52 protein-coding genes (1 of these 52 running past the window's edge) are annotated in these 57,671 nt (G+C 36.9%); 30 read left to right on the forward strand and 22 right to left on the reverse strand.

Annotation, left to right across the window (positions count from 1 at the left end):
* Nucleotides 1–32: 32 nt before the first annotated feature.
* From folP to SOLCA_RS21705, 3 genes are all read left to right on the forward strand, one after another.
* Nucleotides 33–899 carry a dihydropteroate synthase gene (gene folP, locus SOLCA_RS21695; protein ID WP_014682641.1) on the forward strand — a complete coding sequence of 289 codons (867 nt, stop codon included), beginning with the start codon at nt 33–35 and terminating at the stop codon, nt 897–899.
* A 32-nt stretch (nt 900–931) separates the two neighbouring features.
* Complete coding sequence (gene cdaA / locus SOLCA_RS21700; protein ID WP_014682642.1) at nt 932–1,729, forward strand: diadenylate cyclase CdaA; 798 nt, start codon at nt 932–934, stop codon at nt 1,727–1,729.
* Nucleotides 1,730–1,816: 87 nt separating this feature from the next.
* Complete coding sequence (locus tag SOLCA_RS21705; RefSeq protein ID WP_014682643.1) at nt 1,817–3,334, forward strand: carbon-nitrogen hydrolase family protein; 1,518 nt, start codon at nt 1,817–1,819, stop codon at nt 3,332–3,334.
* Nucleotides 3,335–3,411: 77 nt separating this feature from the next.
* On the opposite strand, the gene SOLCA_RS21710 is transcribed toward SOLCA_RS21705, so the two are convergent.
* The 3 genes from SOLCA_RS21710 to SOLCA_RS21720 all read right to left on the reverse strand — a co-directional run bounded on the left by SOLCA_RS21710 (nt 3,412) and on the right by SOLCA_RS21720 (nt 5,874).
* A complete protein-coding gene (locus tag SOLCA_RS21710; protein ID WP_014682644.1) occupies nt 3,412–4,644 on the reverse strand; it encodes an MFS transporter in 1,233 nt (410 codons plus the stop codon).
* Nucleotides 4,645–4,673: 29 nt separating this feature from the next.
* Nucleotides 4,674–5,342, reverse strand: coding sequence for a FadR/GntR family transcriptional regulator (locus SOLCA_RS21715; protein ID WP_014682645.1), 669 nt, complete (start codon nt 5,340–5,342; stop codon nt 4,674–4,676).
* Between the two features lie 121 nt (nt 5,343–5,463).
* Nucleotides 5,464–5,874, reverse strand: coding sequence for a BrxA/BrxB family bacilliredoxin (locus SOLCA_RS21720; RefSeq protein ID WP_014682646.1), 411 nt, complete (start codon nt 5,872–5,874; stop codon nt 5,464–5,466).
* A gap of 182 nt (nt 5,875–6,056) precedes the next feature.
* Between SOLCA_RS21720 and cls the strand changes: the two genes are divergently transcribed.
* The 5 genes from cls (at nt 6,057) to SOLCA_RS21745 (ending at nt 11,155) form a co-directional block, all read left to right on the forward strand.
* Nucleotides 6,057–7,538, forward strand: a complete 1,482-nt coding sequence (cls, locus tag SOLCA_RS21725) for a cardiolipin synthase (protein ID WP_157604630.1) — start codon at nt 6,057–6,059, stop codon at nt 7,536–7,538.
* A gap of 12 nt (nt 7,539–7,550) precedes the next feature.
* Nucleotides 7,551–7,904: a nuclear transport factor 2 family protein gene (locus SOLCA_RS21730; protein ID WP_014682648.1), complete on the forward strand. Its 354-nt coding sequence runs from the start codon at nt 7,551–7,553 to the stop codon at nt 7,902–7,904.
* A 51-nt stretch (nt 7,905–7,955) separates the two neighbouring features.
* A complete protein-coding gene (locus SOLCA_RS21735; protein ID WP_014682649.1) occupies nt 7,956–8,873 on the forward strand; it encodes an NAD(P)/FAD-dependent oxidoreductase in 918 nt (305 codons plus the stop codon).
* 91 nt (nt 8,874–8,964) lie between these two features.
* The gene (ahcY, locus tag SOLCA_RS21740; RefSeq protein WP_014682650.1) at nt 8,965–10,293 is read left to right on the forward strand and encodes an adenosylhomocysteinase; all 1,329 of its coding nucleotides are present in this window, start codon (nt 8,965–8,967) and stop codon (nt 10,291–10,293) included.
* 454 nt (nt 10,294–10,747) lie between these two features.
* Nucleotides 10,748–11,155 carry a tetratricopeptide repeat protein gene (locus tag SOLCA_RS21745; protein ID WP_014682651.1) on the forward strand — a complete coding sequence of 136 codons (408 nt, stop codon included), beginning with the start codon at nt 10,748–10,750 and terminating at the stop codon, nt 11,153–11,155.
* 109 nt (nt 11,156–11,264) lie between these two features.
* Here the strand turns inward: SOLCA_RS21745 and aceA are convergent, their stop codons facing one another.
* Together aceA and aceB are read right to left on the reverse strand one after the other, a co-directional pair.
* Nucleotides 11,265–12,548 (reverse strand): isocitrate lyase, encoded by a 1,284-nt coding sequence (gene aceA, locus SOLCA_RS21750; RefSeq protein ID WP_014682652.1) that lies wholly within the window; start codon nt 12,546–12,548, stop codon nt 11,265–11,267.
* A gap of 127 nt (nt 12,549–12,675) precedes the next feature.
* The gene (gene aceB, locus SOLCA_RS21755; RefSeq protein ID WP_014682653.1) at nt 12,676–14,292 is read right to left on the reverse strand and encodes a malate synthase A; all 1,617 of its coding nucleotides are present in this window, start codon (nt 14,290–14,292) and stop codon (nt 12,676–12,678) included.
* Between the two features lie 161 nt (nt 14,293–14,453).
* On the opposite strand from aceB, the gene SOLCA_RS21760 reads away from it, so the two are divergent.
* From SOLCA_RS21760 to SOLCA_RS21770, 3 genes are read left to right on the forward strand one after another with little or no spacing between them, the layout of a single operon-like run.
* A complete protein-coding gene (locus SOLCA_RS21760) occupies nt 14,454–15,929 on the forward strand; it encodes a helix-turn-helix domain-containing protein (RefSeq protein ID WP_014682654.1) in 1,476 nt (491 codons plus the stop codon).
* An 8-nt stretch (nt 15,930–15,937) separates the two neighbouring features.
* Nucleotides 15,938–16,651 carry a pyridoxine 5'-phosphate synthase gene (locus tag SOLCA_RS21765; protein WP_014682655.1) on the forward strand — a complete coding sequence of 238 codons (714 nt, stop codon included), beginning with the start codon at nt 15,938–15,940 and terminating at the stop codon, nt 16,649–16,651.
* 4 nt (nt 16,652–16,655) lie between these two features.
* Nucleotides 16,656–17,282, forward strand: a complete 627-nt coding sequence (locus SOLCA_RS21770; RefSeq protein ID WP_014682656.1) for a chromophore lyase CpcT/CpeT — start codon at nt 16,656–16,658, stop codon at nt 17,280–17,282.
* Nucleotides 17,283–17,609: 327 nt separating this feature from the next.
* Here the strand turns inward: SOLCA_RS21770 and SOLCA_RS21775 are convergent, their stop codons facing one another.
* Entirely contained in the window at nt 17,610–17,975 is a 366-nt protein-coding gene (locus SOLCA_RS21775) for a methylglyoxal synthase (RefSeq protein ID WP_014682657.1), read from the reverse strand.
* 423 nt (nt 17,976–18,398) lie between these two features.
* Here SOLCA_RS21775 and gcvP point away from each other — a divergent pair, with 423 nt between their 5' ends.
* Nucleotides 18,399–21,290 carry an aminomethyl-transferring glycine dehydrogenase gene (gcvP, locus tag SOLCA_RS21780; protein ID WP_042480369.1) on the forward strand — a complete coding sequence of 964 codons (2,892 nt, stop codon included), beginning with the start codon at nt 18,399–18,401 and terminating at the stop codon, nt 21,288–21,290.
* Between the two features lie 67 nt (nt 21,291–21,357).
* Here gcvP and SOLCA_RS21785 read toward each other — a convergent pair whose 3' ends face one another.
* Nucleotides 21,358–21,843 carry a helix-turn-helix domain-containing protein gene (locus tag SOLCA_RS21785; protein ID WP_042480379.1) on the reverse strand — a complete coding sequence of 162 codons (486 nt, stop codon included), beginning with the start codon at nt 21,841–21,843 and terminating at the stop codon, nt 21,358–21,360.
* A 59-nt stretch (nt 21,844–21,902) separates the two neighbouring features.
* Between SOLCA_RS21785 and SOLCA_RS21790 the strand changes: the two genes are divergently transcribed.
* The 3 genes from SOLCA_RS21790 to SOLCA_RS21800 all read left to right on the forward strand — a co-directional run bounded on the left by SOLCA_RS21790 (nt 21,903) and on the right by SOLCA_RS21800 (nt 23,184).
* On the forward strand, nt 21,903–22,367 hold the full coding sequence (locus tag SOLCA_RS21790) for a hypothetical protein (RefSeq protein WP_014682660.1): 465 nt from the start codon (nt 21,903–21,905) through the stop codon (nt 22,365–22,367).
* Nucleotides 22,368–22,438: 71 nt separating this feature from the next.
* Nucleotides 22,439–22,720: a hypothetical protein gene (locus SOLCA_RS21795; protein ID WP_014682661.1), complete on the forward strand. Its 282-nt coding sequence runs from the start codon at nt 22,439–22,441 to the stop codon at nt 22,718–22,720.
* A gap of 11 nt (nt 22,721–22,731) precedes the next feature.
* On the forward strand, nt 22,732–23,184 hold the full coding sequence (locus SOLCA_RS21800) for a hypothetical protein (protein WP_014682662.1): 453 nt from the start codon (nt 22,732–22,734) through the stop codon (nt 23,182–23,184).
* Nucleotides 23,185–23,226: 42 nt separating this feature from the next.
* Here SOLCA_RS21800 and SOLCA_RS21805 read toward each other — a convergent pair whose 3' ends face one another.
* The 4 genes from SOLCA_RS21805 to SOLCA_RS21820 all read right to left on the reverse strand — a co-directional run bounded on the left by SOLCA_RS21805 (nt 23,227) and on the right by SOLCA_RS21820 (nt 27,601).
* Complete coding sequence (locus tag SOLCA_RS21805) at nt 23,227–24,201, reverse strand: histidine phosphatase family protein (protein WP_014682663.1); 975 nt, start codon at nt 24,199–24,201, stop codon at nt 23,227–23,229.
* A gap of 167 nt (nt 24,202–24,368) precedes the next feature.
* Nucleotides 24,369–25,100 (reverse strand): class I SAM-dependent methyltransferase, encoded by a 732-nt coding sequence (locus SOLCA_RS21810; protein ID WP_014682664.1) that lies wholly within the window; start codon nt 25,098–25,100, stop codon nt 24,369–24,371.
* Between the two features lie 46 nt (nt 25,101–25,146).
* Nucleotides 25,147–25,782: a response regulator gene (locus SOLCA_RS21815; RefSeq protein ID WP_014682665.1), complete on the reverse strand. Its 636-nt coding sequence runs from the start codon at nt 25,780–25,782 to the stop codon at nt 25,147–25,149.
* On the reverse strand, nt 25,772–27,601 hold the full coding sequence (locus tag SOLCA_RS21820; RefSeq protein ID WP_169313296.1) for a sensor histidine kinase: 1,830 nt from the start codon (nt 27,599–27,601) through the stop codon (nt 25,772–25,774). The genes SOLCA_RS21815 and SOLCA_RS21820 overlap by 11 nt, the downstream gene beginning before the upstream one ends.
* Nucleotides 27,602–27,817: 216 nt before the next feature.
* Between SOLCA_RS21820 and SOLCA_RS21825 the strand changes: the two genes are divergently transcribed.
* From SOLCA_RS21825 to SOLCA_RS21835, 3 genes are all read left to right on the forward strand, one after another.
* The gene (locus SOLCA_RS21825) at nt 27,818–28,429 is read left to right on the forward strand and encodes a YceI family protein (protein WP_014682667.1); all 612 of its coding nucleotides are present in this window, start codon (nt 27,818–27,820) and stop codon (nt 28,427–28,429) included.
* 244 nt (nt 28,430–28,673) lie between these two features.
* The gene (locus SOLCA_RS21830) at nt 28,674–29,273 is read left to right on the forward strand and encodes a YceI family protein (protein WP_014682668.1); all 600 of its coding nucleotides are present in this window, start codon (nt 28,674–28,676) and stop codon (nt 29,271–29,273) included.
* A gap of 123 nt (nt 29,274–29,396) precedes the next feature.
* The gene (locus SOLCA_RS21835) at nt 29,397–30,056 is read left to right on the forward strand and encodes a DUF4412 domain-containing protein (protein ID WP_014682669.1); all 660 of its coding nucleotides are present in this window, start codon (nt 29,397–29,399) and stop codon (nt 30,054–30,056) included.
* 94 nt (nt 30,057–30,150) lie between these two features.
* Here the strand turns inward: SOLCA_RS21835 and SOLCA_RS21840 are convergent, their stop codons facing one another.
* Together SOLCA_RS21840 and kbl are read right to left on the reverse strand one after the other, a co-directional pair.
* Entirely contained in the window at nt 30,151–30,915 is a 765-nt protein-coding gene (locus SOLCA_RS21840; RefSeq protein WP_014682670.1) for an MBL fold metallo-hydrolase, read from the reverse strand.
* 99 nt (nt 30,916–31,014) lie between these two features.
* The gene (gene kbl / locus SOLCA_RS21845; RefSeq protein ID WP_014682671.1) at nt 31,015–32,205 is read right to left on the reverse strand and encodes a glycine C-acetyltransferase; all 1,191 of its coding nucleotides are present in this window, start codon (nt 32,203–32,205) and stop codon (nt 31,015–31,017) included.
* A gap of 211 nt (nt 32,206–32,416) precedes the next feature.
* On the opposite strand from kbl, the gene SOLCA_RS21850 reads away from it, so the two are divergent.
* The 3 genes from SOLCA_RS21850 (at nt 32,417) to SOLCA_RS21860 (ending at nt 36,412) form a co-directional block, all read left to right on the forward strand.
* Nucleotides 32,417–34,879, forward strand: a complete 2,463-nt coding sequence (locus SOLCA_RS21850; protein WP_014682672.1) for a DUF5686 and carboxypeptidase regulatory-like domain-containing protein — start codon at nt 32,417–32,419, stop codon at nt 34,877–34,879.
* A gap of 99 nt (nt 34,880–34,978) precedes the next feature.
* Entirely contained in the window at nt 34,979–35,350 is a 372-nt protein-coding gene (locus tag SOLCA_RS21855; RefSeq protein ID WP_014682673.1) for a DMT family protein, read from the forward strand.
* Between the two features lie 99 nt (nt 35,351–35,449).
* Complete coding sequence (locus SOLCA_RS21860) at nt 35,450–36,412, forward strand: YihY/virulence factor BrkB family protein (RefSeq protein WP_014682674.1); 963 nt, start codon at nt 35,450–35,452, stop codon at nt 36,410–36,412.
* Between the two features lie 77 nt (nt 36,413–36,489).
* Here the strand turns inward: SOLCA_RS21860 and SOLCA_RS21865 are convergent, their stop codons facing one another.
* The 6 genes from SOLCA_RS21865 to SOLCA_RS21890 all read right to left on the reverse strand — a co-directional run bounded on the left by SOLCA_RS21865 (nt 36,490) and on the right by SOLCA_RS21890 (nt 43,009).
* Nucleotides 36,490–36,936 (reverse strand): ABA4-like family protein, encoded by a 447-nt coding sequence (locus tag SOLCA_RS21865; protein WP_014682675.1) that lies wholly within the window; start codon nt 36,934–36,936, stop codon nt 36,490–36,492.
* A gap of 21 nt (nt 36,937–36,957) precedes the next feature.
* Nucleotides 36,958–37,266 carry a hypothetical protein gene (locus SOLCA_RS21870; RefSeq protein ID WP_014682676.1) on the reverse strand — a complete coding sequence of 103 codons (309 nt, stop codon included), beginning with the start codon at nt 37,264–37,266 and terminating at the stop codon, nt 36,958–36,960.
* Between the two features lie 182 nt (nt 37,267–37,448).
* A complete protein-coding gene (locus SOLCA_RS21875) occupies nt 37,449–38,414 on the reverse strand; it encodes an NAD-dependent epimerase/dehydratase family protein (protein ID WP_014682677.1) in 966 nt (321 codons plus the stop codon).
* Between the two features lie 256 nt (nt 38,415–38,670).
* Nucleotides 38,671–39,408 (reverse strand): hypothetical protein, encoded by a 738-nt coding sequence (locus tag SOLCA_RS22625; RefSeq protein ID WP_052308689.1) that lies wholly within the window; start codon nt 39,406–39,408, stop codon nt 38,671–38,673.
* The gene (locus SOLCA_RS21885) at nt 39,377–40,513 is read right to left on the reverse strand and encodes a hypothetical protein (protein ID WP_014682679.1); all 1,137 of its coding nucleotides are present in this window, start codon (nt 40,511–40,513) and stop codon (nt 39,377–39,379) included. The genes SOLCA_RS22625 and SOLCA_RS21885 overlap by 32 nt, the downstream gene beginning before the upstream one ends.
* A 186-nt stretch (nt 40,514–40,699) precedes the next feature.
* Nucleotides 40,700–43,009, reverse strand: a complete 2,310-nt coding sequence (locus SOLCA_RS21890; protein WP_014682680.1) for a lamin tail domain-containing protein — start codon at nt 43,007–43,009, stop codon at nt 40,700–40,702.
* A gap of 65 nt (nt 43,010–43,074) precedes the next feature.
* Between SOLCA_RS21890 and SOLCA_RS21895 the strand changes: the two genes are divergently transcribed.
* The 3 genes from SOLCA_RS21895 to SOLCA_RS21905 all read left to right on the forward strand — a co-directional run bounded on the left by SOLCA_RS21895 (nt 43,075) and on the right by SOLCA_RS21905 (nt 45,446).
* Complete coding sequence (locus tag SOLCA_RS21895; protein ID WP_014682681.1) at nt 43,075–44,085, forward strand: aspartate-semialdehyde dehydrogenase; 1,011 nt, start codon at nt 43,075–43,077, stop codon at nt 44,083–44,085.
* A gap of 136 nt (nt 44,086–44,221) precedes the next feature.
* The gene (gene pnuC, locus SOLCA_RS21900; RefSeq protein ID WP_014682682.1) at nt 44,222–44,908 is read left to right on the forward strand and encodes a nicotinamide riboside transporter PnuC; all 687 of its coding nucleotides are present in this window, start codon (nt 44,222–44,224) and stop codon (nt 44,906–44,908) included.
* A 4-nt stretch (nt 44,909–44,912) separates the two neighbouring features.
* Nucleotides 44,913–45,446: an AAA family ATPase gene (locus SOLCA_RS21905; protein WP_014682683.1), complete on the forward strand. Its 534-nt coding sequence runs from the start codon at nt 44,913–44,915 to the stop codon at nt 45,444–45,446.
* 42 nt (nt 45,447–45,488) lie between these two features.
* On the opposite strand, the gene SOLCA_RS21910 is transcribed toward SOLCA_RS21905, so the two are convergent.
* On the reverse strand, nt 45,489–45,995 hold the full coding sequence (locus SOLCA_RS21910) for a DinB family protein (RefSeq protein WP_014682684.1): 507 nt from the start codon (nt 45,993–45,995) through the stop codon (nt 45,489–45,491).
* 147 nt (nt 45,996–46,142) lie between these two features.
* Between SOLCA_RS21910 and SOLCA_RS21915 the strand changes: the two genes are divergently transcribed.
* The 3 genes from SOLCA_RS21915 (at nt 46,143) to hemH (ending at nt 49,279) form a co-directional block, all read left to right on the forward strand.
* The gene (locus tag SOLCA_RS21915) at nt 46,143–47,237 is read left to right on the forward strand and encodes a glycosyltransferase (RefSeq protein WP_014682685.1); all 1,095 of its coding nucleotides are present in this window, start codon (nt 46,143–46,145) and stop codon (nt 47,235–47,237) included.
* Between the two features lie 134 nt (nt 47,238–47,371).
* Nucleotides 47,372–48,217, forward strand: coding sequence for a 4-hydroxy-3-methylbut-2-enyl diphosphate reductase (locus SOLCA_RS21920; protein ID WP_014682686.1), 846 nt, complete (start codon nt 47,372–47,374; stop codon nt 48,215–48,217).
* Nucleotides 48,218–48,259: 42 nt separating this feature from the next.
* A complete protein-coding gene (hemH, locus tag SOLCA_RS21925; protein ID WP_014682687.1) occupies nt 48,260–49,279 on the forward strand; it encodes a ferrochelatase in 1,020 nt (339 codons plus the stop codon).
* A 73-nt stretch (nt 49,280–49,352) separates the two neighbouring features.
* On the opposite strand, the gene SOLCA_RS22630 is transcribed toward hemH, so the two are convergent.
* Together SOLCA_RS22630 and SOLCA_RS21935 are read right to left on the reverse strand one after the other, a co-directional pair.
* Nucleotides 49,353–53,378, reverse strand: coding sequence for a PAS domain-containing hybrid sensor histidine kinase/response regulator (locus tag SOLCA_RS22630; RefSeq protein ID WP_014682688.1), 4,026 nt, complete (start codon nt 53,376–53,378; stop codon nt 49,353–49,355).
* Between the two features lie 80 nt (nt 53,379–53,458).
* Nucleotides 53,459–54,697: a 3-deoxy-D-manno-octulosonic acid transferase gene (locus tag SOLCA_RS21935; RefSeq protein ID WP_014682689.1), complete on the reverse strand. Its 1,239-nt coding sequence runs from the start codon at nt 54,695–54,697 to the stop codon at nt 53,459–53,461.
* A 219-nt stretch (nt 54,698–54,916) separates the two neighbouring features.
* Here SOLCA_RS21935 and SOLCA_RS21940 point away from each other — a divergent pair, with 219 nt between their 5' ends.
* The 3 genes in view from SOLCA_RS21940 to rfbB are tightly spaced (at most 26 nt apart) and all read left to right on the forward strand, a layout consistent with a single transcriptional unit that may run on beyond the window.
* Nucleotides 54,917–56,233, forward strand: coding sequence for a UDP-glucose dehydrogenase family protein (locus SOLCA_RS21940; RefSeq protein WP_014682690.1), 1,317 nt, complete (start codon nt 54,917–54,919; stop codon nt 56,231–56,233).
* Nucleotides 56,234–56,247: 14 nt separating this feature from the next.
* Complete coding sequence (gene galE, locus SOLCA_RS21945) at nt 56,248–57,282, forward strand: UDP-glucose 4-epimerase GalE (RefSeq protein WP_014682691.1); 1,035 nt, start codon at nt 56,248–56,250, stop codon at nt 57,280–57,282.
* Nucleotides 57,283–57,308: 26 nt separating this feature from the next.
* On the forward strand, nt 57,309–57,671 hold the beginning of the coding sequence (gene rfbB / locus SOLCA_RS21950; protein ID WP_014682692.1) for a dTDP-glucose 4,6-dehydratase. Its footprint extends 702 nt past the window's final position; only the first 363 of its 1,065 coding nucleotides appear in the window; the start codon lies at nt 57,309–57,311; its stop codon lies beyond the right edge, outside the window.

Here is a 57,671-nt window from a genome sequence, read left to right on the forward strand (position 1 = left end):
GAGTAATAATTAGGAGGTTTAATAAATTAAAAATGAATGCAACTACATTTTTTTCTAAGCGAACAACCATTAACTGTAAAGGTGAATTGTTAGACCTGTCGGAACCTAAGGTGATGGGTATTTTAAATATTACACCTGATTCATTTTTCGATGGTGGGCAGCATAATTTACTGGATGAAGCGATAAAACATTGTGAACAATTATTGTCAGACGGTGCCGATTTAATTGATTTAGGAGCTTATTCATCTCGACCAGGAGCAGCTGATGTATCTGAACAGGAAGAGATTGAACGGATAAAGCCTGTCCTTAAAGAAATTCTTCATCGGTTTCCCAATACTATTATTTCAATAGATACTTTTCGTGCAGAGGTTGCAAGAGTTGCGATTCATGAAGGGGCGGCAATCATTAATGATATTTCGGGAGGAGAGTTGGATCCTCAAATGTTTGAGACTGCAGCTAAGCTGCAAGTTCCTTACATTTTGATGCACATGCGCGGAACTCCGGATACAATGCAAAAGTTAACTCAATACGATGATCTGGTAAGCGATATTATTAAGTATTTTGCAGAGAAAGTTCATCAATTGAGAACCTTGGGAGTTCATGATGTCATTTTGGACCCAGGCTTTGGCTTTGCTAAAACCCTTGAGCAAAATTATCAACTAATGTCGCACCTGAATGAGTTGAAGATTTTCGACCTCCCCATTTTGTCGGGAATATCTCGCAAGTCGATGATCTACAAATTACTGGATATCGATCCGCAGTCAGCATTAAATGGCACTTCTGTGCTAAATATGATATCATTACAGCAGGGTGCGCGTATTTTGCGCGTACATGATGTAAGGGAAGCGATTCAAGTGGTGAAAATTTATAAAATGTTAGAAGATACACAGAATGGGTAATTCTTGTATCTTTCTCCGAAACTGAATAAAAAATGAAATCATTCGACCTTGTCTTTTCAAATTTCGGCATATTCGATCTCGTTGATATTTTGTTGGTAGCAATACTGATCTACCTTTTCTACAGTTTGCTTCGTGGAACAATTGCTATTAATATCCTAATTGGATATTTGCTTATCTACATCTTTTACCTGATCGTAAAAGCATTAGATATGCGTTTGCTTAGTACCTTATTTAATGGGTTTTTTCAGGTAGGTGTTATTGCATTAATAATCGTTTTTCAGCCAGAAATAAGGAAGTTCCTGTTGATGGTGGGCAAAAACTTCAAGCTTTACAGAAACGAATATTGGTACCGGTTCTTTGTCCGCAATAAAACCGTGCGAAAAGAAATGGAGCATGCTCAAATCAAACCGATTTTGGACGCATGTAAAGTGATGCAAGAATCGCAAACAGGTGCATTGATTATTTTTGCCAAGAATCCGGAAGAAGAACACTTTTATAAAAACGGTGAAGAAATTCAGGCCGTTGTTTCAAAACGATTACTCGAATCAATATTTAATAAATACAGCCCGTTACATGATGGGGCTGTTATTATCTCGGAAGGTAAAATAATGTCAGCGGCTTGTATTTTACCATTAACAGATAATCAGGATTTACCTCCCTATATGGGATTGCGTCACCGTGCTGCTCTTGGAATTTCCGAAGTAGCAGATGTGGCGGCGTTAGTAGTATCTGAAGAAACCGGGCATCTTGCCTATGCGCGACAAGGGAAAATTAAGGCGCCCATAACGCTGTCGGACCTTGAGCGTTATTTGCGGAAAGATTTAATATAAAAACAATGGCAGCTAATCATAGCTGTCATTGTTTTTATACTCTCATTTTCAGCTTTTTTCGTAGCTTAATAGAAAGAATGAGTATCTATGGAGCAAACGAATATTGAAGTACGCAATCTTACGATTGAAGACTATGAACAGTTAAAAAGTTCAATGGTCACAGTGTATGAGTCGATAGGAGGAGAATATTGGTCGAAGAAAGACATTGATCGGTTAATTAGCAAATTTCCGGAGGGACAGATTTGTGTAACCCTTAATGATCAGGTGGTTGGTTGTGCACTTTCAATCATTGTTCCCTATGAAAAGTTTGGTGATAATCATACTTACAAAAAAATCACCGGAAATTATACATTCAATACTCATGATTCTGCCGGAGATACCTTGTATGGAATCGAATTGTTCATTCATCCTGATTTCAGAGGTTTACGGCTCGCCCGACGCTTATATGAAGCGCGCAAATTTTTGTGTGAAAGTTTAAACCTGGAGGGAATTATTGCAGGAGGTAGGATTCCACGTTATCATGAATTTGCTAATGAATTAACTCCTAAACAATACATCGAAAAAGTTAAGCAAAACGAAATTCACGATCCAACACTAAGCTTTCAGTTGTCCAATGATTTTAGGGTTAAGAAATTGATCAAGAATTACTTGCCCAATGATAATGAATCGATGGGGTATGCTACCTTGTTGATCTGGAACAATGCATTTTATGAACCGGATCAACAAATGCTATTGCGAAGAGATTATATACGGATTGGCATTGTACAATGGCAAATGCGCCCGTATAGTAAGGTAGAAGACCTGCTTGAGCACATGGAGTACTTTATAGATGCAGTGAGCGATTATCATTCGGATTTTGTGCTGTTTCCGGAATTGTTCAATGCTCCCCTGATGGGTAAGTTCAATGACCAGACAACCCATGAAGCGATCAGAAGCTTAGCCGGATATACGGATCAACTGGTAGAAAGACTTTCGAAACTTGCTGTAACTTATAATGTAAATATTATCGCGGGAAGTATGCCAAAGTTTGATGCGGATGGAAAACTTTATAACGCGGCCTATTGTCTTCAGCGAACAGGAGCGATCGATAGTTATTATAAAATTCATCCAACGCCGGCGGAAGTTAGTGAATGGGCGATTAGCGGAGGAGACCAGCTACATGTCATTCAAACAGATGTATGTAAGATCGGAATGTTAATTTGTTACGATGTGGAATTCCCGGAATTACCGAGATTATTAGCAGAAGAGGGTATGCAGATCTTGTTCGTTCCATTTTTAACTGATACACAAAATGCTTACAACAGAGTTCGGATATGTGCACAGGCACGTGCGATTGAGAACGAGTGTTTTGTTGCCATAGCTGGGAATGTGGGTAATCTTCCCAAAGTAAATAACATGGATTTGCAATTTGCTCAGTCGGCAATTTTTACTCCTTCCGACTTTGCATTTCCAGTCAATGCAATTCAGGCGGAAGCCACTCCGAATACAGAAACTGTGGTCGTCGCAGACCTTGATTTAACGCTCCTAAATGAATTACATTATTATGGTTCCGTCAGAAATCTGAAAGACCGGCGGAAGGATTTGTATGATTTAAAGTGGAAGTGAAAAGGCACGCAAAGCCGCTAAGTTGCAAAGAATTGTTTTAAAGCTTTGCGACTTAGCGGCTTTGTGTGAATATTTTTTTAGGCCTTTACTTTCTTTAGATTAGGTAAAAATGCGGTTAATAAACCTATCAATGGTAAATAAGCACAAACATGATAAACATATTGAATGCTAGTTTGATCGGCTAATTTTCCTAATAAAGCAGACCCGATTCCGCCCATTCCGAATGCAAAACCGAAGAACAACCCTGCAACCATTCCAACTTTACCAGGAATTAATTCCTGTGCATAAACCAAAATTGCGGAAAATGCAGACGATAAGATGATGCCTATGAAAACACTTAATACACCTGTCCAGAATAGGTTAACATGAGGAAGTAATAATGAGAATGGAGCTACTCCTAAAATGGAAATCCAGATAACATATTTACGACCGATACGATCACCCACCGGACCTCCCATAAATGTTCCTAATGCAACGGAAAATAAGAAAATGAACAGGTACACTTGTGAACTCTGTACCGAAATATGGAACTTATCCATCAGGTAAAAAGTGTAGTAACTGGTCATACTCGCCATATAAAAATACTTCGAGAAAATGAGTACCAGTAAGATGCAAATAGAAAATACAACTTTTGATGTTGGTAGTTTTTCTGTAACCAAGTGTTGCACTTTCTTTTTCGCTTTCATACGGTACACGTTCGCCTTATACCATTTGCTGATATTAAGCATCACAATAATGGCCAATAATGCAGCCAAGGAGAACCAGATAATATTAAATTGTCCAAAGGGAACAATGATAGCAGCCGCCAATAGAGGACCTAATGCACTGCCGGCGTTTCCACCAACCTGAAATAATGATTGAGCCATGCCATGTTTTCCACCCGCTGCCATATGTGCCAAGCGAGAAGCTTCAGGGTGAAAAATAGATGAACCTACTCCGACTAACGCAACTGAAAGAAGTACGATGGCAAAATGATGCGCAAACGCCAGGCTAATTAAACCAGCCAATGTGAAAGTCATACCAATGGCCAGAGAATAGGGTTGAGGTCGTTTATCTGTAAAAATACCAACTAAAGGTTGAAGAATTGACGCAGAGAGCTGAAAGGTAAGCGTGATTAATCCGATCTGTGAAAAGTTTAATTTCAATGAATCTTTTACCAAAGGGTAAATAGCCGGAATTAATGACTGAAGGGTGTCATTCAATAAATGAGAAAAACTTAATGCCAATAAAATAGAATAAACCGTTTTCTCAGCGGTTGATTTGGCGATGTCTATCGGTGTTTCTTCCAGTGTGGCTTCCTGTGTGGTCATATCATCTGATGTTTGTTTAGTTTAAAAAATCATTTTTTTTGTTGTGAAATTCCGGCAGCTAATAAAACAGCTTTTGTAGCATTTTTATCAATAATAGCTTGTAATAAAGCTTCATGAACTGTCTGGGATTCAATAAAGGCAGTTGTATCCTTATGAATTTGGCTGAATGCAGATTTTATATGCTGAGCTACAGTTTGGTATAGTTCAAGCATGATGGTATTTCCTGCAGCTTCTGCAATGGTAGTATGAAAATCAATGTCAGCCTGTATGGTGTCAACAATATTTTGCTCAGCTGCATATTTTTTTCGGAGTTCAAGAAAATGCCTCATTTTTTCAATATTGGCATCTGTACGTTGCAAAACAGCCTTATCTACTATTTTTTCTTCAAGAAAGAATCTGACTTCATTTAATTCTTCATATCGGGCTTTATTTAAGCAATTGGAAAGCATTTCGGCATTACCAATAAGTGACGTGACAAAGGTTCCGGTGCCTTGTTGTACTCGGGTAAAGCCATTGTTTGAAAGAATTTTCATTGCCTCTCTGATAGATGATCGCCCAACGCCAAATTGCTGCATAAGTTCAGGTTCTGTTGGAAGTTTATCGCCAATAGTATAGTTTCCCGACGTAATCATTTCTTTGATCCTGTCGGCAACTTCATCCGCTAAACTTTTACGTTTAATAATAGCTAGGTTATTCATCGTATCATCTGATGTTTCAAAGATAAGTAAAAATTATTCTGAAAAACAAAATAATGTTTAAGTTGAGGATACAAAAAAAGCTGCCCGGTTAGGAGCAGCTTTAGTATTAATTGATTTTCAATTAACAATATTGTTCGAAAGCCCCAATCAGGCTGTCGGCAATCATTTGAGCCGGACGACCTTCAATATGATGACGCTCAATCATGTGTACTAATTTACCATCTTTAAATAAAGCCATTGATGGTGAAGATGGTGGATAAGGCAACATATATGAACGAGCTTTATCTACAGCTTCTTTTTCCATTCCAGCAAAAACAGTAACAATTTTAGTTGGTTTTTTTTCATTCTTAACAGCTAAACGTGCAGCCGGACGAGCATTAGCAGCCGCGCAGCCACATACTGAATTTACAACAACGAAAACAGTTCCTTCAGAAGTGATCGCTTTTTCAACGTCTTCAGCAGTCATCAACTGATCAAAGCCATCATTTGTTAATTCTTCGCGCATTGGCGCAACCATGTATTCTGGGTACATAATTTATTTGTCTGATTAGTTTGCAAAATTATAAGTAATAACCCAAACTTTAAACAATTGTTTTGTTAAATGTTTAGATAAGTGAAAGGTAGACATCATTAGTTGATTGATTCTATTCCCTTAACGAACGTTTTGTTCTTAATTTTCTAATGCTGATTTTGGCATATTATTTCATATGCCTTATGTTCTATCTGGATTTACTGTTTGTTTTTTCTGATGAATTCTCCATTGCTACGTTTATACTGGGTATTGCTTACCTTGCTGCTTTTTTTGTTTCCGTTTTAGTAATTTCTGAGAATAGAAATCCTTCAAAAACGCTTGCCTATTTGCTGCTGTTCTTTTTGCTCCCCTACATTGGTATCCTTATTTACTATGCTTTTGGAGAGAATTACCGTAAGAAAAAACTCTATAGGTTAAAAGCCCGTGAGGATAAGAAACTTCAAAAGCAGATCAATAATTACGTGTATAAGCTATCGGAAGATAATCTTCGGGAAAATGCAAACGAGTTACAGCATTATGAACGATTGGTCCGTTTGTTAACCTATGATGGCCGGTTGCCACTTACAAGTAATAACAAGGTTTCGTTATTAATTAATGGTGACGAAAAGTTTGATGCGCTTTTCCGGTCGCTGGAGGAAGCCAGGCATCATATTCACTTAGAATATTATATTGTTGAAGAAGGCCTCATTGTGGATAAGCTTTTCGCGATTTTGGAACGAAAAGCTTCTGAAGGCATAGAGATTCGATTTATCTACGACGATTTTGGTTGTTCACTCAGTCGTAAGTTTTTAAAACGCATAACAAATGCAGGAATAAAAGCCATTCCTTTTTATAAAATACACATTCCGTTTTTGTCGAATAGACAAAACTATCGTGATCACCGAAAAATAGCAGTTATTGATGGACGCGTGGGTTTTGTGGGAGGGATCAATATTTCGGATAAATACCAGAATAACGGAACTAATAATAAATTATTCTGGCGTGATACGCACCTTAAAATAAAAGGTGATGCAGTAACCGAGTTGCAATTAGTTTTTGCGTTGAACTGGAGTTTTTGCAGCGGCGAAGATTTATTCTTTAAATCAGTATACTTTCCCAATTATAAAGCTTCTGCAGAGCAGATGGTGCAGATTGCAGTGAGCGGTCCCGATTCAGATCGCGCAAGTATAATGTTAAGCTATCTTTCTGCAATAAACCAGGCGAAATCTTGCATTTACATTACAACACCTTATTTTATTCCAAATGAAAGTATTGTGAATGCCTTAAAAAATGCGGCCTTAAGTAAGCTGGATGTACGATTGCTGGTTCCCGGAATTTCTGATTCACGCTTTGTAAATGCGGCATCTCAATCCTATTATGAAGAATTATTGGAATGCGGAGTTCGTGTTTTTCGTTATCAGAAAGGGTTTGTGCATGCCAAAACTATGGTTATAGATGATTTGATCTCTATGGTAGGAACAGCCAATATGGATATCAGAAGTTTTGATCTCAATTTTGAAGTCAATGCCATTGTATTTGATGAGCAGATCAATCATCAATTAAAAATGGCATTTATTGAAGACCTTTCACATAGCAAAGAAATAACTACCGCTTATTGGCAAAAGCGCCGTCGATTAAAACATTTTTATGAATCGTTATGCAGATTGCTCTCACCTGTATTATAAAAGTTGTTGATTATGAAACCTAAAGAAATAGTTGAAAAATGGGTGCGAGCATTTAATGATGCAGATGTGAATACCCTTTTAAGTCTATATGCAGATAATGCAATAAATCATCAGGTTGCTAATGAGCCGATTGTCGGAAAGGAATCAATTCGAAAAATGTTTAATGAGGAGTTTGGAAGAGCCAAGATGGTTTGTAATGTTGAGAATATATTTGAGGATGGTGAGTGGGCTATTTTAGAATGGAAAGATCCTTTGGGTTTGCGGGGATGTGGTTTTTTCTTTGTCGTAGATGATAAAATCAGGTTTCAACGCGGATATTGGGATAAACTGTCTTTTCTAAAGTTGTATAGTTTGGGCACCGATTAAAATATTAATGCAATATTGTTGCATTAATAAAATCTTGTTTATTTTTGCTTTATGAAAAATGAAGGAAAATTTGATGTTATTATTATAGGAGGAAGTTATGCGGGCTTATCGGCCGCTATGGCCTTAGGCAGATCCTTAAGAAAAGTATTAATAATTGATGGTGGAAAGCCCTGCAACCGACAGACACCTCACTCTCACAATTTCATTACTCACGATGGAGAAACTCCAGCTAACATCTCCAAGAAAGCGAAGGTGCAAGTGCTAAACTATCCGACAGTAAATTGCATAACCGACCATGTGCTACAGGTTGAAGGAGAAAATAACGATTTTACTATTAGAACGCAGTCGGGAGGGTTTTATCAAGGGGCTAAACTTATTTTTGCAACCGGAATGAAGGATGATTTTCCTGCGATTCCAGGCTTTTCCGATTGTTGGGGAATATCGGTGTTACATTGCCCTTATTGCCATGGTTATGAAGTTCGCCACGAAAAGATTGCTATCATTTCAAATGGTAGCGACGCTTTCGAAATGGTAAAGCTAATAAGTAATTGGTCTCCAAAGCTAACGCTGATCACTAATGGCTCATCTACATTAAGTGAGGATCAGGCATTGAAACTTCAGGAGTTGGCGATCCTGGTTATTGAAAAAGAAATTAAGGAAATCACCCATGAAAATGGCTATGTTAAGGATATCGTATTCTCTGATAATTCTTCACATGAAACGGTTGCCATTTTTGCACGACCTAAAATAAGTCAGCATGACACTCTTCCACAGCAACTATCTTGTGAATTAACTGAAAGCGGATTAATAAAAGTTGATGATTTTCAACGAACCACAGTAGCAGGTGTGTATGCAGCAGGGGATTGTGCTTCTTTATTTCGATCAGTTTCTTCAGCAGTTGCCGCAGGAAACAAAGCAGGGGCGCTTGTTAATAAAGAATTGATAGACGAGTATTTTTGGAGGAACTAACATTGCAGCTAAATGAATTAAGCCGACACAGTGAGCTTGTATTCCATTTTTATCTCACTTATGCGTAACTTTGCAAAAAATTTATAGTAGTATGTCAACTATCAGTAAATCAAAGATCGATTTTAGTTTGCCTTATAAGGTAAAAGATATGTCGCTGGCAGAATGGGGCCGTAAAGAAATTGAATTAGCAGAAGCTGAAATGCCGGGTTTAATGGCACTTCGTTCAGAGTATGGTGATTCAAAACCTTTGAAAGGTGCTCGTGTTGCAGGTTGTTTGCACATGACCATTCAAACAGCAGTTTTAATTGAAACATTGGTTCATTTAGGAGCTGAAGTTCGTTGGAGTTCATGTAACATCTTCTCAACGCAAGATCATGCTGCTGCTGCAATTGCTGCTGCTGGTGTTCCTGTATTTGCCTGGAAAGGGATGAATGCTCAGGAATTTGACTGGTGTATCGAACAAACGTTATTCTTCGGTTCGGAAGATAAGCCGTTAAATATGATCCTTGATGATGGTGGTGATTTAACCAATATGGTATTTGACGTTTATCCTGAATTGATTCCTAACATTAAAGGTCTTTCAGAAGAAACTACTACCGGAGTTCACCGTTTACATGAGCGCATGAAAAACGGAACTTTATACATGCCAGCAATCAACGTTAATGATTCAGTAACCAAGTCTAAATTTGACAATAAATATGGTTGTCGCGAATCATTAGTAGATGCGATCCGTCGCGCTACTGATGTAATGTTGGCTGGTAAAGTAGCTGTTGTAGCTGGTTACGGCGATGTGGGTAAAGGTTCTGCCGAATCTTTAAGCTCTGCGGGTGTTCGTGTAATCGTAACCGAAATCGATCCTATTTGTGCATTACAAGCAGCAATGGAAGGCTACGAGGTTAAGAAAATGAAAGATGCTGTTAAGGAAGCGGATATCGTGGTAACTGCGACTGGTAACTTTAATATTGTAACTGGTGAGCATTTCAAATCATTAAAAGACAAAGCCATTGTATGTAACATTGGTCACTTTGATAATGAAATTGATATGGCTTGGTTAAATAAAAACTATGGCAACACTAAAATTGAAATCAAACCTCAGGTAGATAAATATACTATCGATGGTAATGATGTTATAGTGTTGGCCGAAGGCCGTTTAGTAAACTTAGGTTGTGCTACCGGACACCCTTCGTTTGTAATGTCAAACTCGTTTACTAACCAAACATTAGCTCAATTAGAGTTATGGTTACAGGCAGATAAATACGAAAACAAGGTATATACTTTGCCTAAACATTTGGATGAAAAAGTAGCGCGTTTACATTTAGCTAAAATTGGTGTTGTATTAGATGAACTAACAGCTGAACAGGCTGCTTATATCGGTGTTGAAGTATCTGGTCCATTTAAACCAGAGGCTTACCGTTACTAAGAAGAAAAACTAATCATAAATATAGATCCGTCCCGGCTCAGTCGGGACGGATTTTTTTTGCCCATAACTTTGCCAAAGAACTTTAGTATTCCGGGCGTTTTGATAAAATGAAAAAAGATCGAATTGAATAGTTATATGTGTTTCTCGAATAGAAGATAATTAAAATAGGGTGTTCCTTTGCATTGTAGATCATAAAACACTAAAGCTTCATCTGTTAGCCTTCTGTTTAAATTTACTTACTCTCTAAAACAACAAAAAATAGATTTAACAGATGAAGGTTTCAAAATTCTACTTCTTTTCATAGTATAAATCGGCAATGGGCAGTTTTGAATAAGCTGTCCTTTGTTATTTATAGTCGAAGTGAAGGAATAAACGAATTCGGTTGAAAAATGTTTTTTTCGAATAGTAGTTGAGAATTGATGTGTTTACTTTGGTATATATCCAAACAACATCTATGACATTAGTTGTACTTAGAACTCTAACGCCAGAAAATAATGGTGTTTACCTTCCGGAATGCATTAACGCATTAAATCTTGAAATAGAATGTGAAAATGCCATACAAAAAGCAGACGACGAGGCTAATATCAATATGGCTATCGTAAACGAAATGCTGGGAGATCACTACTTTGATAGAAATGATTTCGAGAAAAGTTTAGTTTATTATAAGGAAGCGTTGGATTTATTTGGCAGCTCAATTAATCCTTCATTGTTTCTGAATATCGGTAAGTGCTATTACTCCATTGGTATTATTAATAAAGCCGAAGACTATCTTTTTCTAGCATTTAACATGTCTGGTGGTTGTATAATAAAGGGAAATGAGCAATATTTCTCCTTTCTGATGAGCAAAACTCAAATTGCCTAACTGTAAAATATAGATTTTATTCGCAATAGATTCATTAATTGTAGTAAGCAAGAAAGCCCTCAGGCATTGCCTTTGGGCTTCTCTATTTGTATATTGATTGGTTAACTAATTAATGAAACTGCTCTTCTTCCGTCGAACCTTTTAAAGCAGTTGTTGATGCAACGCCATTCATTATCGTATTTTGAACTTCATCAAAATAGCCTGTTCCAACGAACGCCTGATGTTTTACGGCCCTGAATCCGTGATTATCTTGTAAAGCAAATTCACGCTGTTGCAATTCAGAGAATCCTAGCATACCCTTTTCTTTATAAGATAAAGCAAGCTCAAACATCGCCGTATTTAGGGCATGGAATCCTGCAAGGGTAATAAATTGAAATTTGTACCCCATATCGGCTAATTGCTCACGAAAACTGAACATCGTTTTTTCATCCAGATTTTTCTTCCAGTTAAAAGATGGCGAGCAGTTATAAGCCAACATCTGGTCAGGGTATTCTGCTTTAATAGCCTGAGCAAATTCACGTGCTTGCCCGATGTCAGGTTTTGATGTTTCACACCAGACAAGATCTGCATAAGGTGCATAAGATAAGCCCCTGTTAATTGCTTGTTCAATTCCGGCTTTTACTTTAAAGAAACCCTCAGAGGTTCTTTCTGCTGAAGAAATAAATGCAAGATCGCGTTCATCGCAATCACTTGTTATTAATGTAGCAGCATCAGCATCTGTGCGAGCTACCAAAACAGTAGGAATGCCCATCACATCAGATGCTAATCGGGCAGCATTTAACTTAGCTATAAATTCTCCTGTAGGAACCAATACCTTACCTCCCATATGGCCACATTTTTTTGCAGACGCTAACTGGTCTTCAAAATGTACACCTGCAGCACCTGCCTCAATCATCGATTTCATCAATTCAAAGGCATTCAGGTTACCTCCAAATCCAGCCTCTGCATCGGCAACTATAGGAGCCAGCCAATGCACATCGTCACGACCTTCCATTGTTTGAATCTGGTCGGCACGTAGCAGCGCATTATTAATCCGTTTTACTACACTGGGAACGCTATTAGCAGGATAGAGACTTTGGTCCGGGTACATTTCGCCAGATAAGTTGGCATCCGCAGCCACCTGCCATCCACTTAAATAAATTGCTTTTAATCCTGCCTGCACTTCTTGAATGGCCTGATTCCCCGTTAATGCTCCTAATGCCGAAACATAAGGATCTTCGTTTAATAATTTCCATAAGCGATCTGCACCCAGTCGTGCCAAACTATATTCAATAGTTACGCTGCCTGCAAGTTTTAGTACTTGTTCGGCTGTATAACTCCTTTTTACACCTTTCCATCTTGCATGGGTTGCCCAGTGCGCTGCTAGTTGTTGCGCCTTTTCTATATTCTTCATGATTTATTGGATTACACTGATTAATTTGTTGATTACACCGATTAGGATGTGATTACATTGATTTACCGTTTAATTACACCGATTAGTTAATACCATGAACTATGATCCATCAACTATGATCCATCAACTATGAACTAATAGGTGTCGATATGTAGTGATAAGCTTGTAGTGTTAAAAACTCCGGAAACTGCTTGCTGAACACTAATTCATGAAAGAGACAACCTGCCAGCATAAAATGATTGGTGTGATAAGCTTCTTCTCCGACTTCTGCTTTGATCTTTTCTTTTTCTTCATCAATAAGATCATTTACATGGTGACGGTCAATGAGTTTCCACTGATCGGTGATGCTTCCATGACGAACCCATTGCCAAAGTTGTGCTCTTGAGATTTCGGCGGTTGCTGCATCTTCCATTAAATTATTGATACCAGCAGCACCTAAACCGTTTAACCACGCAGCTATATACCTGATGCCAACATTAATATTCAATCGTATTCCTTGTTCGGTTATGGTATTTCCTGCTGATTGTATATTTAGCAGATCTTCAGCCTTAATTTGTACTTCAGGAATAACCGTTTTTTGGTGTGGTTTGGAGCCTAATACAAGTTCAAAAGCATCTTTTGCAATTTCAATTAGGTCGGGGTGTGCTACCCATGTTCCATCAAATCCGTTTGCAGCTTCAAAATCCTTGTCATCTTTTACTTTTTCCAATGCAATTTTGGTTACTTCTCCATCCTTTCTGTTTGGAATAAAAGCAGCCATACCTCCAATTGCATGGGCACCACGTTTATGACAAGTTTGAACAAGTAGCTGTGTATAAGCTCTCATAAACGGAACTCGCATGGTTACTAAAGCTCTGTCGGGCATTACAAAACGCTGCTGCATTCTGAATTTTTTGATAATACTGAAAATGTAATCCCATCGTCCGGCGTTTAGGCCAGCAATATGGTCACGTAGCTCATAAAGGATCTCATCCATTTCAAAAGCAGCTAAAATAGTTTCGATAAGGACGGTCGCTTTAATGGTTCCTTTTGGTATTTCTAAATATTCTTGTGCAAATTCAAACACCTGATTCCATAATCTTGCTTCTAAATGATTCTCTAATTTTGGAAGATAGAAGTATGGAGCTGTACCACGACTTAATAACTCGTGTGCATTGTGGAAGAAATAGAGCCCAAAATCAAATAAGGAAGCAGACATAGGTCGATTCTCCACCTGGAAATGAGCTTCAGTGAGATGCCAGCCACGAGGTCTTACAACCAATACGGCTGTTTTGGTGTTTAATTTATATTCTTTGCCATCTTCGGTTTCAAAATCAATCGTTCTCCTAATAGCATCCCTGAGGTTCTGCTGTCCGGATAAGATATTGTACCATGTAGGTGAAGTAGCATCTTCAAAATCAGCCATAAAAACATTTGCTGATGAGTTAAGTGCATTTATGATCATTTTGCGATCAACCGGACCTGTAATTTCGACTCTCCTGTTTTGTAAATCATTTGGAACAGGCGATATCTTCCAACTGTCTGATCTTATCTTTGCAGTCTCTGGTAAAAAGTCAGGGTTTTTTCCCGCATTTATTTCCCGTTGACGTTCCATTCTTCTGATCAGCAATTCGCGTCGAGGTTGTTCGAATTGATTATGAAGGGCCGTAAGAAATTCAATTGCCTCAGAAGTGAGCAATTTTTCAGAAAACTGGTTCGAGTCGTTCTTAAACTCAACCATGTAGCTTGCAGTCGGTTGTTCCATCGCTTTATAAATTTTAGTATCACATAAAACGAATATAGTAAAAATTCTTTATTAGCGAAAATTCGCTGAAAATATTTTTTCGCTTTTGGAGAAAATTTGTTTTCATTGTGCAGATTGCTTTAATTTGAATGAATGCTATCTGAAAAGGCATGTATTGAACATTGATACTCAACGAAGAGACCATACGATTAATTCTGGGGCTGAAAATCAGAAGCTCCCGCGCTGATAAAGGAATTTCTTTAACAGAGCTTGCTCAACAAACAGGTGTTTCTGTTTCCTACCTGAATGAAATTGAAAAGGGGAAAAAGCATCCTAAGCCAAGCAAAATTGCGCTAATTGCAGATGCTCTTGATGTTCCTTATGATCAACTGGTATCACTGGAATTGGATAAAAAGTTGCTTACTGTTGCGCGTTTATTGAGCTCAGAGGTAATGAAAGAGCTGCCTTTAGAACATTTTGGGATTGATACAGCAACCTTGGTAGATGTATTTTCTACAGCACCTGCAAAGTTTGGGGCATTTGTGAATACACTTATTGAAATAGCAAGAAGTCGTGATATCAGTGTAGAACAATTTTATTTCGACGCACTTCGATCTTATCAGGAAATGCGTGAGAACTACTTCGGTGATCTAGAGCAATTGGCTTTGCAATTTATTGAAGATAAAAATCTGAATGTATCAATCGATGCTATTTTGAAGCAGCTGGAATTGATTCTTAAAGAAGAGTATTCAATAACGGTTTCTTATACCTTACAAAATCGTCCGAATCTGGTACAGTTGCGTTCTTTGTTTAATCAACAGAAGTCAAAACTTTTAGTCAATAAGGACTTAACACCTGAACAGAAAGCTTTTGTTTTGGCAAAGGAAATTGGTTTTCAATTGATGAAGGTAGAGGCTCGTCCACATACCTCAGTTTGGGTAAAAGCAGAGTCTTTTGATGCTGTGCTCAATAATTTTAGAGCTTCTTATTTTGCAGGTGCTGTGCTGATATCCTGCGATCAACTGGTTGAAGATATGGAAGGTTTCTTTGCGATGAATAAATGGTCTCCTGAAAAAATACATGAGATTATCAGTCATTACCCAGCCAGTCCGGAAGTTTTTATGTATCGATTAACAAGCATTCTTCCTAAATTCTTCGGACTAAACCAACTTTTCTTTCTTAAATTTGACCACGACGAACTCCTGAATGAGGTTCATTTGTCAAAGGAATTGCATCTTTCCGGATTACATAATCCACATGCCAGTTTTATGAATGAGCATTATTGCAACAGATGGATATCTATTTGGCTGTTAAATGATCTGGTTGAAGCTCCTTCTGAAAAATTTATTTCGGGTATTCAGCGTTCTTCGTATGTAGATTCTACTAATGAATATCTTCTACTAACCATTGCAAGGAGATCGGAACCGGCAAAGGGAAGAAATAGTTCATTAAGCTTGGGGTTATTGATCAATCCATTGTTGATTCAAAAAGTTAAGTTTTTAAACGATGAGGCGATCAAACGTAAATTAGTTAATATTACTTGTGAGCGTTGCAGACTAGAGGATTGTAAAGAACGGGGGGCGGAACCTAAGGTTTATATTAAACAGCAACAGCAGCAACAGCTGATAAAAGCAATTGACGAATACTTAACAGAATAAGAGATAAAATGTCAAAACTTAGTGTAAATATTAATAAAGTAGCCACAATACGTAATGCACGAGGTGGAAACAATCCGGATATTATTAAAGTTGCGCTTGATTGCGAGCGTTTTGGTGCCGAAGGAATTACGGTTCACCCTCGTCCGGATGAACGTCATATTCGTTACCAGGATGTTATCGATCTGAAACCCTTGTTAACAACAGAGTTTAATATAGAAGGACGTCCGGATGAACGTTTTATGGACCTGGTTTTAAAAACCAAGCCGGCACAGGTTACATTGGTGCCTGATGCTCCGGATGCTATCACCTCTAATGCAGGCTGGGATACTATTCGTCATCGTGCTTACCTGAAAGATATTATTGCTGAGTTTAAATCTAATGGCATCAGAACATCCATATTTGTTGATCCATTGATTGATATGGTGGATGGAGCGGCAGAAACTGGGACTGATCGTATTGAATTATATACCGAAGCTTATGCAACAGGTTATCATAATAATAAGGAATCGGTTATCGCTCCCTACCTTGAAGCCGCAAAATTAGCAGCTGAGCTTGGGTTAGGAGTTAACGCCGGACATGATCTGGATCTTCACAATTTGAAATACCTTAAGGATAATATGCCTGAGTTGCTTGAGGTTTCAATTGGACATGCCTTAATCTGTGATGCTTTATATCTTGGATTAGAAAATACCATTCAACAATATTTGCGACAATTACGCTAAACGGATGAAGAAATTAATTGTAGTTGTTTTGTTAATAATGAGTGTAAATGCTAGTTACGCTCAAAAATTAAGCAAAGAGCTGAAACAGTTAAAAGAAAATTTAAGTGGCCGCTTTACAAATGAAGACCAGGCGCGATTTAATCCTTCCTATAAACCTCAAAGTTTTATTATGAAACAAATTTTGCTGGAAAATCCTGATGGTTTATGGATGTATGGAGAGCTGGCTTCAGTAGATTCGGTAAAGTTTCCTAAAAAACAATTTATCTGGCACTTTCAGCAAGTTGATCAAAACCGTTTTGCTGCCCAAATTTTTCAGCTTAACGACCCCAAATCGTTTGTAAACGATTGGCAAAAGAAAATACCCTTACAAGGGATTACTGAGGCAATGATGGTTAAGGAACTCTGCCCGCTTTACCTGGTAAGAAAAACGATGATTGAGTTTACGGGTGCTACAAGAGAGAAATTTTGTCGGCCAGTAAAAGATGGAAAAATTGCCTATAAAACAATAGAGTTGTATAGCAGTGAAAGTACATTAATGTATTGGGAGCGAGGTTACAATGCAAGCGACAAACTAGTTGATGGACCCGAGCAGGCCGGAGATATATTCAGGAAAATAGAACAGTTTAAATAATTAAGAAAGCCCCTTCTGTATAGTAAGGGGCTTTTTTTTCAGCCTAATGAGAGCATTAATAGATAATAGTATTGTATTAATCGACTATTCAGGATTGTTTATTTTACAATGAGTATATTCCTTTTCGGAAAAATAATTGTCCGGTTCGAAAGGAAATACTGTTCACAGCGTTATAATTTGCATAACGACATACAATTATCATGCAACAATGCCTTTGATAGGATAATGCTTTGAAAATAAGGTTGTTGTTGTTTTGGTGGGGAACTAGATGAGTTTTTAGTCGAGAAATCTATTCCCCTCTTTGTAAAAAAGATGGTTGATGAAAATCTACATTATTGACTTGATCAATAATTCTGCAGTGGCCGGATTGCTGGCCAGTGGTACATTATGAACGTCACATTGGCGCATTAGCATCATAATATCAGGTTCATGAGGATGAGCATTAAGTGGATCACGGAAAAAGAAAACCATTTGTGTTTTGCCTTCTGCCACTCTTGCCGCAATCTGAGCATCACCACCTAGTGGTCCGGAAAGCATGCGAGTAACTTTCAATCCCAAATCTTCTGCCTTTTTACCGGTTGTGCCGGTAGCAATTAGTTTAATATGATCTTGCTTAAATAATTCAAGGTTTTGGCTTAAAAAAACAACCATTTCGTCTTTTTTGCCGTCATGTGCTATTATTGCTATTTCCATAGTAAAGATTTGATGGGGCAAAGATAATCTTCTGAGGTTATTTTTATCGAATAATCGTGAGTGCTCCAACAATAGCTGGACAATCAGTTTTAAGTTCAATTACATAATAATAGGTTCCAGCTGGGAGTTTTCCGTCTTTATAAGTTCCTTTTGTGTAAGATGTAAAGTAATTGCCTGCATGTTCAAAGTTGGGCGAAAATGTAGTTTTTTTGACATTTCTTTGATTCTAAAATAATGTTCCGCATATAGGTAATTTACCCAAATTTTTATTTGTTTGTATGGCGGTTTAAAGTGGAGGTTTTGGCAATGTTTAAATCTTTCCAAATAATTGATTTTTAATAGTTTTAGCTTTAAAACTTCGTACGTAAAATCGTTGTTAATAGCATGTTATTTGGCTATTTTTGCCGCTCCAAATTTAACCGCATGAAGTTAGATATCAGTTACAAAGAGGCTTTTGAGAGCCGTCACATTGCACCAAACACTGCTGACGTTGAAAAGATGTTAAAAGTGATTGGAGCCGCTTCCTTAGATCAGTTGATCAACGAAACAGTTCCTGAGAAAATCAGACTGAAAAAACCTTTGAATTTACCCACTGCTAAAACTGAGTTTGAATACCTTGCCAGCTTAAAGCAAACTGCTTCTAAGAACAAAGTTTTCAAATCATACATTGGCCGTGGTTATTATGATAACTTCACTCCGAATGTAATTCTGCGTAACATCCTTGAGAACCCGGGATGGTACACTCAATATACTCCTTATCAGGCTGAGATCGCTCAGGGTCGTTTACAAGCATTGTTAAACTACCAAACAATGATCATCGATCTTACTGGAATGGAAATCGCAAACGCTTCATTATTAGATGAAGGTACTGCAGCTGCTGAAGCAATGTTCATGCAATATTCATTGCGTAAAAATGCCGGTGCTAACGTATTCTTTGTTTCAGAAGAAGTATTGCCTCAAACAATTGATATTTTAATGACTCGCTCTAAGCCTTTGGGTATCGAGTTGTTAATTGGTAACCACCAAACTGTTGAATTAACAGAAAATATGTTTGGTGCAATCGTTCAGTATCCTGCAGCAAATGGTGAAGTTTATGACTATACTGAGTTTGCTAACAAATGCCATGCGAAAAACATTAAAATCACTGTAGCTGCTGATATCTTAAGCTTAGCGTTATTAACTCCTCCATCTGAATTTGGAGCTGATATCGTTGTTGGTTCAGCGCAACGCTTTGGTGTTCCAATGGGTTATGGTGGTCCTCACGCTGCATATTTTGCTACTAAGGAAGAATATAAACGCTCAATGCCGGGCCGTATCATTGGAGTAACTATTGATGCGCAAGGAAATCAAGCGTTACGTATGGCGCTTCAAACCCGTGAACAACACATCCGCAGGGATAAAGCAACTTCAAATATCTGTACTGCTCAAGCTCTGTTAGCTATTATGGCTTCAATGTATGGTGTTTATCACGGACAAGCAGGTGTTAAGAAAATTGCTAATCGTACACACGGAATGGCTGTTCTTTTAAAAGATGCTTTAACTTCATTAGGTTATTCTGTTTTAAACAAAGCATTTTTTGATACCATTACTGTTGATGCCGGAAATAATGTAGGTTCTATCAATAAAGAAGCCGTTGACGCTGAAGCTAACTTCTACTACAATGGTTCAAAGGTTGGTATAGCTGTAGACGAAACTACTTCGATTGAAGACATCAAAAATATCGTTAAAGTATTTGCGAAAGTTGTTGGTAAAAACTTAAATGATCTAGATGTTGACGGCTTAGCTGCAAAGTTAAACTCTCCAATTGCAGAAAATTTACAACGTAAATCGGAATTCTTTACTCACCCGGTATTCAATACTCATCACTCTGAGCACGAAATGCTTCGCTATATTAAGAGCTTGGAGAATAAAGATCTTTCGTTGAATCATTCAATGATTTCCTTGGGTTCATGTACCATGAAATTGAATGCAACTGCTGAAATGATTCCTGTGACTTGGGCGGAGTTTGGTAAGTTACATCCATTTGCTCCAATCGATCAGGTGGGCGGTTATGCGCAAATGATCTCTGAATTAGAGAAATGGTTATGCGAGATTACAGGCTTTGCAGGTGCAAGTTTGCAACCTAACTCTGGTGCACAAGGTGAATATGCAGGATTAATGGTTATTCGTGCTTATCACGAAAGCCGTGGTGATAACCACCGTAATGTAATTCTGATTCCTTCATCAGCGCACGGAACTAACCCTGCTTCTGCGGCTATTGCCGGATTTAAGATTGTAATTACTAAGTGTGATGACAATGGTAATATCGATGTGGAAGATTTACGTGCAAAAGCTATCGAGCATAAAAATGACCTCGCAGGTTTAATGGTTACTTATCCATCTACACACGGTGTATTTGAAGAAGCAATCATTGAAATTTGTCAGATCATTCATGATAACGGCGGACAAGTTTATATGGACGGTGCAAATATGAATGCACAGGTTGGTTTAACCAGTCCAGCTAATATTGGTGCCGACGTTTGTCACCTTAACTTGCATAAAACATTCTGTATTCCTCATGGTGGAGGTGGCCCGGGCATGGGTCCGATCTGTGTCGCAAAACACCTTGCTCCATTCTTGCCGGGTCATGCAGTTGTTAAAACAGGTGGTGAAAATGCAATTCATGCTGTTTCTGCAGCTCCTTGGGGTAGTGCAAGTATTTTAGTTATTTCTCATGCTTACATCGCAATGATGGGCGGCGAAGGTTTAACTAATGCAACCAAACACGCAATTCTGAATGCAAATTATATCAAGTCTCGCCTTGAGAATGAGTATAAAGTATTGTATGCAGGGGCAAACGGACGTTGTGCACACGAAATGATCCTGGATTGCCGCTCATTCAAAAACTTTGGCGTTGAGGTAACCGACATTGCTAAACGTTTAATGGATTACGGTTTCCACGCACCAACAGTTTCTTTCCCAGTTGCGGGTACATTGATGATCGAGCCTACGGAATCTGAGCCTAAAATTGAACTTGACCGTTTCTGTGATGCAATGATTGCTATCCGTCATGAAATTAATGAGGTTGAAGAGGGTAAAGCAGATAAGAACGATAACGTACTTAAAAATGCTCCTCACACAGCAGCGGTTATTACTTCCAATGAATGGGAGCATACTTACAGCCGTCAGAAAGCTGCATTCCCACTACATTGGGTTAAGGATAATAAATTCTGGCCTTCGGTAGCTCGTGTAAATGATACTTATGGAGATAGAACTTTAGTTTGTTCATGTCCTCCGATTGAATCATACATGGAAGAAGCTGTTGAAGCAAACTAAAATGACAATTGAGCCTAGTGCTTTTTAATATGAGTCCGTTCGGGTTTAACCGGGACGGACTTTTTACTTAGCGTTCATTTGTGGCTAATTTGGAGTATAAATCTTGTAATTTTCTCCTTTTTTCAATAAGACTGTTTTCTAAGCTTTCAATTTGTTTTTCCAGTACGTTTATAAGTTTATCTCTTACCTCAATCTCTTTTTCAAAAAAATACTTAGCTATGGGGCGCTCCCTTCTTTGAAATTTATCAAAATAGGGGCTATCTGAGGAAATAAAACTATCAATTGGTTCTTCTAAAAGAATTGAAATTTTGATGAGGCGCTCGAAAGAAAGGGTTGTTTCACCACTTTCTAATTTTTGAAAAGCACTCTGTCCCATCTCTAAGCTGTTAGCTATAAACTCCTGCGAGTATCGTTTTTCGTCCCGATATTTTCTAATCAAGTAACCGGTTTCATTCATAGAGGCAATAAATTGGTTGATCTTGCTATTTCGTATTTTTTGATCAAAAAACCAAGAAAGGGATACAATTATTGCTTTTGGGAATAATTTTACCACTTTCTTGTTTGGATAAAATGGTTTTTATAATTCCTTTTGATAAAACACTATTTAACAATATGAGAAAACTAATTTACGTAACTCTTGCAGTGGGATTGGTCATCACAAGCTGCAAAAAAGATGAAATTGCATCTGCTGAAAAAGATGTGACTAAAGAACGATTGGAAACAATAGCCCGAAAGTACAGAATGGTATTAACTCCAGCATCTACTTCAGATACCACTGTAAAACAACTTACGGAGGAGCAGTTAATTCAACTTTTGGAAAAACAAAAGAAAGAAATTGAAAATGATAAAGCAGATACGGCGAAAAACAGACTCATTGAAAATATAAAGAAGGAAATGCTTAAGAGTACTGATATTTGTTTTGTACCGATGACTGAAGCTAGGATTGATAAAAGTAATAAAGGTGTTAAACAAGAGGAAGATTATGTTCCTGGTGGTAAAGAGGTTTCTATTTCTGATGGTTGGGGCGGGAGCTTTATTGTTCACATAGATTATAATACTGATAGATATGGAATATAATAAATAAGAAAGCAGCGGTTTCATATTTTGGCTTTAGTGCCTATACATATTCAATAATAGGAGATCCTATTTTGACAACTAATGGTCAACGTATATATTTTACAATTCGCGTTTCTAAACAAACGGGTGGCAGTATTTATGGGTATAATCTGTATTACAACTCTGCTATAACTTTATCAGGGTATGTTGATATCTATTCATGGGGTGGTTATGGAACTGTTCAGAACGATTATTTTTATAGTGATCCTGGTTATCCGGTTTATGAGATTCCAATTTATGATCCTTTTTACGAACAAGTTAAAGCTAGCCCAGGTTTTAATCCAGCACCTGGGGGCTCCTATCCTACTATTTAATGAAATATTACATGAAATACTCATATATCATCATCATGCTATGCACAATAGTTATTGCATGTACTAATAAATTTGAAAAAGAGGCAAAAGTACAGGATACTATAAACGGTAAGGAATATAATGAACTGATGAATAAATATGGTAATCTTCCAGCTCCGGGTTGGGGGGCAAATCCTTTTCAAAAAATCCCTGATGATTCAGTGATGAAGATACCTTATGGCCTTACAAAACTGCAGTTTATGGAATCGGCAAAAAAAATAAACGAATGGAGGGAATCCGATCCTTATCAACAAAAAATAAAGGCGAGTAGAGATTCATTCATTGTTGCAGTAAAAGCAGGTAAAGCAACTCTTTCGTATGACTCAGCCGGATACGCTGTTTTTATTTGTGGAAACAAAAGATGGATTAAGAAACTTGAACAAGGACAAGAATCAAAAGGTTGGGTAATTGAAGATAAAAAATGACAAAAATAAAAGCAGGGTAGAATTAATCTACCCTGCTTTTATCTATAATAAATTCATTTTCTTATCCCGCCAATATTTAAACATTCCCCAAGACACGGCGCCTTCATAGGTTATCGTTTTTGTCGGAGTGATTCGAACAAAGTATCCGCCTGTCCAGTTGAATGGTGAAATAGCAGGGAAGGATGCTACTCGGTTGCTCGACTCATTTCCTGGGTGATGCGTTACAATTAATGTCATTTTGTTATCAACAGGTTGGTCCTTTAGAATTCTAATAATGTTAGGGAAAATATCTCCTGTGAGGTTATAACTCATGTGATTAATGCTTCCATCAATTAAAATGGTTGGTCCCGCATCTATCAATTGTGCAGTTTTTATTGCACGGCAAAATTCACTACTGATCACTCTGGTAAAGGGATACTGAAGATCTTTAAATATCCTGCCTAATTCAGCAGACCTTTCTTCTCCCTGTGTATTTAGTTGTCTGGCAATTTTGGGGTCACAAGACTTCCACCAGTTTGCTGGTCCTGTAGTCATTGTGAAGTCTTTTCCATTGTCAGCATCTGCATGGCGTAAGATCAACGCATATGTTTCTCCTGCAAAAGGAAGGTTTTGAAGTGTTTTCCATCCTAATAGATAAGATGCATACGGATCGGTGGCTAATCGACCATGAAAGGAAGCATAAGGTTCATCATGCTCAGTATCGGTAGCCCCCAGTGCGTATATTGTGGTCTTATTACCCGGGTCATTGGCCCAGGTTATAGTAATTGGAACCACTTCACCTGAAACAAGTCTTTTCACTAAACCTGCAGAGGTAATTTGAATTTTTGGATCGGTAGATGAAAATGTTGCTGCTTCCCTGGTTGAGATCTGATAATTGTTTTTATTTACAAATAACAGACCGTCGATATACTCTTGGGACGTAATTCGTGAGTCTCCGGAATCTGGCTCCGGATTACTTTTTTTACATCCAACCATAACAAGTAGCACCAACAATAGAGATAGAGCGAAATTCTTCATAAAGAGATAATAGTTATAAAAAATGTATTAATAACAATTAATCATGTTCTTATTAAAATGAGGATTAATTATGGCTTTAGAACCGGCTTGATTAAAGAAGTACTATAAATTTAATCATCTTAAGCGTGTTGTGCAACAAATCTGACCATGAAGTTGACGTTTTTTGATTAAACTTTGCCGACTCTCAGTAATGTTGGAAACTTTACTTCAAAAATGTCAGACCCACACCTATTTATTAATTCATCAATTATTAAACCAACAGGGTTTTCGTTGTTTTTGTCCTTATAGTGCTGAACTGCCGACCAAGTGTTAAGGTAGCCAATTAGTTGATCCACGTTCCATTTATAAGAAACGGAAAGTTTGGGCGCAGGTATTTCGTTAAAAGGGAATGGAATGGTTTGGTAATTATCGTCGATATATTTCCGTTCTTTGTCCCAATATTTCCCTACAATATCGGTATAGAAATAATTAATTAATTCATCCAACTTCGGGTTAATTTCAAGAAGTCCATAACCAATCACAGCGATTATACCATTGGGTTTTAAAGTCCTTCGAACTTCTTTGTAAAATTCATTAAAATCAAACCAATGAATAGCCTGTGCAACGGTTATAAGATCAAATGACTGAGCCGTAAATGAAGTGTGTTCTGCGGGTGCGATTGAATAAAAAATATTAGTTTTCTGAACCGCATTGTTAAGTTGGCTTATACTAATATCGGTAGCATATACTTTTTCAAAATAACCGGCTAGCTCAGCTGCTACTTGTCCGTTTCCCGTGCCGCAATCCCATGCAGTATTTACATCCGGTACCAGAGGTAACAGAAAATCATATAATTCTGGTGGATAAGTTGGCCGGAACTGTGCATATAGATCGGATTGCTTAGAGAAGTTGTCTTTCATACTTAAAGATAACGCTCTTAATTATCTTTAATGTTATCAAATCATTTTATATTAATTGATTGCTTTGGGCAAATTTAAGCAAGGCCGTTACATTGTTTATATCAAGCTTTCTGAAGATATTCCTGCGATGCGTTGTGATGGTAAATTCACTTAAAAAAAGATGATTGGCAATTTGTTTGGTGCTTAATCCTTGGCATATGAGCTGTATAATGCCGACTTCTCTTTTGGTAAGCTGATATTTTTTTAGAAAATCATCGAAAAAGACGGAGCTTTCATTAACTGTTTCGGGTTTATTCCTTTCCTGAAAATACTCCTCACCAGAAAGCACTTTTTCAATAGCTAATGATAATTCTGAAGAACTTGAATTTTTAGAAAGGAACCCATTCCCTCCTAGTTTTTTGATTTCTGAAACAAGTTCGGGCTGATGATAATTAGTTAATACCAACACTTTAGTGCTGGGGAAATCTTTTTTGATGGTTTGCAAGCATTGAATTCCATCATAACCTGGCATATTTAGGTCGAGTAAAACTAGGTGTGGAGCATGAGCTTTAATACCTGAAATTACCTCAAAGCCATTTTTAGCGGTGGCGATTACTTTGATATGTTTATGATCTTTTAAAATAGAACTAATTCCTTCTAACAGAAGCTCGTGATCGTCGGCTAACAGAACTTTATATTGCATAAGCTTTTTTAGGAATGTCAATGGTAATAATAGAACCGCAAGGTTCGTTTTTTTCTAATTCAATATATCCTTCAAAATAATTCACTTTTGACACAATAGCCGAAAGACCGTGAGTGTTTCTGGTTTGAGCAACTTCCGGATCAAAGCCAATTCCATCATCTTCTGCTATTAAAGAAAAACTATCTTCATGTTCAATTAACTGAATTAATGCATTTTTTGCTTGAGAATGCTTACTAATATTATTTAGTAGCTCGTAAACAATACTGTAAATATTAGTATAATAGTTGGTTAGGTTGTTGTCGAACGAATTGAATCCAATAACAACTAACTGAAAATTGATCTTGCCCGAAGCATTAAAAATAGAAACTACCTTTTCAATAGAAGTTTTAAATCCAACTTTCGATAGCATAACAGGACTTAATGCATGGCTAAGATTTCGAACCGTGTCGGAAACTAAACTAACCGCTTCTTCTGTTTTTTCAAGTTTTTCATTAACCTCTACGGAATGAAAATTATTCTTATCCCTAAGTGATGACAAATTTAGTTTTGCAGCAGATAACAGAGAACCAGCAATATCATGCAATTGATTAGCAATTTGATTACGTTCAGTTTCCTGCACGTTCATTATTATGCGTGTATTTTCAGCTTGCTTTCGGTTCATTTCGGTCAATAACTCCTCTTTGTCTATCCTAAATCGGTTAAAGCGGTAAGCCAATCCTGCCATTAGAATAACTAATTCAAGTATGTATCCAACCGCCAGTCCAAAACGCCCGATGAATGTTCCGTTTGCGTTATCATCTCCATAATAAAAAGATATAAACAGCATTAGCATTATCAGTAAAGAGGCGATAGCCACCAGGTAAAACAGGGCCAGCTTATTTCCTTTGATAGATTGACTTATTGATAAGTAAAGAATTAGGGATACATAAATAGCCAGAATAACCGTTAGCGAGTGTAGCATAACCATCCATGAGGTTGTTTGCATGATTTGTAATGGTACACAAATAATTAAAAACGAAAGTACATACGATATGTTTCTCACCCAATGGAGCGTAGTACGCACAAATTTTTGATTTATGCCACCCAAATAGTGTTGAACAAAAGAAATAGAAAAGGCAATTGGTAATAGTGTGAATATGGGGCGTGCTTTACTAGCGAAATTTGGAGCATTTGGCCATAGGAATTCAAAACCATGTCCTGAATTGGCCAATACCCAAATCCATCCGCTACATGCATATAAGGCATAAAGAATATATAAACTGCTCTTTGATAAGATGGAGAGGTAGCAAGCAAATAGAGCAAGCAAGATAATCATGCCTGAAAATAACGCAATCACCGCGGTATCATACTTCTCATTTTCCAACACTTCAATGGTTGTTGCTGTGTTAAAAGAAAGTTGTAATGATTCATTGTGTTTATCAATTCGAATAAGATACAACCCTTCTTTTTTCAGTGGAAAGTTAAAGCCTGTTGTTGCTATTGGACGCTGGTTAAAGTTATAATAATCTCCAGTTACAAATTGTAACTCGGGTTTATTGTCTGATATGTAATAGAAATCGATTTTGTTAATGTGGCTATTTCCTATTTGCATCAATTGCGGTTGATCGGTTGCAGAATAATTAAAAGCCAGCCAATAAACCGATTTAGTAAAACCAATATTAAGCTCATGATCAGTTGTTAAGTTAAACTTTTGAGATTTGTATAAGCTTAACGCTTGTTCAGCTGTTGTTTGTAAAGTGTTGTCCTCATAAAAGGAAAATGAATTGTTGGGAAATTCAGGCTTACTATATGCACCTAATGCACTAATAAGAAAAGACACAAGAAGAAAAAAAGCTCCCTTGTGAGGAGTTAAAAACCGCAACGACATGTAAAAATGATTAAACGACAACAGAGTAGCGGTTTTAGTATATGGGCGAAAAATAATAAATCTGTTGAATAATCAATCAGTTAAACAGAAATTTTAGATTTGGATACATTTTTACTAATTCTTTGCGTTTCTTAACTTGCACACGTTCTATAAACTCAATAACAAAACATGAAAAAGATATTCTCTTTAACGCTCGCATTAATCTCTTTTCTTTGCTTTTCATTTATTCCTGCAAAAAAGGATGAGATTTCTTACAAGGTAGATCCTTCTCAAACTAATATAGTTTGGTTCGGTAAGAAAGTAACAGGCATCCACTCTGGCTCCCTAAAATTGAAAGAAGGTTATGTTACATTTAAAAATGAAAAATTAGCAGGAGGTACTTTTGAATTTGATATGACCTCTATTACTGTTAGTGATTTAAAAGATCCTAACTATAATTCTAAACTGGTTAATCACCTTAAATCGGATGATTTCTTCTCCGTAGAAAAATTCCCAACAGCAAAGTTTGAAATTACTAAAGCTAAGCACTTAGGTAAAAATCAATACGCAGTTACTGGTAAATTAACGATTAAAGGAATTACTAAAGAAGTGATGTTCCCGGCTTTTGTTTCCCTTTCAGATAATGGTGGGGCCGTTGCTATTATTACCAATAAATTTAAAGTAGATAGAACTCAATTTGAAATTAAATATGGCTCAGCAAGCTTTTTTGATAGCTTAGGAGATAAAGCTATTGATAATGACTTTGAGCTGGAAGTAACCCAAATGGTTGCTCGTAGATAGTTTTTCAATCATTCAAAAAAGAAAAGCAGCAGAAAGGCTGCTTTTCTTTTTTGTATACGCACCTTTCGTTTTGTTGAAACAATTTTAGATTTGTGCTGTATTTATATCTAATCTAAAAGCTCCTTATTTTTTTCAATTTTAACATTTTTTAAAAATGTAACAAAAACGATACAATAAATATGTTGCAACATATAATGTTTCAACATATATTTGCATCATCAAAACGAAAAATATATAACCAAATATGAAAAAGTTAACTACAGTTTTAACATTGGTTGCAGCAACCGTGTTCTTTGCATTTAAAGGTCCTGAGACTAAAGCAGGTGAATCATTCAAAGTAGATGCTGCTAAAAGTACTATCGCATGGAATGGTAAAAAAGTTTCAGGTGAGCATAGCGGTGCTATCAAATTTGCTAATGGTACTATTAGCTTTAATGGTAAATCAGTAACAGGAGGTTCATTAGTTGTTGACATGAACTCTATCTCTTGTTCTGATATCACTAATGCAGATTACAACGCTAAATTAGTAGGTCACTTAAAAGCTGATGATTTTTTTGGTACTGAGAAATTTCCAACTGCTAAATTAGATATCACAGGTTCAAAAGCTTTAGGAAATGATAAATATGAAGTTAGTGCTAACCTTACAATCAAAGGTATCACTAAGCCAATCACTTTCCCTGCAACTGTTAAAAAAGTTAAAAATGCAGTAGTTGGTGCAGCTGACGTAACTATCGATCGTACTCAATTTGATATTCGTTATGGTTCAGCAAGTTTCTTCAATGTGGGAGATAAAGCGATCAACGATACATTCACATTAAAAATCTCTTTAGTAGCAGCTAAATAATCCAGCTAAAATAGTAAGATATTAAAAGCGATCCATCGGATCGCTTTTTTTATGCCCGTAGTTTTCTAATTATCTGTAAATCATAAATTTATTTGTAAATTCAGATAGTTAACGATTTATTTTATGAAAAAACTAGTGCTGGCTTTTCTGATGCTATTGGGTTTTCAGCTAAGCGTTGCTCAATCTTTTACCGGTAGTTTTAAAATGCAGATATCGGGAGATAATATGAAGCAGCCTGTCGAAATGATGTGTTATTATAAAGATAAGAAGATGGCTACGGTAATGTCTCCGGAACAAATGAAGGGAGGTAAAGTTCGTACAATCTTTGATTACGATGCACAAGAAACGACGATGTTAATGGATATGAATGGCAATAAGATGGGTTTCAAGTCAAAAATTAAAGATTTGCAGGCTAAAATGGCTGAAGCCGAAAAACCCAAAATAACCGAAACTAATGAAACTAGAACCATTGATGGTCATATTTGTAAAAAGTTGATTTCGGAAACAGAGCACTCAATTATAGATATGTGGATAGCGCAGGATATGGATTTTAATCTTCAATCGGTATTTGCCAATATGAAAGGAGCTAAAGGTGGAGGGATGGGTGATATGGCTCGCTATGCTAAATATATGAAGGGACCGTCTCTTGAAACAACTGTAACTGATAAACAGAAAGGCACAAAGACTACAATAATGATAAAGGATATTCAAAAAGGTAATATCCCGGAAGAAATGTTCAGTACAGAGGGTTATACGATAATGGATAAACCGGCAATGGAATGAGTTCATAGTCCATAGTCGATGGTCCATAGCCCATAGCCATTTAAATAATGGTAAATAATCTATGGTCTATTGTCCATGGACTATGGTCTAAAAACTAAACCACCGAAAACGCACCGTCTACATACTTTACCTTACCTACAGCTTTACTTTTTGCGTGATAAAACAAGCAGGTCCAGTCTTGTTCGGCAGCTAACTTTCCATAATATTCACGTAATTCCATTGCTTTACGGCCATCAAAATCATATTTGGCTATGAATTTACGGATCAATTGTTCCGGTTCCGGCAAAATATCGCCACCAAAGAACACCTTTTCTCCATTTTCTTCAATCAGGAATACTTGATGAAATTCACAATGGCCACCAGTTAGTTCAAAACTGATTTCGTCAGAAATTTTTCCGTTTCCTTCAACCAGGTGCAAATTTGGAGTGCGCCATAAATGTTCTAAAACTGGAGCTTTATAGGAATTGGATTGTTTTACAAGTCCGGTTTCCATTTCTCCACGTTGCACATAATAATCAGCATGCGGAAAACTTAACTTCCAGTTTCCATCTTCTTCGTACATCATTCCACCTGAATGGTCATAATGTAGGTGACTCATCAGAACTTTGGTAACATCGTCGGGCTGAAAGCCAGCTTTACGAATGTTATTGTAAAGTTGCAACTCTCCATTCGCTTCACGAACACCTAATCCGGCATCAATAAGTAATAATTCATGCTGCGTTTGAACCAAAAATGGTTGCACATAAATAAATAAAGAACCTGGACGGCTTTTAGGATCGTCAGTTTCTGCATTAAAGGGAATAAACTTTTTTGTAGAGTCAACCGAAAAAGAGCCTTCGTGAAGAGGAAAAACTTTCATCTAATTTGAGAATATGATAATTTGGAAATTTGAGAATAACCTTTAAAAAATGTGTGAATTGACCATTCTCCAATTCACACATTTTCAAATTCGCAAATTTTACTTAATTACGCCCAATTCATTACCAACTTTGGTAAATGCGGCAATTGCTTTATCTAAATGTTCAATGTCGTGGCCGGCAGAAATCTGAACGCGGATGCGTGCTTTACCTTGTGGAACAACCGGATAATAGAAGCCAATAACATAAATTCCTTCTTCCAGCATTTTCTCAGCAAATTTCTGGGCTAAAGGAGCATCATACAACATTACCGGAACAATAGGGTGAACGCCTGGCTTAATATCAAAACCGGCAGCAGTCATTTTCTCACGGAAATATTTAGTATTGTTCTCAAGCTTGTCGCGTAACTCGGTTGTTTCACTTAACATATCTAATACAGCGATTGAAGCGCCAACAATACTAGGAGCTACTGTATTCGAGAATAAATAAGGGCGTGAACGTTGACGTAACATGTCGATAATCTCTTTACGTCCAGATGTAAAACCTCCTGAAGCACCACCTAAAGCCTTGCCTAATGTGCCGGTAATAATATCAATACGACCCATTACGCCACAGTGCTCGTGAGTGCCACGTCCTGTTTTGCCCAAGAAACCAGATGAATGACATTCGTCCACCATGATCAGCGCTTTATATTTATCCGCTAAGTCAGCAATTTTATCCAACTGAGCAATAGTTCCATCCATTGAAAATGAGCCATCTGTCACAATGATACGGTGACGTTTATCCTGAGATGCTTTTAATTGTTCTTCAAGATCTGCCATGTCATTGTGCTTATAACGGAAACGGGCAGCTTTACACAAACGAACACCGTCAATGATAGAAGCATGGTTTAATTCATCAGAAATGATAGCATCCTGCTCGTTAAACAAAGGTTCAAAAACACCTCCGTTAGCATCAAATGCAGCTGCATATAAAATGGTATCTTCAGTGCCTAAAAAATCCGATATCTTTTTTTCCAGTTCCTTGTGAATATCCTGAGTTCCACAAATGAAACGCACACTACTCATTCCGTAACCATGAGTATCAATTGCTTCTTTAGCGGCTGCAACAACTTTTGGATGTGATGATAATCCTAAATAGTTATTTGCACAAAAGTTAATTACTTCTTTTCCGCCTGCAACTTTAATATCTGCACCTTGAGGAGTGGTGATAATGCGTTCCCTTTTATACAATCCTGCAGATTCAATGTTCTGCAACTCTGCTTCAAGAACTGGCTTAAGTGTTTCGTACATAATTTAAGAGGTTTTTATTGAGGTAACGCAAAAGTAAGAAATACAGTAGGGATAAGAAGTATAAAGATGGATAAAAAGTAAAAGCTAAGAGGATAGATTTTTCCTTCCGCAAGACGAAATTTCTGATAAACACGTTAGTAGTGTTTACTTATAAAGAATCTGATCTATAATTACTAGTAAATCAGTATTTTCACGCCAAAAATTTCAATAGATGCGTTTAAGCTTTTACATCTGTCTGGTTTTAACTTTTATCTCTTTCTCATTAACCGCAGCTACCATTTCAGGTGAAATAACCGATCAGGCAGGTAAACCTGTCCCTTTTGCAAATGTTTATATACAGCAATCGACCATCGGGGTAACAGCCAATGCTGAAGGTATGTATACATTAAAAGTCAACCCGGGAACCTATCAGGTGGTTTTTAAAACTATTGGCTATAAACAGTTAATTAAAACGATTACGGTAACAGATCAAAATATTACTGTTGATATTGAACTGGAGCAAGAGATTTACTCGCTTAAAGAGGTAAATGTGAGCTCAAAGCAGGAAGATCCAGCTTTTGAAGTTGTTAGAAATGCAATAAAAAAACGCAAGCAATACCTGAATGAGGTGAAAGGCTTTTCTTGTAATGTGTACATTAAAGGTGTTCAGCGTTTAATGAATGCTCCTAAAAAGTTTCTGGGGGTAGATGTTGACCAGATCGGAAAAGAAATGGGGTTGGACTCAAACCGAAGAGGAATTATTTACCTCTCCGAGTCTGAATCAAAATATAATTTTCAGCAACCTGATAAAGTACGGGAGCAAATGATCTCTTCTCGTGTTAGCGGAAATAGTAATGGATTTAGCTTTAACCAGGCATCAGACCTAATTGTTAACATGTACGAGAGTCTTGTCGAAGTAGGACCGTTAAGTCCAAGGGGACTGATTTCTCCAATTGCAGATAATGCATTGTTTTACTACCGGTATAAATTGGTTGGAACAACTTACGACGGCAATTTGCTCATTAATAAAATCGAAGTATTACCCCGCAGAAAAAACGATCCTGTATTTAGGGGCTTTATTTATATCATTGAAGATAGCTGGCGACTTTATAGTGTGGATGCTTTATTAACAAAAGATGCTCAGATTCAACTTTTGGATAGTATCAACATCCGACAACAATATTTTCCTGCCAGCAATGAGGCATGGATGCTTGCTTCTCAGAAATTTACTTTTAAGGGAGGAATACTAAGCTTTAAGTTTGGAGGAGATTATATTGCTGTTTATCGTGATTATGAACTAAATCCTGCTTTTGCAAAGGACTTTTTTAATGGTGAGGTTTTAAGTGTGACAAAGGAATCTAATCAGAAAGATTCTCTTTATTGGAAACAAGTTCGCCCGGTTCCGTTAACAAATGAAGAAGTGGTTGATTACAGAAGGAAGGATAGTATTGAAACTTTACGAAAATCGGAGACGTATCTGGATTCAATCGACAGAAAAAGCAACATGCTAAAACCAATGTCTTTGGTTTTAGGAGGATATACTTATAAACAACGCTTTAGAAAACAAACATGGACTATTTCGCCACTCTTGCCCAATAATTTGCAGTTTAACTCTGTAGAAGGAGTAAATCTTACTTTAAGAGGGTCTTTTAGGAAAGAATTGGGCGATCGCCGTAACTATTCGATTGTTCCTGAAGTTCGATATGGTTTTAGTAATCAGCATTTAAACGGGAATGTTTCTTTTTATTACCGATTTGATCCGACAAAAATAGGTTCACTTTCATTAAAAGTGGGAACAGAGGTAGTGGACTTTAATGATCGAGGAGCAATAAGTCCGCTGTTCAATACGGTTAATACACTGATCTATCAGGATAATTTTTTAAAGTTATACGAACGACGATTTGCTACGATGTCATTCTCAAGAGAAGTGGCAAACGGAGTACAGATGAATGCGAGTATTGATTATGCAGATCGCAATCCATTAGTAAATACAAATTACTATTCATTTAGGAGTGACTCAACCGCTACCTATACGGCCAATAATCCTTATTATGGTTTTAACAATAATGCTGCTTTTATAAGAAATCAGGCACTGACATTTTCATTATCGGCAACAATTTCATTTGGCTCAGAGTTTATTACTCGTCCCGATGGGAAATTTTACGTTGGGAGCAAATGGCCTAAGTTAGCCTTGAACTATCGCTCGGGCCTAAATATTCTAAAATCGGATGTGAGTTATGATTTAGTAAGTGGACGGGTGTATGATACAGGAATCCGTTTAGGTTTATTGGGAAACCTTGCATTTAGTGCCGGAGGAGGTAAGTTTGTTTCGAATAAAGCAACCTGGTTTATGGATTACCAGCATTTTAAAGGAAACCGTTTAACCTTTTACGAGGGTAGCAGCAGCAATGTATTCCGTTTTCTGGATTATTACCGATACAGTACGAATGATTACTTCATTGAAGGTCATCTCGAACATAATTTCTCAGGTTTCTTTACTAACAAAATCCCTTTGTTTAGAAAGCTTCGTTTAGAGGAAGTTGTAGGCGCTAACTACCTGAATACAGATGGTCTAAAGAATTATGCTGAAGTTTATTTTGGTTTACAGCGTTTAATGTTGCGTGCCGAACTTGGCTTTTCGTGGATCAACGGAAAATCCTATGAGTCTGCTTTCAGATTATCAACGTCGTTTTAAAATTAATAGTAATTAAGGTGCGATTAGTTAAAATGGATAGATTAATTATCTTTCTCTTTATAACTTTGTGCCCCTGCACTTTTGCATGCTAAATAAATTATGAAGGAACTACAAACAATAGGATTATTAACGGTATCAAATCTATTCATGACGTTTGCGTGGTATGGTCACCTCAAGTTTAAGGACATGGAGTGGAGTAAAAGCCTCGGTTTGATAACGATTGTATTAATAAGTTGGGGAATTGCCTTATTCGAATACCTGTTTCAGGTGCCTGCCAATAAGATTGGGTTTAAAGAAAATGGAGGTCCGTTTAATTTATTACAGCTAAAGGTTATTCAGGAAGCGGTTTCAATTACGGTATTCTTATTGTTTACTACTTTATTATTTAAAACTGAGAAAATAGCCTGGAACCACTTTGTTGCTTTTGTATTAATAATAGTGGCTGTTTTCTTTGCTTTCAAAAAATGGTAGAAGGAAACTGCGTGTTAGGTATTAAATAATTTGTAACCAATAATTCATCAGCAAGTATAAAACCCGTAACGCGTAATCCGCAACAGGTAATTATCTAATATGATTAAGCAGGTAACACATAACATAATACGGTTGCTAAAACAAACCTTTTTGGAGTTTCAGCAAGACAAGATCATGAAATTAAGCGCATCATTGGCTTATTATACTATTTTTTCACTTCCGCCGATGTTGCTTATTATCATCTCTTTATGCGATATTTTTTATGGCAAGGAAGCCGCTGAAGGGGTTGTTTTTGACCAAATTAAAGGTATTGTAGGGGCAAGATCAGCGGAGTTAATAGAATCGACATTAAAAAATGTAAGTCTCACTCATAACGCAACAATTGCCACCATTATTGGAGTTGTGACATTGTTTATTGGAGCGACCGGAGTTTTTAATGAGATTCAGGATTCGATTAATCAAATTTGGGGGTTAAAAGCCAAACCAAGCAAAGCGAAAAAAGGGTTGCTGAAAATCGTTATTAACCGACTGATATCATTTTCAATGATCATTAGTCTCGGTTTTGTCCTTATGGTTTCCTTAATCTTAAATGGGTTAATCGAATCATTTATTCATCGGTTAACTGAATTGTTTCCGGAAGGAGAAGTGTATTTAATCTATTCCGCTAACTTGTTCATCACCTTTCTAATTACTTCCGGCTTATTTGCCATTATTTTTAAGGTGTTACCGGATGCACGTATACGCTGGAAAGATATTGGTATTGGAGCGATTGTTACCGGTGTTTTGTTTATGATTGGCAAATTCCTGATTGGAGTTTACTTAACTAACAGCACAGTTTCCAATGCGTATGGAGCTGCAGGCTCGGCAATATTAACTTTATTGTGGGTGTATTATTCAGCGGTTATCCTCTATTTCGGGGCTGAGTTTACCCAGGTGTATGCGCAGATGTTTGGAGGTGATCTTCATCCTAATGATTATGCTGTTTGGATTGAGAAAAAAGAAGTAGAATTAACAGAAGCGCAAAAAGAAATCGAAATTGCTCATATGAGTAAAACAGAGTAATTATTGATAATACTATTCAAAAAAAACGGGGATCGATTTATTACAATTGATCCCCATTTTTCTTTATATGATTTTAATTATTCTTTTATGTCAATTAGGTGTGGTGCTACATTCTTTTCTTTAATGGCGACAGCTATATAATAAATCAGGAAGCCAAGCGGACCTAAAAAGAATGTGAGTAACAGGCATAACATAACCAATTGAGATGCTACATTATGTTTTAATGAATGCTCTGTAATCAATAAGCCCATTACCAAATCAAACGACAGGTAATGCAACCATCCTGCTAATAACATACTTCTATTGCTGAATAATTCAGCTACTGATTCAAGACTTGCAAATGAATTGAAATTTAGGTTTTTAATATTAAAGGCAATTAATCCTATGTATGCAAGACAAAGTAAGATTACGATAAAATTGAAAACAAGGATAGAGGTTTGTTTCCACCTGGGTACCGCTATTAATAAGATCCACCCGAATAAAGCAAGAACGTTGGCGATCTGAAAAACTGATGATAAACTCATTCGTATTAGTTTAGGTATTTATTATTGATTGGAAGGGTTGGTTTTTTGTCTGAACATTGGTTTATACCCTCCTGAAGACGTCGAAACTGCATTGTTTTGTTCCGGAACAACTGGGTCTTCAGTTTTGGTTGGCTCCATTCTAGGTTTTGTTTCTTCTTTAAGCGGAAATTCTAAGCGTAGTTTATTGAACCAAAATTTCTTAGTATGATCATAGCTTTTTTCACTCATCTGTTCGTAATGACTTTTTAGTTCATTATACAGTTCAATTCTGGCAGCTTTTAAAGCATCAAGGTCAATTTTCTTCTTATTAAAAAACTCTTCAAATGTCATGAGCAACTCAATTTAGGTGCAAAATAACAAAATCTTGCTTCAAAGCGGTAACGGCCATCAGCAGCAGTCAGAAAAAAGGGGCCGGTTTCTCTCGAAAACCGGCCCCATATTAGGGGTCATTGATTAGCTATTTAACGATGCGGATAACGAAAAATTATCGATGTTCACTATAACGCATTAATTTATTTTACTAACTGCGAATGTGCTTTCAGATTTTTAAACATGTCAGCAGTCATTTCTGCAAGGTCAAATTCGTGATTCCAACCCCAATCATTACGAGCGTGGCTGTCGTCAATGCTTTTAGGCCAAGAATCAGCGATAGCCTGACGAGGATCGTTTTCACTGTAAGTGATTTTAAAGTCAGGGATATGTTTTTTAATTTCTTCAGCCAATGTTTTAGGAGTAAAACTTGTTGCCCCAATATTGTAGCTAGAACGAATTTTAACTTTATCAGACTCTGCTTCCATTAAAGAAATTGTCGCTCTTATTGCATCATCCATGTACATCATTGGCAATTCAGTGTTTTCTGAAAGAAAACATTCGTACGAGCCATGTTTTAATGCCTCATGGAAAATATGAACGGCATAATCAGTAGTACCTCCGCCTGGCTGAGATTTCCAGCTGATTAAACCCGGGTAACGTAAGCTGCGTACATCCAAACCATATTTCTGATGGTAGTACTCACACCAACGCTCTCCAGCTAATTTACTGATTCCATAAACCGTATTAGGGTCCATTGCGCAGTATTGAGGCGTGTTGTTTTTTGGAGAATTAGGGCCGAAAACAGCGATTGAGCTTGGCCAGTATACTTTCTCAATTTTGTACTCTAAAGCATAGTCCAAAATATTGATCAGACCATCCATGTTCAATTCCCAGGCACGTTTCGGGCGTTGTTCGCCGGTAGCGGAAAGCAAGGCTGCAAGTAAATAGATCTGAGTAGGTTTATACTTAGTCAGAATATTCTGCAGGTTATCCTTATCCAGTACATCTGATATTTCAAAAGGTCCTGCGTTTTTAAAATCATAACCAGGTTCCTTAATGTCGGAAGCCACTACATTCGAAGCTCCGTGTATGTTGCGCAAATTTGTAACTAACTCTGTGCCTATCTGGCCGTTAGATCCGATAACTACAATGGTTTCCTTCTTCATAATACTGTTTGGAATTACAAAAGTAACCTTTCAGCCTATTCGTGTGAAGTAAATGAAAATCATTTTGTAAGTAGCGTTTTGGGCGAAATTATTTACTTCAAAATCTGATAAATAGCATGTTTTATATTGCGAAAAAAGCTCTGACAAAGTGAATGATAATTCAGAATTGCTTAATGAAAGCTTAATTGACGGGGTTAGGAACATGGAAAACGCCAGTTGAAGTAATCAATTTAACAACTAGAGACACATTGTTTTATTAATTTGATGATTTTGCCAGCAGGTTATATTTCCTAAAAAAATGTAAAGCAATGGCTGAATAATTATACTTTGGAGCATCTCCAAAAATGGAGGTTTCAAAATAATTCTGCCGACTTTTCTTTTGGATGTAATCAGTTGTGTTCCAGTAACCACAATTGTAAGCGGTTGCATAAAATTGAAGTTTATCTTCGGTTGAATGCCATATTAGCTTACTATGCTTTTTCTCGCACATAAAATAGAATGCAATGAGGTACATGACTTGGCTTTGCAATGACTCGAGATTGTTAACCAAGGCCTTTCTTCCTGACTCCTCATTGGAATCAATTATTATCCGATTGAAACGTGTTGCCATTTTTGTTGTTTGCAGATCTTTAATCAGGTGTTCTGCAAAGGAGGGTTTCATTTGGAAATTACCAATTGAGAAATCGGCATAATCTTGTCCAAAGGAAGTATAAAGTATTTTCAGCCCTCCGATCTCCATCTTGTCTCGCAAAACTGAATAGCGAATCAGCTCAGGAAAAACAATGGCAACAGCAAACTGCGCCGGTACATTGTACCGTGCTAGTGTGTCGGTAATCCACGAGTTTTTTTCCAAAAAACGTACAGCTCGTTGATAATCTGCACCAAATTCGGCCTCATAGTTTACCTGTTGAGCTGTAGCTTTAGTTATTAAAACGCATAGAATAATTGCCAGACCTAAATGCTTAAATTGATTTAGAATAGCTGATAATTGCATGGCTTTGTTTTGATACTGCAATCCAGTTAATAATAGTTTTGCCATTTTGATTGACAGATTTTATATTAAATCCATCTTCAATCGCTTCTCCTGAACTAAAAATCAGTTTATTATTTATAAGCGCCACCCATGCGGTTCCCTTTTCATTAATCCAAATGTCTTTCCATGATGAACTTATTGAGGTTGAGTTTTCTTTAATCTCTTTGCCATTTAGGAATATCGCCTTGTCATTAACCGTGATTAAGTGTCCATTTGGATCATACCAAACACTATTTAACTGAGGTGAGATTATTTGCGTTGTTCCGTTTAGCGTTGCAAAAACTGTTTTGATTGTTCCTTCAGCGTAGCTGTTGCCAATATCCATTCCCCAGAAAGCCGCATCGTTGAACGTTGGACTAACGACCATTTGTCCGGTTAGTTGAGCACTTTTTGATATAAGCACCTTCTTGCCATCTTGGTTGATCAGGTATTTTTCTTTCTGCTCGTCGCTGATATCGTTTGAAATAAGAGCAATATACTTCGTTTTCTGAGGATTAACTTTCATTGCTTCCAGTAATGAAAACGGAACGGATTTTTTTCCATTGAATAGGATATAGTTTTTGTCATCATCGGACTTTACATAATTCTGATAGACGTTGAGCATTTCGTTTGAGTCATATCCTTCAGGCGACTGATTTTCATCGTCCTGATTTTTTTTCAAAAAGTCCAATGGGACGCTTTTTGCAGGGAATGGTCCTTTTTTGATGCCGTTTTCAACCACATAGCGAGCTCCGCTTTTATCAACAATTACTAATCCTGAAATCTTATTACCAGCGCCAATCATAATCCTTGACTCCCGATAATCGATCCGCTCTCCCTCGGCCAGTTGGTAAATCATGGTACTTTCCACATCTTTAAGCTGGTCACTGGTAAGTCCTGTTGAAGAGGAGTTTCCGGTATTCTGCCCGCTTGCAGTTGTAGTAGTTGTTTCATCGGACTTTACACCAGTTACTTTATTTATTTGCTCATTGGTTTTATCCTTAAGTTTTTTCAAAAGCTGAGCCTCTGCGATAGGAGAAATATGTAATAAACATAAGGAGAGTGCTAGTTGATAGAAGGTTTTCATGCTAATGTTAGTTTAAAATTAGATAGTTTTGTATTGTTCATAATATCAGCAAGTTATATTTATGTTTCTTATTCAAGATAAGTAGTTTTACCTAAATATGCTGATCGAAGTGTAAAAAAAATGTCACTTTGAAGTCCTTATACTAATTTGAGTTTGGGCTTGGATCATAAAAAGACTTTGAATAACTCAATTAAACTTCTGCGCAACTACAACAGATTTTTTATATCGTCTAATAGTACCTGTAGCATTAAAAATTTCGATAAGTAGAAGATGTGGTCCAATGAATGCAGGCTGTAGACTATCTGTCAGTCCGTCCCAAACAATACTTCCTTCTGTTCCCAGTAAAAGATTATTGGCCAGTCGTTTGATCATTTGCCCGTTTCTGTCATAAACAAAGATGTTGACCACAAGACCGTTTTCCCGAAAGTGATAGTTGATAGATAAGATATCATCCTGTCCATCGTTATCAGGAGATATGATGGATGAGGACAGACTAATCTCATCATTTATAGTATCATCATGCTGTGCTTGAGAATTTTGATATCCGGGAGTTGCATATCCAACGGTTGAAGATGCTGAATGAAAATTGCCGGGAGCATTTGTTGCTCTGCTTAGACTTACACGTTCCAAAGAAACTCCTTTTGGATCATTAATTAACGCAAAATGCATTTTTTCTGAATAGTCAAATCGATCAATGATCTCGGTCCGACTTTTAAGTAAAACTGTTCCTGCATTGTTATTATAGGCGGGTATTGTTTTTACTTTGATAAACGCTTCAGGATTCTTGCAATAATATTGTTCCTTTACTACATTCGGATTAGCGCAAATTACGGTAATATCACCGGGATGCATCAATGTTGTATTGAGCGTTATCGGATAAAATAACAACGAATCTTTACTGTTTCTCCCTCCAATCATTAATTCCTTAAGATCGATAACTTTCATGGAGTTATTAATGATTTCTACAAAATCGACTCCATTGGGCTTGGGATTAAACAAAATTTCATTAATTAAAATATCACCCGGTTTTATTTTATTAGGTAAAAGAAAATTGCTTGAAAAGCTACGTTTATTTCCAAAACAATCTTTTAGCTCATTTATTAGAATACCGTATTGAGAACCTTCAGTTAGTGGTTTTTCAAGATGGATAATGAGTTGCTCGTTGAAAGGATTAATTAGTTGAATGTTTTTAATTTTTGCTAGCGGTTGTAATTGTATGTTTTCTGTAAGCACTGAAGAACTATCAATACCGGTACTGAAATTAACAGTGAGTGTAAGGCTGTCAATAACATTTAAAGAAGTGATTGCTAAGTTAGTTAGTGTAAGATCCGAAACAGAATTTCTTTTACCGGGAGTGCCTCCTTCCGCTGCTACGCTTGCTGTCCAACGTTGTGCTGGGTTACATAAAAGCATATCCTCCATTAATTCGAGTGAGTAACCACCACTTTTTTTGTGAGTGTCTCGATACCATGCATCGGAATAATTAACCTGATTGATTACTGCTCCTTCGGCATTTTTTAGGGTTAATAAATCTCCGGAGTTATTTAATGATGGCCATGGCGAAAGACCGAGCGTTTTCCCATAATGCAAATAATTTGAGGTGTCATTTTTTGAACAAAGTATAAGGTATTCTTTCGGATTGATCACGCCTTCATTAAATGTATAAATAGTGGTAACATCTGCATATTTCCAACCTTTCAGATTAATTACAGAGTCGGATGTGTTGTAAAGTTCAACAAACTCGCTGGTAGGTAAATCAATTTGGTGACTTGGATTAGGGAACAATTCAGTGAAAATTACATCTCCTGGTTTGCCTGCATAAACTGGTGGGAGTGGTTTAATGGCTTCATGTCGTTCAATTGTCAGTTCGTCAAAATAGAATTGGTTACTTCTTGAGGCAGTATACTTAGCTAGTATCCCAAAAAAGGAGGTTGTTTGGTAAGTATTGTCGGTAATGCTTCCATCGGTTACAAATTGTGTTTCATTGTCAATCTTTGATTTTATTTCCCATAATCCGGTTATTGACCTAGAGACCTCAATAGAAGCTTTAAACTGCGATGCTTTGGTTCTTGGCCTCGGAATTCCGTCGAAGAGTTTTGTGAGCTTTGTTCCGACTTGTTTATAAAGATCAAAAGAATCGCTCGAGCCACTCTTGCCAATTTGAATGAAATAGCCATTTAACGCCTGATTCAAGTCAGGCTGATCTGAGACTAAATAAACACGTAATTGATTAGATGTTGATGGATCAAAATCCATTTGAACATAGAAAGACCACCTTGTGTTTACGGACAGTGAGTTTGCGGTTGAAATGTAAACCTGTTTATTGGTGGTTGATTTTTTTGTTTGTAATTGTTCATTTGCATTAACAAACCATTCAGTGATGTCACCATTCCATTGCGGATTTGATGGGTAATTGGAGGTTTTGAATGAATCTTTTACTTGTGAATAACTGTTCACATATAAAAATGTTAATAAAATAATAAAAATGTTTTTCATAATTGGTAATATTGCAGCTAACGGTATATGGCCGTAAAATTAATAATTACATAAAAAATAGCTAAATGAAAGTCGCAGTAGTAGGTGCAACCGGATTGGTAGGCACAAAAATGTTACAAGTATTAGCGGAAAGAAATTTCCCTGTTTCTGAATTGATCTTGGTTGCTTCTGAGAAAAGTGTTGGTAAGGAAATCGAGTTCAAGGGTAAGAAGTACAAGGTGGTTTCTATGGATAATGCTATTGCGATGAAACCGGAAATAGCAATTTTTTCAGCCGGAGGAAGTACTTCAACCGAATTTGCTCCAAAGTTTGCAGCAGTTGGAACCACGGTAATTGATAACTCATCGGCATGGCGTATGGATCCTACTAAGAAATTAGTAGTACCAGAAGTTAATGCGAATGTGTTAACTAAAGAAGATAAAATTATTGCCAACCCTAACTGTTCTACTATTCAGATGGTGGTTGCATTAAAGCCTTTACACGATAAATATCAAATTAAACGTGTGGTGGTTTCTACTTATCAGTCTGTTACAGGTACTGGTGTTAAAGCGGTTACTCAGTTGATGGAAGAGCGCCAGGGCATTAAAGATGGTACAAAAGCATATCCCTACGAAATTGATTTGAACGTTATTCCTCAGATCGATGTTTTCCTTGACAATGGTTATACCAAAGAGGAAATGAAAATGATTAAGGAAACCAATAAAATTATGGGTGACGATAGTATCAAAGTTACAGCAACTACTGTTCGTATTCCGGTAATGGGTGGCCACTCTGAATCAGTGAATATCGAATTTGCAAAAGACTTTGACTTAGCAGAGGTAAAACAATTATTATCATCGGCCCCAGGTATTGTGGTAGTTGATGATACTGCAAACCTGCAATACCCAATGCCAAAAGATGCTCACGAAAAGGATGAAGTATTTGTAGGCCGTTTACGCAGAGACGAATCTTTGCCTAATACATTAAATATGTGGATTGTTTCTGATAACCTACGTAAAGGTGCAGCGACAAACGCAGTTCAGATCGCTCAATACTTAATCGAGCATGAATTAGTTAGTTCAGCGGTAGAAGCATAATAAATTCCGCTTTGAAAATATAAAGGGGTGTTGCATTTGTGCAGCACCCCTTTTTTAGTATATAACTATGAGTAAATAAATGTAATTGCGAATAACTACGCACCAATTATTTTTTGTAACTTCTATTTTTGTCGTCATGTTACATTTTTTTGATATTGACCACACCTGGTTCACCGTGATGGGTTACCCAATGAGTCATATTGAGTTTTGGGGAACTATTGCCGGTGCCGTGGCTGTTTGGCTTTCATCGCGGGCTAATATCTGGAGCTGGCCATTAGGACTAATCAATGTAACATTGTTCTTCTTTATCTTTTTTCAGATACAATTGTATCCGGATATGTTTCTGCAGGTGTTCTTCTTTATCACCAATATTATAGGCTGGTGGAATTGGGCTCACCCCAAACCTGAAGAGGCAGATCGAAAGCATGAATTGAAAGTAAGTTTTACGGCCGTAAAATGGTTATTGTCTTTACTTGCTATAGGTTTTATTGGTACTTATCTACTCGGGAATCTTGCGCAGAATTTACACACATGGCTACCGCTAATTTTTAAAAAACCGAGTGCTTTTCCGCATCTCGACTCGTTTGTACTGTCTTTTAGCATCATTGCAACATTTATGATGATTCGTAAGAAAATAGAATGCTGGATAGTATGGTTGGCTGTTGATGTGGTGTGTACCTACATCTATTTTATTAAAGGCGTTAGGTTTATTTCTGTTGAATATTTTGTCTTTTGTATAATTGCAGCTTTAGGTTATTGGTTTTGGTACAAAGAATATAAATCGTATCAAAACAATAATGTCTCGGCTGCTATAAATAAGTAAACATTTGGAAAGAGCATTACCATCAACCATAAAGAAAATTTGTATTTACGGGCCTGAAAGTACCGGTAAAAGCACATTGGCGGCATATCTTGCATTTAAGTTTAATACATTATATGTACACGAACTTGCACGTGATTTTATCTCAACCAATTCATTTACTGTTGATGATATATTAAAGATTGGAAAGGCTCAAACCGAGAGTGTATTGGAAAAAAGTAAAAGGGCTAACAAGTTTTTATTCTGCGATACCGATCTGATCACTACTCAAATCTATTCTGAGCACTATTTAGGTATAATTCCGGATGAACTTTACGACTGGGAAAAGATGGTTACTTATGATCTTTATTTTCTGATGGATATCGATGTTCCATGGGTGCCGGATGGATTACGTGATTTGTGGCATAGCCGTGAGCAAATGTTTGATCGGTTTAAGGAGGAACTTGATAAGAGGAATATTACTTATTACAAAGTCAGCGGAAGTTTCAGAGAACGCCAACAGTTTGTCAGCGATAAAATAAATGAGCTTTTCAGTAAATAAACAAGAAAGACGAATTTTAAAATTCGTCTTTCTTGTTTGGAATTATAAATATCGCTCTTTAATGATGTTTGAATGGTGTTTAGAATGGCCGGCAATAATATAGCCCAACGCTAAAGCAGTGCAAGTTTGGCTGCTGCTGATACCTTTACGTGTTAATTCATCATCGTCTAATGAGTTAAATAGGCTTAAGGTTGCATTTCGTACTGTTTTAAACTCTTCGATTACGCTTTGCAAACTACGTTTGCCAGCATTGGCAAAGTGGATGAACTCATTCTCATCAAAGCTGGGTAATGGAGTAGTATCATTTCTCGAAAATCGAAGGGCCCGGTAGCTGAAAATACGTTCGGCATCGGTAATATGTAGTAATACTTCTTTTAAAGTCCATTTGTCCTTAGCATAAGCAAAGTCGGCTTTATCTTTCGGTAAGGAATCAATGAAGGTAAAAAATTGCTCAGTGCTGTTCTTTAGGGCGTCCTTAACATCCTGTTCTTCAACTAAACTTATATAATGTTCAAAATAAGTTGCGTAAGTTCCTTCGGTTGGTCTCATATCAGTACAATTGTTTTGTTCAAATATATAATTTAGTAGACAGTAAAAAATACCTTAGAAGAGAGTTTTCGAAATAGTTGCATTAGTTTTGTTGCAGTAACTAGTTCTTCTGGATTGTATAATTTGATTGATTAAATGTTGTAGCACATGATAATAGTTCTTACGGCAGTAACAGTATTCTTGGTTATCCGGTTTTGTGTTACTTTATTCAACTTTATTTCTAAACCCAAGCTAACAAAAACATTTAGAAGGTATAACGAGCTTGTATCTATTCTTATTCCTGCCCGTAACGAAGGCGATAATATTCTTCCGCTTCTTGAATCGATAAAAGAGCAGGATTATGATAACTATGAAGTGATAATTTTAGACGACGGATCATCTGACAATACATTTGCTTTAGCAAGTGCTTTCGCCAAGGATGATAAACGTTTCAGGGTTATTGCCGGGGAACCTCTTCCTAAAGATTGGCTTGGGAAAAATTTTGCTTGCCATCAGTTAAGTGAACAGGCTAGTGGTGAATTCTTATTGTTTGTTGATGCGGATCAAAAATTGAAAAAAGGGTTGATTAACAGCTCCATTTACCGGATGAAAGTTTTCAGGCTTGCAGTTCTTTCTCTTTTTGCAGATCAACGTATGCATACACTCGGTGAGCGACTGGTTGTTCCTCTGTTAAACTATATCTTACTTACTCTTTTACCTTTACGTTTGGTTTCTATGACTAAATGGCCTGCATTTTCGGCCGCGAGCGGACAGTTTATGATGTTTGATGCAACTATTTATCGTCGCAATCAGTGGCATGAGGAAGTGAAAAAAGACATTAATGAGGACGTCGAAATAATGAAACTGCTAAAAAGCAAGGGGTACAAAGGTGATGTGCTTTTGGCGAATGGTTTTTTGGAATGCCGGATGTATACTTCCTATTTTGACGGATTACAAGGTTTGAGTAAGAACTTATTGGTTGAGTTTGGTTACAGCGTTATTGGTTTGTTAGTCTATCTTATCCTTATCTTCTTTGGTTATAGTATTCTGTTTATGCTTCCAAGCTATGAGTTGTTAGGAGTTGTAGTGTTTTTGGTAGTCGGAATGCGATTCATGGTTTCTTCCATGAGCAATCAAAATATTTTACTCAATTTTTTGCTACATCCGCTACAGATGATCACCATTGTATTGGTAAGCATATTATCCATTCATAAATACATGACGAAGTCAATTCAATGGAAAGGACGGAAAATTTTACAGTAGTAACGGATAAACTATGTCATCTTTCCGTTGTTTTAACATCAAACCTATCGGGAAGTGCTAATAGTTTATAACTTTGTCTTCTGTTAGTTCCGCTCTTTGGTTGGCTAATTTTAAAATCCATCATTTATATAAAAATGCTCAATTTAAAGGTAGATATTGATAAAGAATCTGGTTTTTGCTTTGGTGTGGTATATGCCATTGACATGGCGGAAGAGATCTTAGAAGAGCAGGGTTATTTATATTGCCTGGGCGATATTGTACATAATGATGAAGAAGTTGCACGGTTGAAAGCTAAGGGATTGAGAATCATTGATCATGAAGCATTAAAGAATCTTCGCGATGAAAAGGTGCTGATTCGGGCCCATGGCGAAGCTCCTGAAACTTATCGTCTGGCTGTTGAAAATAATATTCAATTAATTGATGCTTCTTGTCCGGTAGTGTTAAAACTTCAAAACCGGATTAAAAATACACATGACGCTGATGAACCGATCTTGATCTATGGCAAACATGGGCATGCTGAAGTAATTGGTTTACAAGGACAAACAAGTGGCTCCGCATTGGTTTTCCAGGATATTTCGGAGTTAGACGGAGTTGAACTTCCTAAGAAATTCTCACTTTATAGTCAAACGACCAAAAGCACTGCTAATTTCTATAAAATAAAAGATGAGCTTTTAGCGCGTGGATATGATGTTAAAGCGAATGATACTATTTGTCGTCAAGTATCTAATCGTGATAAAGATCTACCTGAGTTTGCGTCAAAATTTAACAAGATTGTTTTTGTATCAGGAAAGAAATCATCAAATGGGAAAGTGCTGTTTGAGGTTTGCCGAAAAACAAATCCAAATACATTTTTCATTTCTTCGGTAGATGAAATTGATTCTTCTTTATTTTTTCCTGGAGAATCAGTAGGTATTGCTGGGGCTACATCAACCCCAATGTGGTTGATGGAAGACGTTAAACATGCATTGGAAGCATTATAAACAGGAATTCATAAATAGAAAGGAATTTCCCATTCAGGGATAATGATGAAAGGTAAAAAAGGAATACTTTTAATTAATCTGGGTACGCCGAATAGTCCCTCAACTGCTGATGTTCGTACTTACTTAGATGAGTTTTTGTCTGATCCAAGAGTTATCGACCTTAATCCAATCGGTCGATTTTTTTTGGTTAAAGGCCTCATTCTTCCATTACGTTCTCCTAAATCGGCTGCCACTTATCAAAAGATATGGACGGAAAATGGTTCTCCATTGTTATATTATACCATTCGCCAGAAAGAATTACTTGAGCAACGCTTAGGAAATGAATACATGGTTGAATATGCAATGCGTTATCAAAATCCAAGCATTGAATCAGTCCTTGAAAAATTCAGAAAAGCAAAGGTTTTTGATATTAAGATCATCCCTTTGTTCCCTCAGTATGCTTCTGCAACTACAGGTTCTGTGCACGATATGGTGATGGCAGTAGTGAAAAACTGGCAAATAGTTCCTAATATTGAGTTTGTAAACAGTTTTCCTGATCATCCAATAATGATCGATGCATTTGCAGAGATAGGTAGTAAATACGATCATGCAGCTTACGACCATGTATTGTTTAGCTTTCATGGACTACCTAAGCGCCAATTAATAAAAGCTGATCCAAGTGGTTGTCATTGTCAGCAGGTAGAAAATTGTTGTGATAAGATCAATGTTAATAATCAATATTGTTATAGTGCCCAATCACATTTAACAGCACGATCAATCGCTGAAAGACTAAATATTCCGAAAGAAAAATACAGTATTTGCTTTCAGTCGCGTTTAGGCCGTGATCCATGGGTGGAGCCTTATACCAGCGAAGTAATTACTAAGCTTGCAAAAGAAGGCAAAAAGAAATTATTGGTATTCTGTCCTGCTTTTGTGGCAGATTGCCTGGAAACAATTTTTGAGATAGGCATTGAATACGATGAGGAATTTAAGCATATGGGAGGAGAAAAAGTGCAGTTGGTACATGGTTTAAATGAGCATCCAAGATGGATTGATGCATTGGAAAATATTGCAAGAAATTAATTTTTGCCCTAAAAACAACGAACCCGAATCTAACTATTCGGGTTCGCTGTTTTATAATGTTATGATAATAGGTCTAAAATTTTGCCGTGTTTTCCTCTTCTAAGTGATTGCCAAGAGATTCTCTTTTTGCTTTCATTTCAGCAATTACTTTTGCTCCAAACTCTTTTACCCTTTTAATCATTGCCTCAATTTGCTGTTGATCACGATACTCTGAAATTAACATGGCTTTAGCTTCTTCAAAACCACGTTTGAAAGGAGTAAGACTCATCATTTCCATTAATGGAGTGTGCTTATGGTTGGTTTCCCGTATTCCATTTAAATCATTTCGTCGTAAGAACGTCTCATAATTACCAGTTAGTTCATTAACAGAATCAACTGCGATATCTAAAAATTCACGTAGAAAGTCAGGGTTGTCTTCTGTAATTTCTAAGATCTTAGAAAAATCAACTAATTCTTTATTCATGATCTCATGTGTTGTTTGAGTTTCGGCAAACTCATGTGTTCTATTTAAACATTTAACTATTGTTAAATATAAATCCTGAGGATCAAAAGGTTTAGTAAGATAAGCGTTCATTCCGAGATTATAAACACGGTCTCTTACTTCAACCAAAGCCGCTGCAGAGAGCGCGATTATTGGCAGGGTTTTATATTTCTCATTATCTAAAGAACGTATTTTTGGGGTGGCTTGGTATCCGTCCATTTCTGGCATGAGCAAATCCATCAGAATTATGTCGAAATCTTGTTTTTGAACCATTTCTATGGCTTTTCGTCCATTATTGGCAAAAGCAACCTCAGCATTCCATTTTTTCAAGAATTTTTCAATTACAACTCTGTTGGTCGAATTATCTTCTGCTACCAGTATATTTATTCCATCCAACGATGGTTTTCCGATCGATTCGGCATTAGCAATTGTAGAAAGTGATTGACCTTTATATTTCTTCAATCGTAAAGTAAAGAAGAACGTTGAGCCATTTTCTTTTTCGCTTACTACATTAATTTCGCTATTCATTAATTGCAATAAACGCTTAGTAATGGCTAATCCTAAACCGGTACCACCAAATTTACGTGTAGTTTCGGAGCTGGCTTGAGTAAAGTGTTCGAAAATGTAATCAATTTTATCCGGAGGAATACCGATCCCCGTATCAGTAATGGAGAAATAAAGATCGGCATAGTCGCCTTCCTGTTGCAATTGTTTAACTTTTATGGTTACGCCACCGACATCCGTAAATTTGATTGCATTGCCAATTAAATTGGTTAAAATTTGGGCAATACGCGATGGATCTCCAATAACTAATTTATGGAACGTATCCACAATCTCCATGTCCAAGTTGATCCCTTTCTTGTCAGATTGGTAAAGGAAGGAGTTATAGATATGATCTAACAGATCTTCAAGATTAAACGGAATGTTTTCAAAATCAATAACACTTGACTCAATTTTATTATAGTCTAGTATATCATTGATAAGAGCAAGTAGGTTTTCTGAAGAGAAACGAAGGGTTTCTAGTTTTTCTAATTGCGATTCAAGAGGATTTTCTTCCAATAAAAGATTCGCCATGCCAATAACAGCGTTTAATGGCGTGCGGATCTCATGACTCATAGTCGATAAGAACTGAGATTTTATGTCAGCTGCGTGTTCTGCTTTTTCTTTAGCTTCAATCAGTTCCTGTTCAAATTTTTTAATGTGAGTAATGTTCTTTCCAAACATTGCAGCCCCTATTACCGATTTGTTTTCATCGTAAATAGGATTAAAAGAAGTCTCATAAAACACTTTTTTGCCATCCGCCAAGAACTCATTTTGCTGGGTGAACCGCTCTCCTGTAAAGGTTCGTTGGTATAAAGTTCCCCAGAAATCATAATCTTCAATAGTAAAATTGTTAAGTTCTGAGCGTTTCTGGCTCATATCAACCCTAAATATTTCTTTTAAGCGTTTTCTGAAAGCATTGTTAGCTGTAATTAACTTATGATTCGTATTGATAGACCAAATAGGCTCATCAATATTATCAATCAATGCCATTAGATTTGATTCATTTTGTTTGATCGTTTGCTCAATCTTTTTCTTCTCAGTAATGTCATTGGCAAAACAGATATAGCCCAGTAGGTTTCCGAAGTTGTCTCTTAGTGCACTTATGTTAATCTGTGTAGGAAATTTACTTCCATCTTTTCTAACAAAGTTTAATTCATGTTCACAGTGCATGTTTAGCTTTGCTTTAACTACTAATGCATCCTGCAATGGAACAGGAAAGCCTAATTCGGCTGAAAATTTTGAGGCTAAAGCTTCGCAGTCGCTTAGGTCGCAGAAGTGTTCATATGATTTTGTATCTAATACTTCATCTGCTCGATAACCCAAAATCCTTTCAGCAGCCCTGTTAAATATTTTTATACTATAATGCTGATCAGTAACAATTACTGCATAACCGGCATTATCCAAAATGGCTTTCTGCAGTTGGGCCATTTCATCAATTTTTTGCTCATTGATCTTTTGCTGGGTGGTTTCAATACCGTAAATGGTAATACCCTCAATTTCATTATTAGCAATAATTGGCGTAAACGCATATTGAAAATATTCCTGTTGGCCATTAAATTCCATTGCCAACTCTTCCGAGAAATAGATTCCTCCTAATGCTTTATTGTAAAGATTTCTCCATTTTTCATGATAAACAGTCCCGTTGAGATGAGCAAGCTGATCATAACCTTTTACCGGAACAAAACCATGCGTTTTTTCGAAATATTCGCGGAATTTGTGGTTGGATGTAATAAAACGATATTGGCGGTCAACAGACCATACTAATGCGTCCGTATTTTCCAATAATGCCGTTAAGTTGGCATCCTTTTGTTTTAATTTAGACTCAAGGCGTTTGGTTTCAGTAATATCCTGAATAATTCCAGATAGTTTATAGACTTTACCATTCCGATAAGCCGGCTGTCCGGACACTCTGGTAATAATTTTGCGATTGCGTGCAGTGAAGAATTCAATCTCAATATCAAAAGGTAAACCCGTATGAATGGCTTGCCAACTAGCTTCCACTAATTTGTCCTTACTTCCAGGCGTACTTCTTTTTAATAGCAGATCAGTATCAATTATAACTGAAGGGTCAAGTTCAAAAATTTTATAGGTTTCTTCAGACCATAATGAACGGTTGGTGTCAAGATGAAATTCCCAACTTCCCAGATGAGCGATACTTTGTGAAATACGTAGGAATTCCTCGCTTTTCTTTAAACCTTTTTCCTGTAGATTGCGAATGGAATCAATATGATTTAATTGATGTGCAGCCATAATGATGGCAACAACTGAAAGGATGATTACAGAGGTGCTTATTATAATAATGCTGATCCCGTAGGGAAGGAAATTGTAAAAATTGCTGGCAAATCGTAGTAATAACAGAAAGATAGGAATCAAAACAGCATTGGGAATCAATCGCCGGGCAACTTTGCCCCCTTGCAACTCTGAAGAAATAATGCTTACAAAACCTCTGTCTGGATATACAAACAAATACCCTAATCCTAATGCAGTAATCAGAACCGAGGTATGCAACGCCATTGGTGCAAAATATAACAGTTTTAAAAAGCTATTAAATTGAAACACGAAACCCAACAAACGGGTACTGCCAATAATAATAACTATGGAAAGCAATGTTTGAACCGCCGCAGTATACTTATTATAGTATAACATTGGTATTGAAAAAAGGAAAATCAGGAGACAGGTTAAACTAGCAGGCGACATTAATGATGAATCAGCACCTGATAATGTGGATGTTTTGCTAAGTAAATAATTGTTTAATTGTGGCTGGGCATTATAATATTGATAAATAATATAAACGCAAACTCCCGCGATAACCAATAAGTTAGCAGTTACTAATAATCGGTATGTTCTTGTATGGGGTAAGGGCTGAGTTAGAATTAATAAAATTGCGCCCAATGAAATTAACCCAATTGCTGTACTGGGTTTCATGGGGGCATAATCAGTAATTACCGATCTGAGTATTTCTATATCGAACAGCCAGCCCCAAATACAAAGTATGGGTAATAGGATCGATGCTAATGCTACCAGCTTAGCGAAGTTGACAAATTTGGTTTTAGCGTTGATTATGTTTGGTTCCATCTGCGTTGCTTACGATAAATTTAGAGCTTAGAGAGCGAAGTAAGTAGCAAGATGGCTAATATATATAAAAAAAAAGTGAATTATTGGTCTAATTCATTGAAAATAATAGAAGTAGCGTTGATATTTTGTTTTACATAATTACCCGATGCTAAGGCTGCGTCTGCTAATTTTTCAGGATTTTGAGAAAGAGCGCTGAAAATGAAATTTAACTCATCGAAATTAGCAATTGGGAAGCCTCCACCTGCTTTAATTAATTCCCCTGCTTCCATGAACTTCTTATAATTTGGGCCAAAAATTACGGGCAAGCTGAACGCTGCAGGCTCAAGGGTGTTGTGAATGCCAGACTTGCTAAACCCTCCGCCAATATAAGAGATGGTTCCATACTGATATAAAGATGTAAGCATTCCAATGTTGTCAATTACCACAATTTTACCTGCTGTATTACTTGGATTTTCTTTTAATTCGGAGAAACGAATTGCATTATTGCCTAGGTTGTTCATAATGTTATCCACATGAGACTTATCAACTTCGTGGGGGGCCAGGATTAATTTCCAATCATCGTTTAAAGTAGCTGACAGCTTATTTAAGAGCGTCTCATCTTCTGGCCAGGTACTGCCTGCAATTAAAACCTTTTTGTTGCCAATGAATGACTCAATTAATTCTATTTTCTTAGGTTGAAGACTGTTTTCATACACACGGTCAAAACGAGTATCGCCGCTGATGGTCCAGTTGGTAAAACCAATCTGCGTAAGCAACTCTCCTGATTCTTTATTTTGCACAAAGAAATGTGATACACATCTCAACATGTTTCGGTTAAAAGCGCCATACCATTTAAAAAAGATTTGATCAGGACGAAAAATGGCTGAGATCATGTATAATGGAATATTACGCTGTTTTAAGGCAACAAAGTAATGATACCAGTATTCATACTTAGTGAAAAAAGCTTCTTTCGGTTTTACAATGTCTAAAAATCTAACTGCATTTCCCTTGGTATCCAGTGGTAAATAAAAGATATAATCGGCTCCGGTATAATTTTTACGAACCTCATACCCCGAAGGCGAAAAGAAAGTCATCACGATGGCCAGGTGAGGTTTATCTTCTTTAAGTTTCTCTAAAACAGGTCTTCCCTGTTCAAATTCACCCAAAGAAGCGAAATGAAACCAAACCCGGTCTCTTGTTTCATTTTTTAGAGCATTCTCCAATCTTAAAAATAGATCTTTTCTTCCAGCTCTGAATAATTTCGCCTTCTCATTAAACGTTGAGAAGATAGTAACAAGCCCGCTGTATACACGGATAGATAAATTATAGAATAAAACCATTGGCAACAAAGGTAATTAGTTTATCCCATAACTGTTTACCTGCATTTAATAACTAAAAATTAGTTAGTGTTACTGGAAACTTAATACTTATAAATCAGAACAAATGAACTCATTTAGGTATATTCGCACCCGAATAGTACATATTACTAAAAACAATACAATCAAACCATATTGTTTATTTCTGTTATCAGAATAACAAAAAATACATAGAATCTAAAAATGAAAATCGCAGTTATAGGAACAGGATATGTTGGATTAGTAACCGGAACATGCCTAGCAGAAACAGGAAATAATGTGATATGTGTTGATATTGATGCTGAAAAAGTGGCTAAGATGCAACAAAGTATCGTTCCATTTTATGAGCCTGATCTCGAAAGCTTGTTTAAAAGAAATATTGCTAACAGGACATTAACATTTACAACCAATCTTGCTGAGGCTGTTAAAGAATCGTTGATTATTATTTTGGCACTTCCTACGCCACCAAGTGAGGATGGATCGGCTGATCTTTCTTATGTTCTAAATACTGCAAAAGCGATCGGTCCTATGATTGATGAATACAAGATCATCGTTAACAAAAGTACGGTTCCGGTTGGTACTGCTGATAAAGTAAGGGAAGCAATCGCTTCTTTTGCTCGTTATGAATTTGATGTAGTGTCTAATCCTGAGTTTCTGAGGGAGGGAGTAGCTGTCAATGATTTCATGAAACCTAGTCGTGTAATTGTAGGAACACGTTCTGAGAAGGTTAAGAAAGTATTTACTGAATTATATGCTCCATATATGCGTCAGGGCGAGCGTCTTATATTTATGGACGAACGCAGTGCTGAAATAACAAAGTATGCTGCTAATGCATTTCTTGCCACTAAAATTTCTTTCATGAATGAAATGGCCGGGTTATGTGAGATCTTAGGTGCAGATATTGAGCAAGTTCGTCGCGGAATAGGTACAGATGATCGTATTGGTAAACAATTCCTATATGCAGGTATTGGTTATGGGGGAAGTTGTTTTCCGAAAGATGTTCAGGCTTTAGCAAGAACTGCAACTGAAATAGGTGGTGATTTTAAAATCGTTGATGCTGTAATGAAAACTAACTATGCGCAGCGTGAGAAATTTCTTGATAAAGTAATTAACTATTTCAGTGCTGATTTAAAAGGTAAGAAAATAGCCTTCTGGGGATTAGCTTTTAAACCGGAAACAGATGATTTACGCGAGGCTCCATCCTTATATCTTATAAATGAATTGTTGGCTGAAGGAGTGAAGATAATCGCATATGACCCTGTTGCTATGGAGAATACAGAGCGTTTGTTGGGTGATAGGATTACTTACGCAAAGAATCAATATGAAGTGCTGGAAGATGCAGATGCATTGGTTATTGTAACGGAATGGAAAAACTTCCGTAACCCAGACTTTGATTTGATGATTGAAAAGATGAAGAAGAAGGTGATTTTTGATGGTAGAAACTTGTATAATCTTGAAAGAATGCAAGAATTAGGTTTCTATTATAATAGCATTGGTCGTGATATTGTTCAATCTAAATAATCTACTATATAAAAATGTCCAAATCTAAAGTTTTAATCACCGGAGGCACTGGTTACATAGGCTCTCATACAGTTGTTGAGTTAATTAATGCGGGATATGAGGCCGTTATTGTTGATAATCTAAGTAATTCTGAAAGATTTATCCTCGATCGTATTGAACAGATTACAAGGGTAAAGCCTACCTTTTATCAAATCGACCTTTGTGATAAGGCAAAAGTTGAAGAACTTTTCTCAACAGAAAAAGATATTGATGCCGTTATTCATTTTGCTGCATTTAAAGCAGTAGGAGAGTCGGTAAAGGAACCATTAAAGTATTTTCTGAACAATAATCTTTCGTTGATCAATTTATTGGAAGTAATGAAAGCAAAGGCAGTAAATAATATTGTGTTTTCCTCATCGGCTACTGTATATGGACAGCCTGATGTATTGCCTGCGACAGAAACGACGCCTTTTCAAAAAGCATTATCGGCCTATGGCAGTACTAAGCAGATGGGTGAAGAAATCTTAGAAAAGGTATCAGCGGCTACTAATGTTCATTCAATTGCTTTGCGTTATTTCAATCCCGTAGGAGCCCATAAAAGTGCATTGATAGGAGAGTTGCCTATAGGTATTCCTAGTAATTTAATGCCATTTGTAACGCAAACAGGTATTGGTAAGCGGGAGATGCTGACTATTTTTGGAAATGATTACAGCACCCCGGACGGAACTTGTATAAGAGATTATATTCATGTTATTGATTTGGCGAAAGCGCATGTTAAGGCCTGTGAACGATTGTTAGAAGGCAAGTCTGAAAGTAGATATGAAATATTCAATCTTGGAACCGGAAAGGGTACTTCAGTTTTGGAAATTGTAAATGCTTTTGAAAAAGTAACCGGACAAAAACTGAATTATAAATTTGGTGAGCGCAGAGATGGGGATGTTGAGTCGTTATACGCGGAAACCAAATTGGCAAATGAAAAACTTGGCTGGAAAGCTGAACTGGGTCTGGATGAAATGCTAAGTTCAGCCTGGGCATGGGAAGTTAAACTGAAAGAAACGGTTGATAAATAGAAATCGGTGTAATCAAATATAAAACAATGAAAAAAATACTAATTACGGGTGGTGCAGGATTTATCGGATCTCATGTGGTGCGATTGTTTGTAAATAACTATCCTGATACGAAGATATATAATCTGGATAAACTTACATACGCAGGTAATCTGATGAATCTTCAGGATATTGAAGACAAAGAAAATTACCATTTCGTAAAAGGTGATATTGTTGATGCTGCATTTGTTAATGAGTTGTTCGATCGTGAACAATTTGATGCAGTTATTCACCTGGCAGCGGAGTCTCACGTTGATCGTTCAATTGAAAATCCGCTGGAGTTTGTGATGACTAATATCATCGGAACTGTTAATTTATTGAATGCTGCAAAAAATAGCTGGAAGCCGGTTCTT

It is taken from the genome of Solitalea canadensis DSM 3403 (assembly GCF_000242635.2).
In the GTDB taxonomy this organism is placed as follows: Bacteria; Bacteroidota; Bacteroidia; order Sphingobacteriales; family Sphingobacteriaceae; genus Solitalea; species Solitalea canadensis.

Bases quoted from the DNA above. Each gene is read 5' to 3' on its own strand.
- folP (WP_014682641.1), top strand. From the start codon at position 33: ATGAATGCAACTACATTTTTTTCTAAGCGAACAACCATTAACTGTAAA.
- cdaA (WP_014682642.1), top strand. From the start codon at position 932: ATGAAATCATTCGACCTTGTCTTTTCAAATTTCGGCATATTCGATCTC.
- SOLCA_RS21705 (WP_014682643.1), top strand. From the start codon at position 1,817: ATGGAGCAAACGAATATTGAAGTACGCAATCTTACGATTGAAGACTAT.
- SOLCA_RS21710 (WP_014682644.1), bottom strand. From the start codon at position 4,644: ATGACCACACAGGAAGCCACACTGGAAGAAACACCGATAGACATCGCC.
- SOLCA_RS21715 (WP_014682645.1), bottom strand. From the start codon at position 5,342: ATGAATAACCTAGCTATTATTAAACGTAAAAGTTTAGCGGATGAAGTT.
- SOLCA_RS21720 (WP_014682646.1), bottom strand. From the start codon at position 5,874: ATGTACCCAGAATACATGGTTGCGCCAATGCGCGAAGAATTAACAAAT.
- cls (WP_157604630.1), top strand. From the start codon at position 6,057: ATGTTCTATCTGGATTTACTGTTTGTTTTTTCTGATGAATTCTCCATT.
- SOLCA_RS21730 (WP_014682648.1), top strand. From the start codon at position 7,551: ATGAAACCTAAAGAAATAGTTGAAAAATGGGTGCGAGCATTTAATGAT.
- SOLCA_RS21735 (WP_014682649.1), top strand. From the start codon at position 7,956: ATGAAAAATGAAGGAAAATTTGATGTTATTATTATAGGAGGAAGTTAT.
- ahcY (WP_014682650.1), top strand. From the start codon at position 8,965: ATGTCAACTATCAGTAAATCAAAGATCGATTTTAGTTTGCCTTATAAG.
- SOLCA_RS21745 (WP_014682651.1), top strand. From the start codon at position 10,748: ATGACATTAGTTGTACTTAGAACTCTAACGCCAGAAAATAATGGTGTT.
- aceA (WP_014682652.1), bottom strand. From the start codon at position 12,548: ATGAAGAATATAGAAAAGGCGCAACAACTAGCAGCGCACTGGGCAACC.
- aceB (WP_014682653.1), bottom strand. From the start codon at position 14,292: ATGGAACAACCGACTGCAAGCTACATGGTTGAGTTTAAGAACGACTCG.
- SOLCA_RS21765 (WP_014682655.1), top strand. From the start codon at position 15,938: ATGTCAAAACTTAGTGTAAATATTAATAAAGTAGCCACAATACGTAAT.
- SOLCA_RS21770 (WP_014682656.1), top strand. From the start codon at position 16,656: ATGAAGAAATTAATTGTAGTTGTTTTGTTAATAATGAGTGTAAATGCT.
- SOLCA_RS21775 (WP_014682657.1), bottom strand. From the start codon at position 17,975: ATGGAAATAGCAATAATAGCACATGACGGCAAAAAAGACGAAATGGTT.
- gcvP (WP_042480369.1), top strand. From the start codon at position 18,399: ATGAAGTTAGATATCAGTTACAAAGAGGCTTTTGAGAGCCGTCACATT.
- SOLCA_RS21790 (WP_014682660.1), top strand. From the start codon at position 21,903: ATGAGAAAACTAATTTACGTAACTCTTGCAGTGGGATTGGTCATCACA.
- SOLCA_RS21800 (WP_014682662.1), top strand. From the start codon at position 22,732: ATGAAATACTCATATATCATCATCATGCTATGCACAATAGTTATTGCA.
- SOLCA_RS21805 (WP_014682663.1), bottom strand. From the start codon at position 24,201: ATGAAGAATTTCGCTCTATCTCTATTGTTGGTGCTACTTGTTATGGTT.
- SOLCA_RS21810 (WP_014682664.1), bottom strand. From the start codon at position 25,100: ATGAAAGACAACTTCTCTAAGCAATCCGATCTATATGCACAGTTCCGG.
- SOLCA_RS21815 (WP_014682665.1), bottom strand. From the start codon at position 25,782: ATGCAATATAAAGTTCTGTTAGCCGACGATCACGAGCTTCTGTTAGAA.
- SOLCA_RS21825 (WP_014682667.1), top strand. From the start codon at position 27,818: ATGAAAAAGATATTCTCTTTAACGCTCGCATTAATCTCTTTTCTTTGC.
- SOLCA_RS21830 (WP_014682668.1), top strand. From the start codon at position 28,674: ATGAAAAAGTTAACTACAGTTTTAACATTGGTTGCAGCAACCGTGTTC.
- SOLCA_RS21835 (WP_014682669.1), top strand. From the start codon at position 29,397: ATGAAAAAACTAGTGCTGGCTTTTCTGATGCTATTGGGTTTTCAGCTA.
- SOLCA_RS21840 (WP_014682670.1), bottom strand. From the start codon at position 30,915: ATGAAAGTTTTTCCTCTTCACGAAGGCTCTTTTTCGGTTGACTCTACA.
- kbl (WP_014682671.1), bottom strand. From the start codon at position 32,205: ATGTACGAAACACTTAAGCCAGTTCTTGAAGCAGAGTTGCAGAACATT.
- SOLCA_RS21850 (WP_014682672.1), top strand. From the start codon at position 32,417: ATGCGTTTAAGCTTTTACATCTGTCTGGTTTTAACTTTTATCTCTTTC.
- SOLCA_RS21855 (WP_014682673.1), top strand. From the start codon at position 34,979: ATGAAGGAACTACAAACAATAGGATTATTAACGGTATCAAATCTATTC.
- SOLCA_RS21860 (WP_014682674.1), top strand. From the start codon at position 35,450: ATGATTAAGCAGGTAACACATAACATAATACGGTTGCTAAAACAAACC.
- SOLCA_RS21865 (WP_014682675.1), bottom strand. From the start codon at position 36,936: ATGAGTTTATCATCAGTTTTTCAGATCGCCAACGTTCTTGCTTTATTC.
- SOLCA_RS21870 (WP_014682676.1), bottom strand. From the start codon at position 37,266: ATGACATTTGAAGAGTTTTTTAATAAGAAGAAAATTGACCTTGATGCT.
- SOLCA_RS21875 (WP_014682677.1), bottom strand. From the start codon at position 38,414: ATGAAGAAGGAAACCATTGTAGTTATCGGATCTAACGGCCAGATAGGC.
- SOLCA_RS22625 (WP_052308689.1), bottom strand. From the start codon at position 39,408: ATGCAATTATCAGCTATTCTAAATCAATTTAAGCATTTAGGTCTGGCA.
- SOLCA_RS21885 (WP_014682679.1), bottom strand. From the start codon at position 40,513: ATGAAAACCTTCTATCAACTAGCACTCTCCTTATGTTTATTACATATT.
- SOLCA_RS21890 (WP_014682680.1), bottom strand. From the start codon at position 43,009: ATGAAAAACATTTTTATTATTTTATTAACATTTTTATATGTGAACAGT.
- SOLCA_RS21895 (WP_014682681.1), top strand. From the start codon at position 43,075: ATGAAAGTCGCAGTAGTAGGTGCAACCGGATTGGTAGGCACAAAAATG.
- pnuC (WP_014682682.1), top strand. From the start codon at position 44,222: ATGTTACATTTTTTTGATATTGACCACACCTGGTTCACCGTGATGGGT.
- SOLCA_RS21910 (WP_014682684.1), bottom strand. From the start codon at position 45,995: ATGAGACCAACCGAAGGAACTTACGCAACTTATTTTGAACATTATATA.
- SOLCA_RS21915 (WP_014682685.1), top strand. From the start codon at position 46,143: ATGATAATAGTTCTTACGGCAGTAACAGTATTCTTGGTTATCCGGTTT.
- SOLCA_RS21920 (WP_014682686.1), top strand. From the start codon at position 47,372: ATGCTCAATTTAAAGGTAGATATTGATAAAGAATCTGGTTTTTGCTTT.
- hemH (WP_014682687.1), top strand. From the start codon at position 48,260: ATGATGAAAGGTAAAAAAGGAATACTTTTAATTAATCTGGGTACGCCG.
- SOLCA_RS22630 (WP_014682688.1), bottom strand. From the start codon at position 53,378: ATGGAACCAAACATAATCAACGCTAAAACCAAATTTGTCAACTTCGCT.
- SOLCA_RS21935 (WP_014682689.1), bottom strand. From the start codon at position 54,697: ATGGTTTTATTCTATAATTTATCTATCCGTGTATACAGCGGGCTTGTT.
- SOLCA_RS21940 (WP_014682690.1), top strand. From the start codon at position 54,917: ATGAAAATCGCAGTTATAGGAACAGGATATGTTGGATTAGTAACCGGA.
- galE (WP_014682691.1), top strand. From the start codon at position 56,248: ATGTCCAAATCTAAAGTTTTAATCACCGGAGGCACTGGTTACATAGGC.